The organism is Riemerella anatipestifer (genome assembly GCF_009663465.1).
GTDB classification, from domain to species: Bacteria; Bacteroidota; Bacteroidia; order Flavobacteriales; family Weeksellaceae; genus Riemerella; species Riemerella anatipestifer_C.
In genome coordinates, this window is the sequence record NZ_QXHU01000003.1 from 1 (window position 1) to 57,671 (window position 57,671).

Genomic DNA, 57,671 nt, shown 5'->3' on the forward strand with positions numbered 1-57,671 from the left:
ATTGTATAGCGTTTTTATCACTGTCACTTGTTTTATGTATTTGAGAAAACAAATTCAATGAAAAAATCGTTAAAAGCAGTTTTAGGAGCCGTGTTTTCATAAAATATCGCATAACGGTCGGGTATTGCCGAAGGCGGGGCTTATTAGCACCTAACTTCAACTAAAATACCATACTCCAAAAGTAAACAAAATTTTCTAAAAAAACAATTAACCCCGCTTGCGGCAATACCTTGTTAGCAGACGTATTCTTTCGATTATAAGTTAATTCCAAGATTCAATTTTCCGCCAAGTCCAATTTCCACAATTTTTTGAAGTGTGGAAAGCCTTACATCTTTAATATTGTTCTCAACTTTTGAAATATAACCTTTATTTGTTCCGCATTTTTTAGCAAGTTGCTCTTGTGTAAGACCTTTTTCAAGTCTTGCTTGCTGAATTAGAACTCCGAGCTTAAACTCCTCAAATCCTTTTTCAAATTCATCTCTTTTTTTAGTTCCTTTTTTTCCGTATTCTTTGTCAAGAATTTCAGTTAGGGAAGTTAAATTTTTATTTTTCATTTTCGTATTCCTTTTTGATTTTTAATGCTTTTTCAATTTCTTTTTTCGGTGTCTTTTGCGTTTTCTTTTGGAATCCATTGGTAAGAACAATCAGTTTCCCTTCATCAAAAAAACAAAATATCCTAAAAATATCGTTTCCAAACTGAACTCTTATTTCATAAAGTCCGTCAGTTCCCTCCATATGTTTAAAGTATTCGGTTGGGATTTTTTCAACAGTTTCTATTACCATAAAAGCCCATAATATTTTCTCTTTTACTTTTGGCTTCTGCTTTTGGAAGAAGTCAAAGAAGTAATTTTTATAAGCGAAAACATTTCTAAATTTCTTTTCTTCCATATCGCCTACAAATATATAAAAAGTTGTTCAAATGTACAACTTTTGTTTTATGCGAAATTTTCAGCTATATGCCTGCTAACGGTTTCGGGCTTTGCGTTCGGGCGGGTTTCGGAGCACAAAGCTTCAATTTAATACTAAAGTTTATTAGAAGCACTTAGCTTAAAGTTTACACGTCAGCCCGCCTGACGCAAAACCCGTGTTATAGCCAGTTTTTATTTTTCGATTTTTATTAATTCATTTTCGAAAATTATACAATGAGGCATCCAACAGTCAGAGTATTCAGTTCCAATTTCGTGTCCATTGTTGCAGGTCTTATTAAGTCCGTCCATTCCATCAAGTCCACAACAACCATTTAATCTTTTAAAATCTGAATGATTTTTAGAGTTTAACAAGTCACTTTTATTAATGAGTATTTTGCCTTTAGATTCTCTGAAAAATTCACCGTTACTTATACAATAACAACCCATCTGAATGAAGTCTTCATTGTCGTTTTCATTCAAGCTGTCAATACTATTGTTTTCCTTCAACTCTTTGGTTAAAGGCAAGCCACATTGTCCGCACCTAATAATCATTTGTCTTATTCATAAATGGTTGCACCTTTAAAAATGTCTGCAAATGTTGACCATTCTGGTTTGTCAGCGTTTACATTTAGTTTCATATTGTCGTAATAACCTTGAATGTCTTCTGTGTATGCGCTTAACGCTTCCAAAAAATCAGGCAAAGTTTTGTTTTCCCAATTTTCAGAATTGTCCAAAAGGTCCTTGCGTAATAAGTCAAGGAACTTAATGAAAGATTGTCTGTCCGTTACTTTAAAGTCGTTAACTGTGTCGTTCATAAAATTGGCTATAACGGTGGGGCTTTGCGAAGAAGCGGGCTAAAAAAAACACTAACCTTCCCCAACTACACAAAGGTAATAAAAATTACATTATGTCCAAATAAAACCGCTCCCGCTTTTTTGCAAAACCCGTGTTGCACGCTGGACTTTCATTCAGTTGCTATTTGATATTCACAATATGGTATATTCGCACAGGTTAAAATTCATTTTTTCAAGCTTTTTCAGTCAATTTCAGTTTCCTAAAATCAATTCCAGTTTTTCAAATTCAACTCTTCCCTATTTTCAATTCGGCTTTTCATAGGAATTATAGTCACTAAGTTGGTAAAGTCAATTCAGAGCCTGCTTCGTTGTACGCTATACTATTGAAAATTCACTCCGAGTAAAAGTCAATTCTATTCCGTAGTATAAAAAAACAGAAAATGAATTCAAACCTTTCAACATTCTCTTTGTTCGGTTTGGATTCAGTTTCTTTTATAACGCTAAAATTCAACTTTATTTCGGCAGAGTGATTTTCAGTAGTGTGGCGTGCAACGGCTCGGCGGCTTTGCGAAGTTTCCTCTGGAAGCTCTGCTTCCAAGAGGAAATTTTGCAAAACCGCTTGATGGGCGAAGTTCGCGAAGCGACGAGCCCATCAGGCGGTGTAAGCCGCCGAGCCGATGTGGCGAAAGGAGCGAAGCGGATTTCGCCACATCGGAAAAAGTATTTGCGAAGGGCGGGTTAAATTGAACGAATAGTTCAATTTCGACCAACCAAAGCAGATGCTTTTTCCGTATTGCTAATTTAAGAAAAAAAGTAATACGGAAAAGCAGGAGCGAATAAATACTCCAAATTTTTCAACTATTACTTAATCCCGCCTTTTGCAAATACTATGTTATCTGCAGGCGTTTTTTAGATATTTTTGAATTCGTAATCTTTATCAACAATTATTCCTCCGCAATTTTTGAAATTTCCATATTGTCCACACCATTTCTCTAAATCATTTAATTTCCCCGTGTCCCTAAGAATTATTCCATATAAATTATTAGTTTTCTCATTCGTAACAATTCCGTATTTATTTTTCAATTTACTTTCATTCCAGGATGGAAATCCCCAACTTCAATTTTGTTTTTGAGGAATTTCGGATTTGATATTCCAAAATTTTTATAGTTTTCTTTTGCTTTATTCAAGGATATTTCATTCGCACCACCTTCAAAATTTGGATTTTCAGATTGAACATTATCATCTTCCCAAAAACAAATCTCACATATTTCAAATGTTCCATTTGGAAATTCAGTTAGCGATAAATTTTCGCAACATTTACATTGAAAATTTTCTTGTATTCTATTTTCCACTCTTAGAAGAATTTTTGTAATACGCTTGCAGATAACGGGAAAAGTATTTGCGAAGGGCGGGCTTGAATTGGACGATAAGTTCAATTCAGCACAACCGAAGCGGATGCTTTTCCCATATTGCTAAATTAAGAAAAAAAGTAATATGGAAAAGCAGAAGCGGATAAATATTACCAAATTTTCAACCCTGCACTTACCCCCGCCTTTTGCAAATACTATGTTAGCGGCAGGTGTTTTTCCTTATTTTGTTGCAATATAAATCTCCACTTCCGAATCTTGACCTTTTTGGCTGTTTTCCCCATATACTTCAAAGTCATAAGTATATTTTCTATTGAGTTCTTCGTCTCTATTCCAAATGTCTATCCAAGTATTCATAACAGCGTTCGGCATTTCGCCTTTTGCTACGAATTTTTGAAAGTTCTCGGCTTCAAATTCCCGACCGACTAATCCGTTAGGGATTTCATTTAGTGTTGAAACAGGAACACCTATAATCGCAGTATATTCCTCGGTGTAGTTGCTTTTGTAATCAGTATAAATTGAAAATATTTCATCTGATACTTTATTCGGTATCTTCTCAAAAATGTTTTCCGCATAGAATTGCCCCCAAAGTTTTCCCAAATCTTCCTTTGATTTGTTGTCTTTGTTTGTTGTCCGAATGGAAATTCCAATTACTTTAAATCCGTTTTTCATTTTATTGTTTTATCAACTGTTGTTATTCTGTATGTGTTTAATGCACTGTAATTCGAATGTTTTTTTTAGAATTTGGGCTTTGTTAATGCTCATATTCAAAAAATTTCTTTTCAGCCGTGCGTTTTGATACACTTGCCGCTAACGGTCGGGTATTGCCGAAGGCGGGGCTTATTAGCACCTAACTTCAACTAAAATACCATACTTCAAAGATAAACAAAATTTTCTAAAAAAACAATTAACCCCGCTTGCGGCAATACCTTGTTAGCGGAAGTATTTTTATTCCAACATTTTCTTAAAATTTGGAGCACCTAACGCCAAATACAAATTGATACGTTCAATTCGTTCCTGTAATTCTAAATCAATTACTTTTATTTCAATTTTTAACAAATTTCTTTGTTTTTGTATTAAATCAGAATTATTGCTTGTTCCTATTTGGATTTGTTTTTTGGTTAATTCAATATTTTTGGTCATTTCTGTAATGGCATCTATATTGTATTCTAATTGTTTTTCTATAGATAAGGTATTTGACCAAGATGATTCCATCTCATTAAGGGCATTCAGTACCGTTTTTGAATATTCTTCTATGGCAATTTGTTGCTCCGAATTTTTTATTTCGACATTGGTTTTCAGTTGTCCGCCGTTAAAAATTGGTGTTGTTAAACTTCCACCCACTTTTACCAACGGGTTTGAAAAAAGTGAACTAATTGCGAGCACATTCGTATTGGCACCACCTAATGTAGAACCGATACTTATTGACGGCAATCGGGAAAATTTAGTGCTTTGCACTTCGTAAAACAATTTTTCAATCTGGTAATGTTTTGCCAAAATATCGGGTCTGTTTTCTAATAGCGATAGCGGAAACGAAGTAGGGACTTTTGAATTAATTTTATAGAAATTATCAGAAGTAGTCACTTTGCCTTCGGGATATTTTCCTATAAGCAGTTCTAATGTACGCTTGGATTGTGTGTTGGCATTTTTGATTTTTTCTAAATAACCATTCAGTAAAATTAATTCCGATTTTATGTTAGAGATATCCAAAGCATTGGCTGTTCCTACTTTGTTTTGAATAGTATATATCTTTTCGAGATTTTGGGTTAATTCAATATATTGGTTGACTTTAGCTTCTTGCATATTTCCTGCAATATTTAAGAAATAGGCTTTAACAATCATTCCAGCAATGGTTTGTTTTAACCGTTCGTTGATGTATTTGGCAGAAAAATAATTGCTGACACTTGCCATTTTGTTGGCTTTGTTTTTTCCTAAAATATCCAATTCCCAATTTGCCTGAACGCCTAATTTTTGAATGTTTGAACCATTGGTCAGATTATTAGATGTGTTGGCAATGGCATTTACGCTTGGATACAAATTGCTTCCGGCAATATTCATCGAAAGTTCAATTTGATTGAGCTTTTCTTCTGCAATTACAATGTCTGTATTATACTTTATTCCTTCTTGAATTAAGGAAGTAAGTTGCGGATTGTTTAGCTCGGTTATCCAGTTATACGAAAAATCTTCAGCGTCTGCTGTATTGTCTAAAATCCAATTTTCAGGAATTTCCACATTTTCTTTAATTATCGAAGTTTCTTTCAGTTTATCGATTTTTTCTTTTGACGCATCTTTGTATAAAAGGCAAGAATTTAGATTAAACATTAATGCAAAAAGACCAATATTGATAAATATTTTTTTCATTTTAATGCAATTTTAGAATGAAATAGTTTAGTTTACTATTTACGCGTATCATTACTTTTCTAATGAGATGCAAAGGTTTGATATGTTTTGAATAAATCACCGCATTTCCACGAGCTCCCACCGTTAAATTGTCTGTAGGATTTTCTAGTACAAATTTAGCGACTAGTTTTCCTTCAAGCTCTGGATGGTCTTTAGCCGTGTTGGGCAATCCAGAAGTTGTCCCACCACCAATCATTCCTGCGGAGTTGTTCATTATACCTTGGCTTGTAGCATCTATCACGTATTCTAATTTTGCTTTTATTATTTTTCCGGGTTCAGTTTTTACGGCTATTTCTACTTCGTCACCAGGTTTTACTGCTTGTAATTCGTTTTGCGAGAAAACTGCCATTACAGCTTGTTGTTTTTGGATAAGCACAAAAGCCGATTTAAAAGGTGCTAAAACAGCACCCTCATTTAGTTGAACATTCGGTATTAATCCGTCGGTTGGGGCAACAACTACCGTTTGGCTCAAATTCCATTGTGCTTGTGCCAATTTTGTTTTTAATTCGGCTATAGAAGAATGTTCTCCACCATATGAAGTAGATGTTTTGGTAAGCAATGATTGGTAATTGGCTTGTGCGGTATTCAGTCTTGATTGCAAATCTTGTGCATTGGTAATTGCCTGTTCTAAATCGAACTTGTTAGCGGCACCTGCATTTACCAATTCTTGGTATTGAGCTACTCTTTTATTGGCAAGATTGAGTTGCGATTGAATGCCTTCAATATTTTTTCGGGCAGCTGACAAATCGCTTGAATATGAAGCTACGGTAGATTGCATATTGCTTATCTGTGCTTCTAATGCTTTTACTTCCAATTCAAAAGGGGTTCTGTCTAACACAAAAAGCGTATCGCCCTTTTTTACTTCCTGATTGGTTTTTACATATACTTTTTTTACCCTGCCCAATATTTGCGAATTGATATCCACACTTCTATTTCCGATGGTTACATCAGAACTTGTGGGGCAATAATAATTTAAACTTAACAACAAAGCTATTGTTCCAAAAATGGGGACGGAATAAACTACAACTTGAGTTTTAAAATTCCAAGGTATGAGTTTTAATTTTTTAATTAATAACCAACAAATTCCGGCATAAACGCCAATTATCATTTCTAACATAGTTAAGAGTTTTTATTCGTTATTTTTGGTTTGAGTACTTTCGGATATAGTATTTTCTACTTTTTCAAAAGAATTTTCTTTAGTTTTTGTATGCTCTATTTTTCCTTCAGTTTCTTCATCGGGATACTCTACATCAGAATATTTGTAGTTTGCCCAAACTAAGGCAAAAGGCCAAAGTAACCCACCAAAAAATAAGGATAACAAGCAAAGCGTTTTTATTGCTTTTAGTTGTGGATGATGATTTTTTTCGGCTACTTTCTCAGGATAAATATGTACCTGCCAAAAAATGTAAATACCCACAATAGGTAAAACAATTAAAACTACCCACGAAGCTACATCGGCTATTTTATCTTCAATGCTGCCGCCCATAGCGTAAGTGCAATTGAATGCCATAAGTAAAGTTAATACTAGTAATTTTCTTTTCATATTAATATTTAATTTTTAGTTTGAGTTTTTAATATTTCCGCTAATGGTGGGGCTTTGCGAAGAAGCGGACTAAAAAACCACTAACATTACCCCAACTACACAAAGGTAATAAAAATTTCATTATGTCCAAATAAAACCGCTCTCGCTTTTTTGCAAAACCCGTGTTGCACGCTGGACTTTCGTTTCAGTTTCTATTTGGTATTCACAATATGATATATTCGCACAGGCTAAATTTCAGTTTTCTAAATTCAATTCCAGTTTTTCAAATTCAACTCTTCCCTATTTTCAATTCAGCTTTTCATAGGAATTATAGTCACTAAGTTTAAGTTGGTAAAGTCAATTCAGAGTCTGCTTCGTTGTACGCTATACTATTGAAAATTCACTCCAAGTAAAAGTCAATTCTATTCCGTAATATAAAAAATAGAAAATGAATTCAAACCTTTCTACATTCTCTTTGTTCGGTTTGGATTCAGTTTCTTTTATAACGCTAAAATTCAACTTTATTTCGGCAGTGTGATTTTCAGTAGTGTGGCGTGCAACGGTCAGGGTATTGCCGAAGGCGGGGGCTTCTCAGCACCTAACTTCAACTAAAATACCACTTTTCAAAGATAGACAAAAGTTTTGAAAATGCAACTTCTCTCCCGCTTTCGGCAATACCTTGTTATGTGCTGGCATTTTTCTGTTCGTGTTCTAAGAGCCACTTTTTACGTTCCAAACCTCCTCCGTAACCTATCAGTTTTCCGTCTTTACCAATTACTCGATGACAAGGAATAATGATTGATATTCGATTAAATCCGTTTGCAGAAGCGACTGCTCTTATCGCTTTTGGCTTGTTAATGTTTTCAGCTTGTTGCTGATAGGTTAATGTTTTACCGTATTCGATTTTTTGTAAATAATTCCAAACTAAATTCTGAAAATCCGTTCCAGGTGTTTCAAGTTCTACTTCAAATGTCTTTCTTGTTCCTTTAAAATATTCAGCGATTTCCTTTTTTGCTTGTTTAATGTGTTCGTTTTCGCCTGCAATGATGTTGGCGTTCAAGCGTTTCTGTAAATCTTTAAATTCGGTTTCGAGCATTCTTCGGTCAACAAATTCCAATAAGCAAACTCCATTTTCGGTAGCACAAACGAACATTGGACCTAAAGGTGTTGTGAATCGGCTGATTAAGATTACATTTTTAGTTGTGCTATTAGTAGGAGAATCGCCCATTATTTTTTTGAATGTGTAACCAAACCCGCTTAAAGATTCATAACCAGAATCGAAAGCGGTTTCAGTGGTATTTTTTCCGTGTTTTAGTTCTTGAAAAGCAACATTAATACGATACATTCTTTGATAAGATTGAAAAGTCATTCCGTAATTTTTATTAAACCACCTACGCACAATTTCAGGACTAATATTCATTTGGCGAAGTTGATAGTCCGTAATTTTCGATTTAGGATTTTCTTTAACTAATTGAATTGCTGTTTGAACTTGTTCGGGTGCTTCGTTAGCATTTTCAGTTGGCTTGCACACTTTGCAGGGTCTATAACCATTGTCTAAAGCGTCTTTAAATGTAGTGAAAAATTCAACATTTTCTTTTTTGGGTTTCCTTGCCCTACAAGTTGCTATACAAAAAACCGAAGTCGTTTTTACACCAACAAAGAAGATGCCTACAAAGCTGGGATTTCGCTCCAACAAGGCTCTGTAGTAAGTGTCTATTGCTTTATTTTCTGTAATTCGCATTAAAAAATTGGTTTAAATGATTGTCTATTTAAAATTTCTTCTGTCTTATGTCTAAATTGACAATACATATTGTCAAAAATAAAATTGCCCATACTTATTCTTTTAACTCCCAATTTTTTAAGTGTATCGAAATCGGGAAGATTGGGCATACACATTACATTGATTGGTAATTGGGTGCATTTTACAACTTCTTCAATATCTGATATTTGCTCAATGCAAGGAACAAAAATTCCTTTTGCTCCAGCGTTTTCATATAGTTTAATTCTTTTTTTAGTTTCTTTAATTGTATTTGGAACCTTCAATAAAAATGTGTCGGTTCTTACATTTATAAAAACATCTATATTCTCTTTTTGTAAATTTTCTACTATTTCAAAAATTGTATTAGCAAATTTTTTAGCATCTAATAGACTTCTGGTTTCATCTACAATACTGTCTTCAATATTAACTCCGACAACGCCTAAAATAGATAGTTCTTTAATATGGTTAGCAATTTCTTTTGGATCTCGACTATAACCTGATTCTAAATCAACTGATAGAGGTAAATTTGTATTTTCAGCTATTCGTTTTACCACATATCTCAATTCAGTAAAACTCATTTCTTCACCATCTTGATATCCAAAAAGAGAAGCAATTGCTGCACTAGATGTTCCGATTGCTTGAAAATTCAACTCTTCCGCGATTTTTGCACTTGGTACATCCCAAACATTGGCAATTAATAAAGGGGTGTTTTGATTGTGTAAGTTTTTAAATTTCATCTTTGTTAATTATTTGACACAAAGAACCGATAATGAAATTTATTTAGCAACCGAAAACTGGACGAGTATTTTTTTCAGCTTGCACATAACGGTCTGCAGCTTGGCGAAGGTGGCTTTTGAGCGTTGGCTCTGTGCGTTGGATAGCCACTTTTGCCAAACTGCTGTTAGGTGAAGATTATTTCTTTAGTTTATTTCTCAATTTTTCTATTTTTTCAATAGACAATCCTGTTAATTCAGAAATAGTTAAACTATCCAATCCTTTTTTTATCCCATTCGTAGCAATTTCAATATTTCTTTTTTCAATAACCTTGAATTCCGCTTCCGTTTGTAGAGAAAATACTTCACTTGCTTTTAAGTGTAGTGCGTCCAAATAGCGATTGTATCCGTATTGGTCATCTTGTGGTAATCGCATAATATCTAACACTTCATTCGCCTCTTTCAATCCTTTGGCTTTGAAGCTATCCTTTACTTCACTGTTTTTCAAAAAGTAAATCCACTCGTCCAAGGTGTTTTTTGCCACATCATTAAACTGATTCACTTTCAGCAAATAGTATTCAGGAAAAATGTCTGAAACTTCTTCTTTCAAGAAAGTCTTTTTTTGTTTGTCGGACAAAGTCAGTACATCATTGTTGTGCATTCCGATAAAGTTCGTTTTGCCTTTGTAAATATAGTCATCGCCCTGTCCTAAGTCAAAGTAAACGATATTGATGGAAATCACTTTTTTAATTTCCGAGTATTTCTGTCCTAAACGTAAATTTTCTGAAATCGCTTTGGAAGTTCCATAAGCCATTCTATGGAAAAAGTCAATCTCGTAAGTATTTTGTATCTCAATAATGATGAGTTCGTTTTTAGAGTTTTTGGTCAAAATATCCACACGATTGAATTTGTCGCCATCGTATTCTTGATTACTTTCGCTTTCAAGGATTTGTTCAATCTTAATGTCGTCAAACAAAAGTTCGCTCAAAAAACCCTCCAAAACCACAAAATTAGTTTTGTTTCTTAACAGTCTTTTAATCGCCCAATCAAAACGGATTAACTTTTTACTCATAATTCTTATTTTCGTTAGGTCACAAAGTTATGAAATTTATCCGATTTTGAAATGTGATGTTGTTAAAAATTTTCGCCTAACGGTCGGGTATTGCCGAAGGTGGGGCTTATTAGCACCTAACTTCAACTAAAATACCATACCTCAAAGGTAAACAAAATTTTCTAAAAAAACAATTAACCCCGCTTGCGGCAATACCTTGTTAGCCGTAGTTTTTGTTATTTCAGTTTTGTTAATGCTTGGGAATTTTTCAATAGAAAAACATACTGAAAATAATCTGTTGTAAAAGTCCCTTTTTTAGGAACAATATTTTCTCCAAAAACTCTTGATTTTACACTAATTAAATGTTGAGATTGTAAATAAGGTGAATCCTTTGAGTTCAATTTAAAGAGGGTAATTGAATTAGGTTTACTTAATTCTTTTAAATCATTGATTCCCTTAACAAGTTGAAATGGACCATCTGCATTAATCCAATCCACTTTTTCATTTTCTGGGGTAGGGAATTGGGGATTTTTAGGAAGGTACATTTCGCTGTCTAATGTATAACTAACAAAACTTGTGGTTTTTATACCCAAATTTTTCAGTTCAGAAGCAAACGTTTCTTTTCCATTTTCAGTAACATTTTGCAAGACGTGGAAAAAACCAAAAAGACCATAAAATTTTTCATCTTCAAGATTCATTTTTTTGATTGAGTTTTTTAAATTAGTTGCCATCGCCAAGTCTCTTGTACCTTTTGAATCATCGTCGAAATTCTTGTCGATTCCAATTACTGTAATTTTTAATGAATCTGTTAGTTTTTGGTTATAATCATAAATATCGTTCCATTTGTCAAATAGTTCCTGACTTGATTGTTGCGGAATTCTTTTTTTAATTGCTAAAACAACCTCTTTTAAAGTTTGTTGATTTTTCGATTCATCTGTCAAAAAAACATTAAGTTTTTTAGCAGTAATGCTATCCATTTCAGCGATGTAATATTTAACACCCAATTTTTTATTTAGGAAAAAAAGTAACTCTTTGTCCAATTTTTGATTGTCAGCATAGCCGTGAATTTCTCCTAAAAGGAAAACCTTTGATTTATAAAAATCATCATCAAATAATTTGTCATTAATTGAGTTTGTGATTTCAGTATTGTTTTTTGCCAAGTAGGTTATATTATTTTCATTTTTAGACTCTAAAAACAATTTATTGCTAATAAAAAAGTACAAGACAAATAGTAAACAAACACTTAAAATGGTAATAAATGCGTACTTAATGATTTTTAAAAATTTCTTCATTTTTTATTTTGTTAATTATTTTGGTTCAAAGGTATTGTCAATGGAATCAATACGCAAAAATTAATTACTCAACTTTTGTTTTTCTATGATGAATTGTCTTTTAATTGCGATGTTGTTTAAAATTACGGCTAATGGGAAAAGTATTTGCGAAGGGCGGACTAAATTGGACGAAAAGCTCAATTCAGCACAACCGTAGCGAATGCTTTTTCCGTATTGCTAATTTAAGAAAAAAAGTAATACGGAAAAGCAGAAGCGGATAAATATACCCAAATTTTCAATTCAACACCTTAATCCCGCCTTTTGCAAATACTATGTTAGCAGAAGTTGTTTTTAGTTTTTGTAGATTGTCGCTATTATTTCCTTGTTACTTTCTTTTATTTGGTCTATAATTATTCAGGCAACCTCAGTTGAAATTTTTATTGATATCCAGTTTAAAGGGATTCCATTTTCTATTTTTCTCACTTCTTCTATTTGCTCTATTTTTTGGCTTTTTTTTAAATCCGTGAAAATTTAGCATAATTATTTTTCGATTTCAATATTTCCTTCAATTAATTCTCCTATTATAAAGAAACCTTGATTTATATTTTTGTAGAATCGTAGATTAAGAATTTTCCAACTGCGGATTGACTTGTGGTTTCCATTATTTATACAGTTTCGAGAAAAATTTTTGCAAAATATTTTTTCTATCATTTTCAGCAGGTTCATACGGCTCATAGATTCCATAAATTAAATTTGAAAATTCTCCAGCAGAAAATCTTACAATTTTATTTCCAGAACTTATTTCGAAAACATCAAAATCATATTTTTTTTTGTGGAGTGGATCTTGAATTTGGATTTTTTCTCCAGTATTTTTCCAGTTAAAATCCCAAATATTTAAATTTTCTATAAAATATGGTTCACTCTCAACAATAGTTTTTTTGAACTGCCAAACTTCTTTCATTTTTTACAGGGAATTTGGTTACAATTTCTGCTAACGGAAAAAGTATTTGCGAAGGGCAGGTTTGAATTGGACAACAAGTTCAATTCAGCACAACCGAAGCGGATGCTTTTTCCGTATTGCTAATTTACTCAAAAAGTAATACGGAAAAGCAGAAGCGGATAAATATAACTAACCTTTCAGCCCTGCACTTAACCCCGCCTTTTGCAAATACTATGTTATGCGAGGTTACTTCTTTTCCATTCGCTTTTAGAAACTTGAAATAAATCCATCTCCTTGTTATTATATTGTATTTTTCTACTAAAACTCATTCCATTTTTTAAGGCAACATTTTTGGAGTTTTCATTTTCGGGTACAATTATCGAAACTAACCTATCATGAAAATTATGTTCAAACGCAAAATCTCTACATTTTTTAGCACTTTCAACAGCAAAACCTTGCATTCTATATTTTGGAAGAATTGAATATGCAATTTCTAATTCAAACTGATTTTCAACTTCTCTAGCTAAAAGTCCGCACTGACCTATTAACTTGTTACTCTCTTTTAATATTAGAACATTTTGTCCACCTAAATTATTTTCGTAACGATTAAAAGTCCATTCAAACCATTTTTCACATCGTTCATTTGAAGTTTTATACTCGTCCATTCCCAGCATTTTAGTGGTATATTCGTCCTTAAATAACTCAAGCCAAGTTTCAAAATCAGAGTTTTCTAATTTCCTAAATTTTAACCTCTCTGTTTCTTCGTTTATTAATAAATATTTCATTATTTTATCTAAATGCTGTTTTATTTGTAATCTCGCATAACGGTCAGGGTATTGCCGAAGGCGGGGCTTATTAGCACCTAACTTCAACTAAAATACCATACTTCAAAGATAAACAAAAGTTTCTAAAATGCAAATATCCCCCGCTTGCGGCAATACCTTGTTGGCAGAAGTTTTTTACTTTTTCTTCTGGTCGTACTTACTTATTTGTAGAAATTTAATAGGGTCTTCCATTTCTATTATATCTATTATCGCCTGCCTCTTATCTCTTGCATTTTTATAATACTCTTCTGCTATTTTGTAACCCATATAATACCCTAAATCTGCGGGTTTTTCCTTTACACTTTTGTGGTTATACAGCCAATTTGCAATACTTTCATTACATAATTCATTTTTAAGTTCTGTCCACAGTTGCTTTTCGTGTCTATCTCCATAAGTATGAGCCACTTTGTTGATTTGTGAACCCGAAATTAACTCACCAATAAAATCACAAATGCCTTCGTGAAGAATAGCGTATAATAAGGGGCAGTTTATAGCATCTTTGTTTAGAGAATATTTTTGTTGTGTGTGTACGTATTCGTGTGAAACCATATTTTTTATGTTTTGTCCGATATCTGTTCCGCTTGAGAGGACTTTACTATAAGCATTATTATTAAATTCTGACAAATCTACATCTTTTGTTGAAGTTGTTACTTCAGTTCCAATTAATAAAAAATTTTCAGATACGGTTCCTCCTGTATTTATTAAACCAATAGCAAAACATATTTTTTTTGGTTTGAAATTTGGGTATATTTCTCTAAACTTATTTACAACATCCTCAATTATTGCCACAGAGTTTTTTGCTTCTATTGTATTCTTTCTTATTGAGTTATAAAATTTAGGGAAATTTGATACTTGATTTACAAATTTTTCAGCTGTAAACTCTCTTGCTTCAATAAAATCTTTTAAACCATCAGTTCCTCTGTCAAGATAAATTGTTTGAAAAGAATTGATACTATCCTTACGTGTTTTACAATGCTTTAAATTATCAAATGCTTCCCAAAAATGGTCAATATCAAGTGTTTGGACTGTTTTTTTATTTTCAGGCTCTAATTCTTTTTTTATCTTTTCTCTTAATTCTATTTCTGATTTTGATAATTTCTTAACCAATATCGTTACCTGTCCTTTTTCAGAATTTCCATCTTCATCAAGCCTTACGATTTTTAATTGATATATTTTTGTTTGAGTAGGTGAATATTCAAATTTTTCATATCCGTTTTGTCCATTCGGTGAGTCTTTTTCAAGAATTTGTTTATTGTTTTCATCCGTAAATATCAATTTTACATCGATTCCTTGCTGTAAGACAGAAAAAACGTACAAATTCCCTTTTTTAAGTCGAAAAGAGTAGTTAAGATTGTTATCTCTATCAATATTTATGTTTGCATATTCTTTATCTATTTCAATTAGACGGGATTGTCCAAAAATATGTGTGATTGCTAAAAATAATAATATTACTAAAATTCCTCTTTTCATATTTAATCGTTTTTTATTAGAGTATTTGTAAAATTACTGCCAACGGTCGGGTATTGCCGAAGGCGGGGCTTTTCAGCACCCAACTTCAACCAAAATACCATACTTCAAAGGTAAACAAATTTTTCTAAAATGCAAATATCCCCCGCTTGCGGCAATACCTTGTTACCAGCTGTACTATTTTTTGTCTTTTCCGCATAGTTTTCAGTCCGCATGTTTTTCACATTTTCAGCGTTCAAGTCTACAATTTGACAGTTTAGTTTCTCAGCCTTTAGTCAGTTCCGAAATCCATTCGTTTTTCCGCATAGTTTTCAGTCCGCACGTTTTTCACATTTTCAGCGTTCAAGTCCACAATTTGACAGTTTAGTTTTTCAGCCTTTAAGTCAGTTCCGAAATCCATTCGTTTTTCCGCTTTTCGTCAGTTTGAGGTTCTTTCCTTTCAGATTTTTCCTCTCTTTTTAGATTTTAAAAGTCCAACATTCAGTCGAGTGTTACGAGTTATCAGCTGTACTCTCCAACATTTTTTAAGAGTCGGCTCATTCAAATATGCTTTCAAGTCGTCCGTTGTAGAAAATGAATTTAGACCCTCTAACACATTCTGCTCAACTGGGTCTGAATTCAGTTTCTTATTATTCACAATTTAGAGCGTTTTGAATCGTTTCAGTTCCTTAGCGAAATGTTTGGAGTGTATAGCTGGTAACGGCTCGGCGGCTTTGCGAAGTTTCCTCTGGAAGCTCTGCTTCCAAGAGGAAATTTTGCAAAACCGCTTGATGGGCGAAGTTCGCGAAGCGACGAGCCCATCAGGCGGTGTAAGCCGCCGAGCCGATGTGGCGAAAGGAGCGAAGCGGATTTCGCCACATCGGTTGGTGGCTTTGCGTTCGGGCGGGATTTTTAGCACTAAACTCGACACGAAGAACCACACTTCAATTATACGAAAAACTGTCAAACGAAGCACATAACCCCGCCTGACGCAAAACCACGGTTATGGGCTGCCTTTCTTTATCGCTTCAAGTTTGGTCAGCGTGATTATTCGTTGTCCAGCCGAGTTTACAGCGTTTGCTCTGTCCCAAGGTTCAGCACCGTCACCAAAATATTTTGTTTCAAAATCTAATGTCTGTTTGTTTAATTTTAATACTAATAGCTTTTGAGGTTTTTTTCTAAGGCCGACAGAATTCTTTTGAGTTACTTTAATTTGAATTTGATTTCCGTCTTTGTCTAATGCGTCATAACCTTCTTTTGAAGATTTTTCCAATGTCAATTTGAATTTATTTGCAGCATAAACTTCTCCGATACTGCCAAACAGGTGTCCGTCTAATGTAAATTTACGACCATACTTTTTATAACGATTTTCAAGGTCGGCTGAAATTTCTAAGAGAGTTTTTAAAGTATCTTTTAAATGTTTCATAAGCTATCAAAATAGCGGTGGGCTTCGCCCACCGCTATAGAATTATTTTTGCATATCAATTGCAGCGTTCAACATTTTAGTTTGAATTTTAACCATTCGTTTCATCTGACTTGCTGAAAGTGATTGTTGGTTTTCTGCATCCTTCAAACTTTTTTCTAAGTCTTGTGCTTTTTCCATAAGTGCTGGATATTCTTGCATAGCAGACATATCACCTTTATTTGCTTTCTTTAAAAACACCAAATATTTATCTACGTAGGCTTCATAGTCGTCCAATACTTTATCATAATTTTCGTCTCCTGAACTTGAAACTTCTGTGTCATCTTCTGAATTTGAGCTTTCATCAGAGTTGCTTGATTTTTTTTCTTTTTCACTTATTAATGAAGTAACTGAAAAGCCTTTGAGGTCATTCTCTTTTTTTGCTAAAATTTTTTTAAAGTCTTCCCCTATCAACTCATATGGGGTTTCCATATAAAACGTAGCAACAAATTCACCACTTCCTTTTTTTAAAAGTCCTTCAAGATTTTGAACTGGGTCATAACAACACCATCCATCAAATTTAAGTTTATTCAATCCTGAAACAGGCATTCCTCTATTATCTAAAAGGTCAATAGAAATGTGGTCTATTCCTTTCGTTTCACCCATACCTGGAAAAGACTTATTTACTTTAAATTTTATTTTGGCTTCCAATGCCTTACCATATTCAGAGGAAGGTATTATTTTAATCTCTTGACTCACAATTTCCAGGTAATTTTCTAAGTCTCCAGTAACTGCATTTGAACTGGATTTAAGTGATAATTCTTCAATACTCTTTCCACAAGAAGAAAGAAATAATGATATTGTCAGTGCTAATGTAAGCAATCTGAAACTTGTCTTTATTTTGTTCATTTATATTCTGTTTTATTTTGATTTAAATTTAGTTAGTCCGTTTTTAGTGACTGTCGGAAAAGTCAATTTACTTGTCAGTCCAATAACCGTCAAGAACTATCAAAATAGTCAATCGGTGGTTCTCTTGTCCGCAAAACGGCTGTTCTCATAAGGTTGCCCATAACGGTTTGCAGCTTGGCGAAGTGGCGGATTTAGAAGTACTTACTTTCATTCTAGCACTATTGTTTATTTGAAAACCAAATGTTCAATTTAGTACTGAACCCGCCATTTTGCCAAACTGCTGTTGGCGGTAGGTTTATTTTATTTCGTATCGTTTAAATTTCAAGTCAAACATATTTTCAGTGAATTTGTTTTGTAAATACTCATCAGCAAATTCCCAAACTTTATCCATCAAATCATCGTTTTCGTCAACAAAACCCTCTCCAATATCTTCCGCAATTTCTCCTTGTGTGATAATATATTTCCTGTCAAGTTCACCATTTGTATATTTTTCAAAATAGTAAGTGTCAGATACATCAGATGCCATAAATTGCACAACTTCACTTTGAATATTTGTTAAGTCATATATTTGTCCTAATTCCATAATTATAAGAGTGCCGTTTTCAGTCTGCAAAATATCAACTGTATTTTCGTCTCTGAAACTACTTGTTGCTTCTTCAAAGTCTACATCTTGCAAATATGTCAGTTTGTTTTCTAACAAATTTTCAATCTCTTGCTCTTTGTCAAGTTTTTGTTTGATAATTAGTCCTGCAATGTTAAATCCCATAATTTCTATTATTTTATTTTAAATATTTAGTGTCGGTTTACAGTCTCTAAAAACTTACCGCCAACGGTTTGCAGCTTGGCGAAGTGGCGGATTTTGAAGCACTTACTTTAATTTTAGCACTAAACTTCATTTGAAAAACAAATGTTCAATTTAGCACTGAACCCGCCATTTTGCCAAACTGCTGTTGTATGCTGTGCTTTTATTTTAGTATTGTTTCAAGTTCTACTTTTTCTAAATTTTTGTCATCTCGTATAAAATCTCGAAAACCAGCGGAATGTTGTCCGCCAACAATTACTAAAATCCTTTCGTCTGTTTTGTCAATTTGTTTTTGAATTAACGAATACATATACAAGTTTCGTTTAAACCTTTCCGAAACAAAATACGCTCCAGAAAAATCATCTTTACTTCCAGCTTTGTTGAACAAACTTATATATCCACTATTCAGCTTGTCTTCAAGTTCTTTGTTGTTAAAAAAAAGCAGTAAATTTTTTATTGATTTTTCTTGCTGAAATTTTGTAACAATTGCTTGTCCATATTCACCAAATTCCCTTTGTATTTCATTCATTAAGTCAGTTTGATTTGCTTTTTGAATAGCAATCATTACCGTGTCGTTTGGTTCGTTTATTAAGTAGTCAAAAGCATAAAGTTTTTTGTGTTTTAATTTGTCTGCAAGTTTAAATCCCAATTGTTGAACTTCACTTTCAAAATACATAGTTTCATTCTTTCCATATTTCTGTTTTATTAGTTCAAAAGTCTTGTCCTTTAAATACAAATTATACAATTCGTCTAGTTCGCCCTGTTTACTAAATTCCCATTCAACAAATATTTTAGTTGGTTTATAGGTTTCAATTTGTTTTATTATTTCAGTAAGTTCCTTTTGCTTGTCTTTATTGTTAATGTCAAAGTCAACACCAAATTGAGATTTAACTAAATGAAAATGGAAAGTTCCCAAAGTCAAAATTTTATTTTTTTCTTGTCCAAAAGTTAGTGTTGAAATAAATAAAAGTGCAATTAAAATTCTGTTTTTCATCTTTTTATGTTGTTAATTATCTGTCGTTTTATTGGTTGCGAAGTGTTGGTTTTAGCATAGCATACAACGTTTGGCAAATTGGCGATGGAGCCGACTTTTAGCACAAATGTTGAATAGAATTACTAATCTTCAACATTGCACAAAAGTTCAATAGAAGTACTTCACCGGCTCTATTGCCAATTTGTTTGTTATGTGCCGTTTTATTCCATTTTATACATTTAACAATTGCTGAAACGTAAAGTCGGGTTTAAACATTTCAATTTCGTTTTGAGTTGATTCTTCTTGTGCTTCTTTGCCATAGATAAACATTTGCTGTTCATAATTTTTAACAGCCTCTTCAATGCTATTAAATTTTCCATCGGCTAGATTATCAGACAATATCAAGGCATCCACCAACCCACTATTTACTCCCTGCCCTGCAAAAGGCGGCATCAAATGTGCGGCATCCCCAATCATTGTTATGGGTAATGGGCGCTTGCTTTTCCAAGGCTTTTCTAAAGGAAATATCCGTGTAGCCAATCCTACAAATGACAACGTCGTATGAATCAATTCTTTGTAGCGTTCGTCCCAATCGGAAAATTTTTTCAGAAGAAAATCAACGACACTATTTCTGTTTTGAAAATCTACCTGCGTTTGGTTTTTCCATTCATCAGGTGTTTTAAAACTTATTCCAAAATGCAATGCACCATTATTATTGGGGTTAGCAAATAATAAATTACCTTGGTGAGATGCCATTAGCCGGTTTCCATTGCATAGCTGAAAAAATCCAGGACAGTTTATCTCTGGTTGATGAATATCGGCTTGTATATTGAAAGTACCTGTTTCTTCAACTTCCGTGTCGGTAACAAATTTTCTTACCTTGGACATCCCGCCATTGGCAAGAATAACTAAATCTGCTGTTTCACTCGGTTTATTCTCAAAAGTTAGTGTCCACTTCTTCTTACCAGGTTCAAGCATAACAAGTTTTCTATCCCAAATAACCGTGTCGTTTTCTAAACTATTCAACAAGATAGCCCTTAAGTCATTTCTGTTTATTTCAGGATTGTCAAATCGATTTTCGGGCTTTACATTTTTTGTGGATAAAATATTGCCTTTTTCATCAGCAATATTTACACCCATTGGTAAGGCTAAGTCATAATAAGTTTGTAACAATCCCGCTTTTTTCATTGCTTCCTGACCTGAACCTTTGTGTAGGTCAAGGGTTCCACCAAAAATTCTTGCCTCTCGGTCGTTGTCTCTTTCGTAAACTGAAACGTCTATGCCGTTTTGCTGTAATAATTTTGCCATAGTCAGTCCAACGGGTCCACCACCAATTATTGCAACGTTCTTATCACTAAGTAAATTCATTTGTTTGTCTGTATCTATTCGCATTGTCATTCAAAAATGGCACATAACGGGAAACGCATTGGCGAAGTGGCGGATAAATTGGACGAAAAGTTCAATTTAGCAGTAACGTAGCCGATGTGTTTTCACAGAAGCTAAATTATTAAAAAAAAGCTGAATGTGGAACACATTCGGCGGAATAAAATGTAGAAAGTTTTAAGTTAGCACTTAACCCGCCATTTTGCCAATGCGATGTTATGTGAAGGAATTTTTAGTATCTTTGTATTCAAATAATTCACATTTTATGTATTTCAGCAAGCCTTGGTAATTAAAAATTAAAGTAAATGATTAAATCGTCTTTTTTGAGATGATTACTTTTTAGTACGTTAATTTTTAATTTAAAATAAGGTAATAATGAAAAATATAAAACCTTTAACTTTTCCGTTTAATTCGGAAAATAATACATCTATAAAGCAAAGTCTTTTTCAATTTCGAGAATATTTTGATTCTTCTACAATTGTTGGTTTAGGCGAAAACTCACATTTTATAAAAGAGTTTTTTAAATTCAGACATCAAGTTATTGAGTTTTTAGTAACTGAATGTGATTTTGACACCTTGGCATTTGAGTTTGGTTTTTCTGAAGGATTAGAAGTTGATAAGTGGATAAAATCACAAATTCCATTCGACGATTTGGATAAGTTACTGTCACACTTTTATTATCCAAATGAGTTTAAAGATACTTTGCTATGGCTTCGTCGGTATAATCAAGACAATAATAATCAAATTACCTTTTTGGGTGTTGATATTCCTAAAAATGGAGGTTCTTATTTTCCAAACTTTCACATTGTGTCTGATTATTTACAAAGACTTTCAATCGTTTCTTCTGATGTCTTACAGAAGATTTTAAATCTTGCTGAAAAATTTGATTTCTATTCGACTTCTCAGCTTGCGTTAAATTTATCGCTTTTTGACGAAGCAGAACATAATGAATTAAAAGCATTGCTATTAAAAGTTTACATTCGTTTGGTCACTCTTCAACCAAAACTGGAAAGTTTAGAGTTTCAATCGATACTTCATCAAGTTAAAGGCTTGATTTATATGAATTATAATGCTGATGCTATGGAAAGCTTCATTACTGAAAAGGGAATTGAGGGAGATATGGGAGCAAAAGACCAGTATATGGCAGAAAGTATTGATTGGTTTTTGAAAAATTCACTTGGTAAAAAGATTATTTTAGTTGCCCACAATGCTCACATTCAAAAAACTCCGGTCGATTTTGACGGATTTATTAGTTGTTATCCAATGGGGCAAAGACTTTCGATGACTTTTGGAGAAAAATACAAAGCATTTGCAATAACTAATCTACGTGGAGAAACTGCCGCATTGTATCCTGATAATGATTATCAATTTGGTTTTAGGGTTGATAAATTTCCACTTGATTCTCCAGAGTCGGATTCTGTTGAATTTTTTATGCAGGAATTATCAGGAAAAGAATGCTGTTTAATAATCAATAAAAGTAAGGAATTAAAAAATTGTAGTAAGATTCGTTTTGATTCTATACATCTAAAAACTGAAATAGTAGATTCTTTTGATGGGATTTTCCTAATAGAAAAATCAACTGTTTCAGAAATAGTGGATTGAGAATAATGTAAATTTGATTTCGAAACGGTACTTTCTTTTTTGGAGGTGCCGTTTTATTCTTTCACATAACGTTTGGCAAATTGGCGATGGAGCCGACTTTTAGCACAAATGTTGAATAGAATTACTAATCTTCAACATTGCACAAAAGTTCAATAGAAGTACTTCACCGGCTCTATTGCCAATTTGTTTGTTATGTGCCGTTTTATTCCATTTTATACATTTAACAATTGCTGAAACGTAAAGTCGGGTTTAAACATTTCAATTTCGTTTTGAGTTGATTCTGCCTGTGCTTCTCTTCCATAAGCAAACATTTGCTGTTCATAATTTTCAATAGCCTCTTCAATGCTGTTAAATTTCCCATTGGTCAGATTATCCGACAATATCAAGGCATCCATCAACCCACTGTTTACGCCTTGTCCTGCAAAAGGAGGCATCAAATGAGCAGCATCTCCAATCATCGTTATGGGTAATGGACGCTTACTTTTCCAAGACTTATCTAAGGGAAATATTCGTGTCGCTAACCCTACAAAAGATGATGTCAAACGAATCAGTTCTTTGTAGCGTTCGTCCCAATCGGAAAATTTTTTCAGGAGAAAATCAACGACACTATTTCTGTCTTGAAAATCTACCCGCGTTTTGCTTTTCCATTCATCAGGTGTTTTAAAACTTATTCCAAAATGCAATGCACCATTATTATTAGGATTCGCAAATAATAAATTACCTTGATGAGCAGCCATTAGCCGGTTTCCATTGCAAAGCTGAAAAAATCCAGGACAGTTCACCTCCGGTTGATGAATATCGGCTTGTATATTGAAAGTACCTGTTTCTTCAACTTCCGTGTCGGTAACAAATTTTCTTACCTTGGACATCCCGCCATTGGCAAGAATAACCAAATCTGCTGTTTCACTCGGTTTATTCTCAAAAGTTAGTGTCCACTTCTTCTTACCAGGTTCAAGCATAACAAGTTTTCTATCCCAAATAACCGTGTCGTTTTCTAAACTATTCAACAAGATAGCCCTTAAGTCATTTCTGTTTATTTCAGGATTGTCAAATCGATTTTCGGGCTTTACATTTTTTGTGGATAAAATATTGCCTTTTTCATCAGCAATATTTACACCCATTGGTAAGGCTAAGTCATAATAAGTTTGTAACAATCCCGCTTTTTTCATTGCTTCCTGACCTGAACCTTTGTGTAGGTCAAGGGTTCCACCAAAAATTCTTGCCTCTCGGTCGTTGTCTCTTTCGTAAACTGAAACGTCTATGCCGTTTTGCTGTAATAATTTTGCCATAGTCAGTCCAACGGGTCCACCACCAATTATTGCAACGTTCTTATCACTAAGTAAATTCATTTGTTTGTCTGTATCTATTCGCATTGTCATTCAAAAATGGCACATAACGGTCAGGGTATTGCCGAAGGCGGGGCTTATTAGCACCTAACTTCAACTGGAATACCACTCTTCAAAAGTAAACAAATTTTTCTAAAAAGCAAATATCCCCCGCTTGCGGCAATACCTTGTTAGCTGTAGTGCTTATTTTTTACTAATTTTCATTATAATATGATCAAAATTTGCTTTAATTTTTTTCTTTAATTCATTCAAAAAGTCCACTTTAATATTTTTTGAATCATTTAATGTCAAATCATTTTCATCATAGACAGTTTCTGAAGATTTTTTAGGTATAAGCGGAAAAGATAGACGCAAATCTCTCTTCATAACAGGATATGTTAATCTATTATCTTCTAAAACATAGTATAGAAAATCGATATTATTATAATATACATATTGTTTTTTCTTTCCTTTCATAGTTAAAATTCCATAGTCAAAATTATATTTGTATGTTGTTTTGAGAGGATTTAAGGAATTAAATAAATTATTAGAGCGAATTATAAATAAGGCATTAAAATCTTTACTTAGACAATAATTTTTTAAATATTCCTTAATTTTCTTATTAGGCTGTTCAGGAACATAATCATATAAAATTGAAAAATCAAAGTCATTAATTTCATTATTAATTAAATTATTATCAATTATAAGAGAATCGATAAATGGTTTAATATCATAATGTAGATTTTCAATATTTAATACATCATAGTTGTATCCACCTTTTAGATGTATATGTTTTAATTCTGAATCATATTTTGCAACTATTCCTAATTTCTGACCATTTGATATTGTTATTAGAAAAGTTAAGATTAATAAAAATATTTTTTTCATCTTTTACGAGTTATTTATAAACATTACAGCTAACACACAAATATACGAAATATTTCTAGTTCAGAAAAATATTTTATTAACCCTTAAAAGAAAACAATTAAAAAATTGAAAATCAAAAAATATAATATAAATTCATTTATTGCGTATTTTATATTTTTTATAAAAAATATCCCTTTTTACAGAACGAAAACAAATATCTAATACGCATAAATTATTTAGAGATCAAAATATTTTTTACTACTACAAAACACTTCTAATATCTTGCGCCAATTCTCTAAATTCCTCACCCGAAAAATCGCCGTTAAAATTAGCAATACTTTTGGCATAGATTATTTCCCCTCCAAAACGAGGTAGCATATTTTTTGCTACTTCTAAAGCGGATTTTCCTCCCATTTTCCCAGGAGAAGCACTTAGAAGCACCACTTTTTTATTTTCCAAAAAACTTCTTTTATAGCGAGAGAGCCAGTCTATAATATTTTTGAAAAACGCTGTTAGATTACCATTGTGTTCCGCTACAGAAATCATAACTACCTCGGATTCAAATATTAAATTATACAACATCTCCACATCTTTCGGGAAGCCCTTTTGTTCTTCGTCTATACCATACATAGGGATTTCATATTGTGTAAGAAAAAGTTCGTTAAAATCTAATTCTTGAGAAAGATATCCAATCAATTTCTGGTTAATGGACATACTACTATTACTTCCTGCTATACTTATATATTTCATTTTTTAAATAATTATGCAACAAAGATAATTTTCTTTAGTGATAAACGCTATTGATATAAGTTAAGAAATTTAAAACAGTAAATATGTGTCCCAAAAAAAGAATGGCAAGCAAAAGTAACTAAAGAAATCAAAAGATTGTATGGCTAAACACTTCTAATTTTTATCTAATCCAAGTATATCCTTTTTCTATTGGATTATTATGATTTCCTCTCCATTTTTCAAAATCATCAACAATTTTTTGCTCTGTTTCTTTTTGAGTAATTTCTTTCCCATCATACTTTATAGACACTCCCATATTATTACTCTTTAATTGCATCATTTGATTTCTATACAGAGAGGCTGGATCTTTAATTATACCTGATTTAAAATCTTGTTCCTTCTCAATACTTTTAAAATGGATAGACTTAGGTTTTAGTATCTGAATGTTTTCCTTTTTTTGAATTGCTATCCCTTTAAATCTATATTCCCCATCTAAGGAATAGATGTCTATAATTATTCCCGGCAAATGTGAAAACTTATATGGGCCATCATAAAACGAAATATCGGTAGTATACCATGCTTCCCATTTTCTATTCCCAAAGCTAATCTCCGCTTTATTACACTGGTAGCCTAAAATATTTTTTTTAACGTTTATTAAATCCCAACTATTAGCATCAAATTGATAGTTTATACTATAAAGATTATTAAGAATGGTTTCATATTTAACAAAATCATCTTTTTTAAAGTTTTTATACACACTCACATTTATAGCATCATCCTCACCTAGAGAAGCAAATAGAGATTCTTTTGTTTCTAGATTAAATTTTAAGGCATAGTAGTCCTTTAACTTTAATGTATCTCCAAGTCGTGGCTGAAAAATAACTTCATAGGTTATTTCATATTGTTGTGACAAAATATTTTGTGACAAACAACAAATAAAAATAACTAAATATCTTAATTTTCCCATTCAAATGATTTTTCTAGCCCATCTCTATTTTGTTCTACCTTCCTATAAGAACTTGTACTCTTTGTCCCATTACCAAAAAAAACTGAAGACGTATACTTTAGTTTAGGATACTCCGTATATGGCAGAGACTCTTTTTTAAATTCAGTAGAATTAAACGGATTTTTAATATCTACATTTAACTTTTTAATACTGTTTAGAGACCATCTAAATAAATTATCCTCATCATAAATTTCATAAGCAATCCCTGGCAGATTAGTAAACTTCCAAGGTCCCCCTTGTATTGATGACGACATATCAAGCCAAATAATGTATTTTCTCCCTCTAAATTCAGCTTCAGCTCTAGTCAACTCAACTTTATTGATTACTTTTTTTTCGCCCGTTATTTTATACTTAATAGGTAAAAAAACATCACTAAATAAATATTTTTTACCATTTATCTCGTCTCCAATAATATGCAAAGCATCTTCGTTTGAATACAACACGTATAAATAACTACTCTTATCAATTAGTGAAAATGTTGTATTACTACTATTTTCCCTCACTTGTTCACCAATCCCAAATTGAACACTGTAAAGTTTTTGTCCTTTTTTATCCAACTTAAGAGTCGCTGGAAATTCAAAAAACTTGTTTAATATGCTGTTTTTAACCTCATACTTATAACCAACCTCCCAACTCTGACCATAAAACAGCACACAAAACAGTAATTGAAACATTACAATTTTTTTCTTCATATTCTATTTATTACTTTCAATACTATAACAAAAACATCATATAACTTCACAAATGTACATAATTTTCGAACTAGAAAAGTATTTATTTATCGCTCAAAATCAAAAATATAAATCTCAAACACTCTAATATGTGTAATGGCGTTTATCAAATAATTAACATCTAACTAATTACACTAATTTCCACCACACTTAATACATCTTATTCCATTAAATATTCTATTACAAAAAGACACTTATCTTGCATAAATACCAATTAGTATAGGTTAAGAATTTTAAAACAAGTGTTAATTATTTTGCTAATTTTGCAGTTCATTGTTTGATTGATGAATGTTATTGCAAGACAAGGTATAAAATATTCTATAATAGGTTATTTAGGCTTCATAATAGGCACTCTATCCTCTATATTTTTATTTCCAAACGATTATGAGTTTTATGGAAAACTAAGGTATATTCTTCCTATGGCAGAGACATTTTTACCTATTATTGTCTTTGGAATCTCTTTTTCTAATGTAAAATTCTTTTTCTCTGCGGAAAAACAAGGGCTCAACCAAAGTATGCTATCTCTCTCTCTACTGGCTGTAGTCTTTAATTTCATAGTATTTTCTGGAGCGTTCTTTCTAGCTTGTCTTCTGTTTCCCAGCCTTAAAGAAACTCAGTTTTGGAATATGAAATACCTCATATTACCACTACTTTTTTTGCTTTCTATTTCGGCTGTACTCAACAAATATATTTCTAATTATAAGAGAATAGCAATCCCTAACATTTTTGAAAATCTATTTCCTAAAATAGCTAATATAGGAGCATTCTCGCTATTTTTCTTCTTAGGAGTTCCAGAATATGGTGCTTTGGCTTTTTTCCTAGGAATATTTGTATTGTCTTTGATAGGCTATTTTTGGTACAATAAAAAACTAACTGGGTTTAACTGGGATTTTTCTACACAATTTTTTAAAGCTAATAACACTTGGAAAAAATTTTTAGAGTACAGTTTTTATGGCTTTTTAGGAAACATAGGCAACTATATCGCTATCAAAATAGATAATGTAATGATAAGCGAGTTTCTTAATTTCAAACTCAACGGGGTTTACTCTAACCTCTACTCTATTTTGCAACTTATTGCCGTACCTGCTATGGGGCTTTACACCATCTACGCTCCACTGATAAACCAATGTTTTGAAGAAAACGATATGGCTAAACTCCAAGCCTCTCATCAAAAAACTTCTCTTAATCTTTTCTGTATTGGGATTATCCTCTATACCTGTCTTTTAGCTGGATTTCCATTTTTAGGACAGATGATTAAAAACGGAAACGAACTATTAGACCACCAATACCTACTATGGATACTAGGTCCTGCTATTCTTTTTGATTTAGCCACAGGTTTCAATGGGCATATTATTTCAATGTCCAAATACTTCAAATTCAACATAGTAGTTATGCTGTTTTTAGCATTTGCTACAGTAGGGCTTAATCTCGTATTTCTACGCTATACCGATTTAGGAATTATGGGAATAGCCTTGGCAACCGCTATTTCTCTCACCACATTTAACATTATTAAAATTATATTCAACCGAATATATTTTGGGGTATTTCCACTTTCCTCTAAGATGTTGTATATGTCTTTATTATGTAGCGGAACAATCCTACTGATATGCTATCTACCCGCTTTACCTTGGGCAATAATAGACTTTATTTATCGCCCTATACTTGCACTTACTATCATTCTCTTAGGCAATTATATATGCAAAATTTACCCAACTCAACAACTCATTGCACCTCTATTAAAAAAATTGAAACGGTAATTTTTATTTAACTTTTTTTAACACCAACCTGATGTTTGATGTTAAGTATTTTTTTCTACCTTTAGCAAAAAAATAATTAATTATGAAACAGTTTATTCTATCAACCCTTTGTTTATTTATAATGAACTGGGGCTGGAGTCAAAACCAAAGATTCACTTATGAGTACAAATTTGCTGTAGATTCTACTAAAAAAGACTCTCTAATTTCAGAAATTATGAATTTAGATGTTTATAAGGAAAAATCGGTATTCTACAGTAAAATAAAACAAGAAAACGATTCTATAATCAATCAAGAATTTAAAAAACAAAGTCAAATTTCTTCTGATAAAATCATTAATCTTAGTCATCTAAAAAATATGAAAAGAGCCAAGGTTAATGACTGGGTACTAAAAACTTATCCTAATTATGAAGTAGAACTTTATACCAAAATAGGTTTTGATGATTATGCCGTACGTGACGAAAGAAAAATGCAATGGAAAATCGCTCCAGAACACGAAACCTTTAAAAATTGGAAAGTTCAAAAAGCCACCACTGAATTCGCAGGTAGAAAATGGACAGCGTGGTTCACTACAGATATTCCTATTCCAGACGGACCATACAAGTTTCACGGTCTACCAGGGTTAATTGTAAAAATGGAAGACCACCAAAAAATGTTTTCATTTGAACTCATTGGTAGCCAAAAAATAAACAATACTCAAGAAGTGAACCTTACCGACAAACTAATAAATTTAGTTAAAATAGACAGGAAACAATTCAAGAAAGCATTTCAGGAAAACCGTTCAGACCCTGCTAAATCTTTTAGAATGATGGGAAGTAATGTAGTGTTAAAAGCCTCTATCAACGGAAAAGAAGTTTCTCAAAGCGAACTCATCAAAAAGATGGAAAAAAGTGCTAAAGAAAAGATGAAACGAGAAAATAGTTTCATAGAGCAAGATTGGATAGAGTAATCCTATTTAGTCCCTTATTTATAATCAATCTAAACTCATTAAAACAGCTATTCCGTGTAAAATTCGTATTTTTGTGATACTAAATTTTGAATACGAAAAATAAATCATTTAATAATATGACTTTTGACTTTGATATGATTAAGAAAGTTTACTCTGATTTTGAGAACAGAGTAAACGCTGCGAGAGAGTTTATGGGAAGACCTCTTACCTATTCTGAAAAAATCCTTTGTGCTCACCTTTTTTCTGAACAGAAACCAGAAGCTTTCAAGAGAGGAGAATCTTATGTAGATTTTGCTCCAGATAGAGTAGCAATGCAAGATGCTACAGCACAGATGGCTCTTTTACAGTTTATGCAAGCAGGTAAGGCTAAAGTAGCAGTACCTTCTACAGTACACGCAGACCACCTTATACAGGCTCGTGTAGGAGCAGATAAAGATTTACAAGAAGCTGAAAATAAAAACAACGAAGTTTATCAATTCCTTCAATCGGTATCTAACAAATACGGTATTGGATTCTGGAAGCCGGGAGCTGGGATTATCCACCAAGTAGTGTTAGAAAACTATGCATTCCCTGGTGGTATGATGATTGGTACCGACTCTCACACGCCTAATGCTGGTGGTTTAGGTATGGTAGCCATAGGTGTAGGTGGTGCTGATGCTGTAGATGTAATGGCAGGAATGCCGTGGGAACTTAAATTCCCAAAAATGATTGGTATCAAACTTACAGGTAAACTTAACGGTTGGACTTCTGCTAAAGATGTTATCCTAAAAGTAGCGGGTATCCTTACCGTAAAAGGAGGTACTGGTGCTATTGTAGAATACTTTGGCGAAGGTGCAGAAGCTTTATCTTGTACAGGTAAAGGTACTATCTGTAATATGGGAGCAGAGATAGGTGCTACCACTTCTATTTTTGCTTACGATAATAATATGGGAGAGTATCTTCGTTCTACAGGTAGAGCAGATTTAGCCGAGGCTGCCGACGCTATCAAAAATGTACTTCGTGCAGATGAAGAGGTTTACGCTAATCCTGAAAAATATTACGACCAAGTTATTGAAATCAACCTTTCTGAATTAGAACCACACTTAAACGGACCTTTCTCTCCAGATATTGCAACACCTATTTCAAAAATGAAAGAGGAAGCAGAGAAAAACGGTTGGCCTACTAAGGTTGAAGTAGGGTTAATTGGTTCTTGTACTAACTCTTCTTACGAAGATATTTCTCGTGCTGCTTCCGTAGCGAAACAAGCTCAAGAGAAAAACTTAAAAGTAGCTGCAGAATACACTATCACTCCAGGTTCTGAACAAGTAAGATTTACTGTAGAAAGAGATGGCTATTTAGATACTTTTGATAAAATCGGAGGTAAAGTATTTGCTAACGCTTGTGGACCTTGTATCGGACAATGGGCAAGAGAAGGTGCTGAAAAACAAGAAAAAAATACGATTGTACACTCATTCAACAGAAACTTCTCTAAAAGAGCAGATGGCAACCCTAACACTTATGCTTTCGTAGCTTCTCCAGAATTAGTAACAGCTTTAGCTATTGCAGGGGATTTAACTTTTGACCCTAGAAAAGATAAATTAACTAACCAAAACGGAGAAGAAGTTTTACTAGACGAACCTCAAGGGTTTGAACTTCCTCCAAGAGGATTTGATGTTGAAGATGCAGGCTATATTGCTCCAGCAGAAGATGGCTCTCAAGTTCAAGTAAAAGTAGCTCCAGAATCTGACAGACTACAATTACTAGACGCTTTCCCTGCTTGGAACGGAGAGAATGTAATGGGAGCCAAATTGTTAATTAAAGCCTTTGGTAAGTGTACTACAGACCACATTTCTATGGCTGGACCTTGGTTAAAATACAGAGGACACCTAGATAATATCGCTAATAATACCCTTATTGGAGCTGTAAACGCGTTCAATATGGAAACCAACAAAGTTAAAAATGAACTTACTGGCGAATATATGGAAGTTCCTGCATCTGCGAGAGCTTACAAAGCAGCTGGTATTAAAACAGTTATCGTTGGGGACAACAACTACGGCGAAGGTTCTTCTCGTGAACACGCTGCAATGCAACCTAGACATCTAGGAGCTATGGCAGTTCTAGTAAAATCTTTCGCTCGTATCCACGAAACTAACCTTAAAAAGCAAGGTATGTTAGCTCTTACTTTTGCAAACGAGGCTGATTATGACAAAATCAAAGAAGGAGACACTTTCAACTTTGTAGATTTAGCTGAATTTGCTCCAGGTAAGCCTGTTACTATTGAGTTAGTACACACAGATGGTTCTAAAGATACTATCTTAGCTAACCACACTTACAACGATGGACAAATAGGTTGGTTTAGAGCTGGTTCTGCATTGAACTTGATTAAACAACAGCAACAAAAATAATTTGTAATCTGTATAATAAAAAAAGCAGAGCCAATGGCTCTGCTTTTTTTATTATCTATTTTTATTATGCTGTGATAATTTTTAAATACATGGCTGCAATCCTATTTTTTCAGCTTCTTTTATTACGAAATCTTTAGCTTCTTCGGGAGTGTTAGAAATTTCACCTTCCAAAATTGCTTCTTTTACTTTCTCCTTTAAAATCCCAATTTCTCTACCTGGTTTTAGTTGAAACAAAGCCATAATTTCCTCCCCAGAAATAGGCGGCTGGAAGTTTCTTATTTGGTCTTTCTCCTCCACCTCTTTTATTTTTTGAGCAACATACTCAAAGTTCTTTCTAAAGCGTTCTTGCTTTTTGGCGTTTTTGGTGGTAATATCAGCTTTACATAATGTGAATAAATCCTCCAAATCTTCCCCTGCATCAAACAACAAACGTCTAAGAGCCGCATCAGAAGTATCATCTGTTACCAGAGCAATAGGCCTAGATGAAAGTTTTACCATTTTCTGCACATACTTTAGGTCTGCTCCTAGAGGCAACTTCAATCGCTGAAAAAGAGGTTTAGCCATTTTAGAACCTAAAAACTCGTGTCCGTGGAAAGTCCACCCAGTACCATCTACAAATTTCTTGGTAGGTGCTTTCCCAATATCGTGCAATAGTGCCGACCATCGCAACCAAAGTTTATCCGTATGTTTAGAGATGTTATCTACTACTTCTAGTGTATGGTAAAAATTATCTTTATGCGTTTGTCCTTCTATTTCTTCTATACCTTTAAGAGCGGTAAGTTCGGGGATAATCTTCTCCAAAAGTCCCGTATCGTCCAAGAGTTTCAAACCTATAGATGGTTTTTCGGAAAGCATTATTTTGTTAAACTCTACCATAATACGCTCCATTGAGACTATCTTTATCCTGTCCGCTTCCTGTTTTATCGCATCTAGAGAATTTTGTTCCACCTTAAAATTAAGCGTAGAAGCAAATCTAATTGCTCTCATCATTCTAAGAGGGTCATCAGAATAAGTTTGCAGAGGCTCTAGCGGAGTTTTCAGAATTTTTGACTCCAAATCATTTACTCCACCAAAAGGGTCCACCAAACGCCCAAAATCTTCCTTCCCTAAAGAGATTGCCATCGCATTGATGGTAAAATCGCGGCGTTTTTGGTCATCTTCTAGGCTTCCTTGCTCCACAGCAGGCTTTCGGCTATCTTCCGAATAGCTTTCTTTTCTCGCACCTACGAATTCCAATTCTAGCCCTTTCCACTTTATCATAGCAGTCCCATAGGTCTTGAATACCGATACTTTCAGATTAGAATCCAGCTCCTTTGCCACCGCTTGTGCCAACTCTATCCCACTTTGCTCCGTTACAAAATCTATATCCGTAGGCACTTGTCGTTTCATAAGCAAATCCCTCACATAGCCTCCCACAATGTACGCCGTCTGCCCTCTCTCCTCCGCTACTTTAGAGATAGTTTTAAACAGTTTAAGATTTCTATTCTGATTAAGATTGATATATTTTTCCATAAATTCTAAACCCCAACTAGCTATTTAACCCTGCAAAGATAAAAAAGAGAAAACAAACCCCCACCCTTTTGCTCCCAATAATTAGGGCGTACCCCTCGCCGAAGCATTCCCTACCGCTCGGGTCAGGCTTTCGGCTTTATCTTTTTCTCGTCGTTCCTCCTCAAAAAAGGATACCGCCTCTATCCTTTACGCTTTAATATCCGTTTCTGTATGGAGTTATGGTTTCATTTTAGTACTTTTGCAGAGGATAAGTCAATGCCTTTATTATGAGTATTGATTTACTTCCGTTCATTTTAGAATTAATAACAATAAAACACTTATGCAACTCATACACCGCAACCTACTTATTGGCATACACGACGCACTTAGAGAAACCTTTTTTGAGAAAAACAAATACGCCGACAAAGTCATAGAACGACTGCTAAAAGCCAACAAAAAATGGGGAAGCCAAGACAGAACGGTGGTTTCAGAGATATTTTATAACATTATCCGTTGGAAAAAACGCCTAGAATACTATATGGGCGAAGGCGTAAAGCCCAACAATATCTACAGGCTTATCCTCGCTTATCTACTTTGGAGCGAAACACATTATAAAAAGTTTGAAGAATTTGACGGAATTAAAATAGCCGACATCATCACCAAACTGAAAAAAAATACCGTTCCTACCAAAGCCATAGAACATTCTATCCCTGAATGGCTCGCGGAAACACTAGAAAAAGAACTCGGCGAAGCGTGGGAAAAAGAGATGATAGCCCTTAACCAACAAGCGGCTACCGTGCTAAGAGCTAACACGCTCAAAACAACGCCAAAGGAGTTAGTAGCAGACTTAAACGACGAGGGTGTGGAATGCTACAACCTCAAAAACTACCCAGAAGCCATAGAACTAAAGGAAAAGAAAAATGTTTTTCTTACCTCTGCCTTTAAAGACGGATTGTTTGAGGTACAAGATGCAGGGTCACAAAAAATTGCTCATTTCTTAGACGTTAAAGAAGGTATGAGAGTAGTAGATGCTTGTGCAGGTGCGGGTGGCAAGACGCTTCACATCGCTGCACTGATGAAAAACAAGGGACAAATTATCGCTTTAGATATTTTTGAGTGGAAACTCGCCGAACTAAAACGCCGAGCTAAAAGAGCGGGAGCTCACAACATAGAAACTAGATTTATAGAAGACAACAAAGTCATTAAAAGGCTACACGAAAAAGCCGACCGCCTCTTGCTAGATGTACCTTGTTCTGGGTTGGGCGTTCTAAAAAGAAACCCCGATTCTAAATGGAAAATAGATACCGATTTTATAGAAAGAATAAAGAAAGAACAGCAGCAAATTCTCCAAGATTATTCTAAAATCCTAAAAAAAGGAGGCAAGATGGTGTATGCTACCTGCTCTATCCTACCCTCAGAAAACCAAAATCAGGTAAACACATTCTTGGCTACAAACCCTAACTTTAGACTTATCAAAGACCAAAGCCTCCTCCCTAGCGAGGGCTACGATGGCTTTTATATGGCGCTTATAGAAAGATTGGAAGATTAACAACAAAACATTATAAGGTCGTTTAAACTTGTTTTAAACGACCTTTTTTAAAACTAAAAAACACCTAGAATTTCTAATTTATCAAAAAAAAACTTGCATACTTCCGCAAAAGGTAATATGTTTGTCCCAGTTTATGACACGCAGTACCAACCACATACAAAAAAGTGTAAAAAAGTTGCAAAATTATTTGGTAGTTCCAAATAATTGTGTAAACACACACACACACACACACACACACACACAGAAGAGCTACACGCGTACGCGTAGTATACTACTTTTTATCTAAATTTTTATCATCAATCATAAATAATTTTCCTCTAGCTTCCGTTAGGGGCATTTGGCATTTAGCACACGCTAAGTTTTGTTTTCATAAATATCCGCTAGAAGTCCGTCTTTTTCATAAGTTAAATTGGTTGTTTGGGTTTGGGGCTTCTAGCGTACAGAGAGGATACTCTGTTCTCTCTATCTTAGCCTTTCCTCTCGTTTTGTGTGTGTTTAGAGGGGAAAGGCGTTTTTTCATTGATTCAAGGGGCAAGAATTCAAGGTTTAAAGTTCAATGTTTAAGGTTGAATAAGCGTACATATCCCTTAAACCTTAAACATTGAACCTTGAACAGCTTCAGCTTCTTAAACCGAACCTCCAACCTCCAACCTCTAATATTTAGCATCTATAAACTTTAAATATCAACAATTTTAAAATTAAATATTATGATAACAAGTATCACCAAATTAAGTATTCTATCCTTTTTAGGTCTAAGTCTAGTAGCCTACGGACAAACCGATGGTAAAGTGGGGATTAACACCTCATCTCCCAATGCTACTTTAGAGATAAAACCCAATACAACTAACTTATTAGGAGCAACTAACGAGGGTATTATTGTACCTAAACTGTCTAAAACAAGAGTCGCTAAAATGCCTTCCCCTCAGGAGGGAACATTAGTCTATGTAGTAGATGATGCTAAAGCAGAAGATGGAGGTGGCACAATAGCATCTTATACTGGTACCGATGTTAGAGTAACAGATATTACAGAAAAGGGCTATTACTATTACAATGGCACCAAGTGGGTTAAGAGTGCAGCCAGCACAGGCGTAAGTAACAATATCTACACTACCGATGGTACATTAACTGGTACCAGACAAGTAAATATGGCAAATAATAATTTGTCGTTTTTAGGAGGTAAATTAGGGATAGGGACTTCGTCTATAGGTAATGCTTTATTAACATTAGATGCTGGAGTAGAGGGAATATCTATTAAAGGCAGTCAACAAAGTGGAAACACACAATTTTCAATTTCAGATGGAGCTTTGGAGCTTTATCGTAATCCGGACGCTAATATAATAGACCCAAAGGTTTTTGGGTATACAGACTATAAGTATAATACTTCACATGACTATAATGTGAGAATAGAAACAAGACTTTCGTCGCTAGGACAGAGATTTATCTCTTTTGCAGATAATCCCACTGGTGTAATTGGTGCAGGAGTTAGAACTATTAACTTTAATGTGACAACAGGACAAATACATGCATCAGAGTATAATGTCAGTACAGGAGCATTTATTATACCTGATTATGTTTTCCAAAAGTATTATACGGGGACATCTGGCTTAAAGTCTGATTATAGCTTTAAAACATTGAACCAAGTTGAAGATTTTATTAAAGAAAAGGGACATTTACCTGGTTATAAATCGGCTGAGGAAATTAATAGACAAGGCTATATCAATTTAGCAGAAATGCAATTGAATCATCTAGAAAAGATAGAGGAACTCTATTTACATTCGATTGAACAAGATAAAGCAATTAAATCTCAAAAAGAAGAGTTAAAAGCTAAAGATACCATTATTAAAGAACTGAAATCAGAAGTTTCTAACTTAGAAACTCGTTTACAGAAGCTAGAAGCCTTATTAGTAAAATAATTTAATCTTTTCCTACTGTGATAGTATTGCAGTGAGGCTTTTTTATACTTCACAAAGTATTATAAACATCTAACACTAACATCAAAAATTTATACATTATGAATACCTTAAAAGCGTGGTTGCGTCCCAACCTACTCACGAAAGATGACCCAAACGATTTTGTAGCTGTGCCACTTTTAGGTGGTAGCCTTGGCATTACAGAAATCATAGAAGCCCTTAAAAAAGAGGGTATGGAGATACAAACTGAAACCGCGGTGGATATTATCACCCGTTTTAATCGCAAAGCCTCGGAGTTGGTACTCAACGGCTATAGCGTAAATACGGGGCTGGTGTATATGCGTCCTGCCATTAAGGGGGTGTTTTACGACAAGACTTGGGATAAGGAGAAGCACTCGGTGTATGTAAATGTAAACCAAGGCACCGACCTAAGAAAAGCCGCCAACGATACCAAAATAGAAATCCTCGGCGAACAGTCCAGCCCAATGAGCGTGTTCAGCATTACCGATAAAGCCACAGGCAAAGCAGACGGCACACTTACTAAAGGTAAGAATGCCGAAATCAAAGGCACTTATATTAAAATAGACGGCGATAATCCTAAAAACGGCATCGTCTTCAAAAACCTAGACACCCAAAATGAGGTTAAGTTGGATAAAGATAGTATTGTGCTTAACGAGCCGTCAAGGTTACTCATTCTCGTGCCTTCGGATTTAGAAGCGGGTAACTATGAACTCAGCATTACCACACAAAGCAGCACTGGTTCTATCTTACTAAAAGAACCAAGAACGGAGCGACTGCCTAATCCTGTGGTTATTGCCTAGTAAAAAGTATTTTAATAAAATTAAGGCTACTCATCTAATGAGTAGCCTATTTTGTTGATGTAATATTTATTTAGTTCCAAAAATCTAATAGATTTTGTATAGCTTTTTGAAATAATTTAGGAGATGTTACACTTAAAACTAACTGTCCGTTTTTGTTAAGTAGAAACCCTACTTCTATTTCTACAATAGAAGTTTCTTCGCTACCAAAAAGAACAACGGTTCTAATAATTTTATATTTAGGATAGTGTGGCTTGATATAGGCTTTTTCTATAAAGTCAAAAGTTTTTATTTGTTGTATTCCATTACCCCTATTTACATACTTCTCACCTTCAATATTTATTATTTCATTTTCATTTGAATCTAGTAAAATAAGGTCTGGTATTTCTATGATTTGTTTTTTGTCACCCAATTTATATTTCTCTCTATCTTTATACTTCTCTAGTGGAATAGGAGTGCCATCTAGAGGGAAGAAATACCCCTTTTCGGAGCCAGCGTGATTTTCAAATATTGAATATCCTTGTGTAAACTCTTCAACGACTAGATGTATAAAAATTGTCCCCAACTTTTCTCCATCCTTGTCGTATTTCCAATAATCTTTATGCATTTCGACCTTAGGGATTTTCAACCCCTCCAACTCTATTCCTATTTTATTTGCGATTTGTATAAATTTATTTCTTTTTCCAATATGTTTTTGTTCTAAACCGTGTTGGGTGATAACGATATTTTTCACCCAACCTAATTTTCGCAAAACAGCACTAATGATACTTAAAGCTCCTATATTAGGGTCGTGAGAGAGTCTGTTATTTTTAAAAAGTCTCCCAGAAATTTCAATTTTATCCTTTGATTTTGTTAATAATATCGGAATATTTCCCTTAGGTGCTTTTCTCATTTTTGCTTTTGCTTCTACAATTTCATCAATAGAGTTGAAAGGAATAAATAATTTGCTATCAAGTTCTTTTCCCAAAATTTCAACACCTAAGGTTAAAAGTAATCTTGTACCAAAAATATAGGTTTCTGTTGGCTTTTCTTTTTGACTAATTTGAAGATTGTAAAGCATTATCTTTTTGGTATTAGGATAATAGCTTTCAATAAATACAAACTTGCTACATCGTTGATAAACTCCAGTATTTCTACTTTCCTTATCATCTGTTTTAGTTTCTTCTATTGCGTAAATTGGCTCATCTCCCAATGTTGGTTCGTCCTTTTGATAAAAAATCAAAAAGTCAGTAAAGCTTGAGTTTCCCGAAACAGTTTTTATATAAACTTTATCAACTTTGTTACAACGAAACCCCGTTACTTCGTAAGTAAAAGTAAACTTATTGTCTTTTAGGATTGGAAGAATACGAATTGTATCAACAAAAACGGCAAAATTATGGTCTTTTGCAAACTTTTGAAAAATAGTTTGCAAAACCGTTTTTTTAGGTCGTTCTTCTGTTAAAAGCCAAAGATTTTTAGACATTTTTTCGCAGTATATATAATTGTTCTTTAATAAATTTTTTTGTTTTACTTTCCCCGTTATTGTTACTTTTATATCTCAGATATTCAAACTCTATAAGTTCTACTTTCCCAAATTTTTCTAATGTAGCAATTATGTTTTCTTGTTTCATAATTCCTTCCGTATTATAACTTAATATCAAAGTTTTATACTTTCCCTTTTGAGCAATTATTTCAAGTTCTTTAACAGCAGTAGTAGCATTGCAAAATTTTGATTTTTGATTTTGATAATCCCTTAATCCAGCTACGCCTCTAATGGTGGGATTATCATATTTTGCAATGGTTTCTAATAAATGGTAATTAGGGGCATATTGTCTTTGATTGTAAGGCGGATCTAGATAAAAAATATCTGCTTCTACTTGGTCTAATAATTCAATAGAGTTTTGATTATAGGCAAAGTTTTCCTTATCGTTTACAATAAATTCAATAGGTCTTAAAATCATTTTTTTTATTGCCCTTGGATCCCATTTTTTTCTAAAAGCAGCGTAAACTCCCGTAATGTTTGCGTAATAGGGCACTGTCTCTATTAAGCACGCTAGTAAGACAAAATATTCGTTCTTGTCTATCAAACCCTCTGTTTTCCAAGTCTCAATTTTTTGTCTAACAGAATCTATTATTTTTCCGTTTTCATTTGAATAATACATTCGCGGAGTTTGTAGGTGGGAAGTACCTAATGGAGTATAATTTTTTGAAATAAAACCTTCTATAGGTTCAATATGATTCAAATACTCCAAAATAGTATTTAAAGGAGAGGTAAAAAGTGAGGCACTCTGAAAATTTAAGTGAGTTAATAATTTTTCAAACTTTAGTTCCTGATTATTTGAAATATATGCTTGCTGTAAAACATAGGAAAAATACATTAAATCACAGGAGTACACTTGATACCCCATTTTCTTAAAAAATTTACCTACACTTGTTGTGCCAGCAAAAAAATCAAAAAAGGAATTTCCTTGAATATGTTTTGAACGAATTACTTGATAGATCTTATCTAGTAAGTTTTCTTTATTTCCAATATATCTCATAGATGCTATATGTTAGAAGTCATCAAAAAGCGTTTTTTCTTTTTGTTGCATCTGTGGTTGGTAATTTGTTATCAGAACTTCAATACTTGCCTGCTTATTTCTTGTTTGATAGTTTGAATTAGAATAGTGAGTGTTAATATAATTGATATAATAGCTAGGGTTGTTTTCTATCCATTTTTTTAGAATATTATTTGATTTTCCTTTATGCTCCAGTACATTAGATAAGCCAAATTTCACATTCCTTTTATCTAAATTATCTAACAATCCTAAAAGTTGTTTTTCCTCTTTTTCTGTCCAACCCTTAAAACCTCTCTTCCCATCATTATAGGTTCCAGTTGTAATGAGATAAGGAGGGTCACAGTAAACAAAATCCCTGCTTGTGAGAGAACTAAAATCAAAGTTATTGAAGCAGAAATGAGTAAAATAAGCTTCTGTTTCTTTTAAACTAATAATAAACCTTTCCAAATTATGTTTCATAGAAGGGTTAAAGCTACTTCTATCTCTCCCAAAAGGATTATTAAACTCGTGGTGATTATTAAAGCGAATTTGGTGATTAAAAGAAAAAGCGATGAGGACAAATAAATCTAATGGATGCTTTTGCTTATTGTATGTTTCTCGCATACACTTGTACCCTTCTTCGTTTGTTAAAGAAAGCTGAAATTCGTTTATTCTTCCTTCAATATGAGAAATCGTTTTGTCTAACTCATTTTTTTGAAATGCTTTATACATTTCTATTAGATAAGTTAGATTATCGTTGAAATAAACCTTATTGGCTGTTACATTTATACCAACATTACAACCACCAGCAAACAAATCAATAAAGGTATCAATATCTCTCGGAAATAACGGTAAAATTTGGTCTAAAATCTTAGTTTTACCACCGATATAATTAAGAGGAGATTTGATTTTTTTTAAATGTTGTTTACTTACTACAGCCATCTATAATTTAGTTTCAGCAAATTTACAAATTTTATATTTGGTATGCTTCGCTACAGCGTATCCGTCCTTACCGTAACAGGGTGTCTGTCCTTAGGCTAACGGAGTGTCTGTTACGGTAAGAACAGACACCTGTTGAAATTTATGATTTAACATTATCTCAAAACCTATTAGTTTCTAGATTTTCACCCATCCTAAACAAAAAACTTCTTAGTTTTGAATCTTAGCGAAGATATTGGAATGTTGTGATTAATTCAAAGCAAAATTATACAAAGAACCATTTATTAATTTAAACTATAAATAATAGCCACAACAGTCATTTAAGACATCAATAAATTTATTTTTAATAGATTACAAGCTATTTCAACATTTTTTGTTTATACTCTTTAAGAATAATTTTAAACCATTCTGTAAATTGCTCTGGATTAGTCTCTAGCTCTTTGTCCAGAGCTTCCATAGAGATGTATCTTACCTCCGAAACTTCTTCTGGATTAAGGTTAAAATCACCTTCGTAAATTCCTGTAAATACATAGTCTAGCTCGTGTTCCCAAAGATTATCACCAACCTCGGCTTTATAAATGAAACTGAATTTTTCGGAAATATCAGCATCAATACCCAACTCTTCAATGAGTCTTCTCTGAGCTCCAGCCTTGTAACTTTCTCCTAATCTTGGGTGAGAACAAACCGCATTAGTCCAAAGTTTAGGTGAATGATACTTAGCATCTGCCCTCCTCTGGAGCAACATCTCTCCTTTGGTATTGAATAAGAAAACCGAAAAAGCACGATGCAGAAAGCCACCTCTATGCGCTTGGAGTTTTTCCATCACACCTAAAACCTCATCTTTAGGATTTACTAAAACGACTTTTTCACACATAATGGTGGCAAATTTAAGGTATTATTCCTTTACAAGAAACTGTTTAAACTGAATTTAATACCCAAACAATTACTTATACGAAATTACTTTATCTAGTTCTATAGGATTATTATTTTTTCTTAAATAGGCTTGTAAATCTCTGGTTACTTTATTAAGACCTTCGTGAGTAGTTACCTTCTGCCCTCCCACATTAATTGCCCAAGTTCCCTCTCTCATTGAGCGAAATTGATAATATGGGTCATTATAGTTGTCTATCTGCATCTCTCTAAATTTTTTGTATGGAATTGAAACTGGATTCTTTTTGAAAACGGTCTCTACAATATTAGTATTCGTAGTCTTAGGTTTCTCTATTTTTAATAATTTATAAACAAAATTATCTTTAGTATCATAAAGTTCTACAACAAGCCCAGGAAGACCATTAAATTTGTGAGGACCTTCGGAAATTGGAAGAGAAGCCACAAACCAAGCAATCCATTTTCTACCTCCAAAGTTTGTAGTTGCTCGCTGTGCAGTCCAATCACCAATTTTTTTAGTTTCATTTTCTATCTTCCATTCAATTTTGTCATTAGATTCATAAACCCAATAATCTCCTCTAAGAAAATAGTAATTCTTATTGGTAGAAGTGGATAGTTTTCTTTTAATCTTCGCAAATTCAAAAGTATAGCTTGATGAACCATTGTTATTCAGAGCATTTAGTGAATCTATCCTTATCGCTTTTTGTTCATAAAACTGAATCTCGTCATTATTCAACTCCAATACCATTGATTCACTTTGGTAAGAAGTTGCTGTGGAATCGGTTTTATATTTAAAATCATAGATAAACCTCGTTGTTTGAGAAAATGCTACAAACGAAACAAAAAGTAGAACAAACTGAATGCTTTTTTTCATAATATTTAGTGTTTTAAATTGGTTATATCGATTTTCATACTATACTAGCCAGACAACAATTATAACAAAAAAATATAAAGTCTCAAAAATTTTTCAGTGGTTACTTATGATACTTCAGTTCCATTTCAGGAGTTATTTTAAGAAGTGTTTCATAAATGAGTTTAATTACATTTTGCACATCAGTTTTATCCACCATCTCTACCGTAGTATGCATATATCTTAACGGAAGCGAAATAAGTGCAGACGGTACACCACCATTAGAATGAGCAAAAGCATCAGTATCTGTCCCTGTAACACGGCTAGAAGCTGCTCTTTGGAAAGGAATTTTTTTAGCTTTAGCGGTATCTGTAATTAGAGTTCTAATGTTATGATGTACACTAGGAGCGAAGAAAACCACTGGTCCATCGCCACATTTTTGCTCTCCTTCTTTTTTCTTATCAATAAAAGGCGTCGTAGTATCGTGGGTAACATCGGTTACGATAGCGATATTAGGTTTAATGGTATTGGCTATCATTTCGGCACCGTAAAGCCCAACTTCCTCCTGTACAGAATTGGTAATATACAATCCAAATGGCAGTTTATTTTTATTTTCTTTTAGTAGTCTAGCTACTTCGGCTATCATAAAACCGCCTATTCTATTATCCAAAGCACGACAGACAAAATAACGGTCGTTAAGTTCAAAAAAGGTATCAGGATAAGTAATCATACAACCAACATAGATGCCCATTTTTTCCACCTCTTCTTTGGACTTAGCTCCACAATCTATAAAGATATTTTCTATTTTAGGTACAGGCTCTTCCTGTTTAGCTCTAGTATGTATTGCGGGCCACCCAAAAACACCTTTTACAATGCCTTTTTCTCCGTGTATATTCACTACTTTAGATGGAGCAATACTTTGGTCTGAACCCCCATTTCTAATCACATAGATAAGTCCATCTTCAGTAATATAATTAACATACCAAGAAATTTCATCAGCGTGAGCTTCTATAACTACTTTAAACGATGCATCAGGATTGATGATTCCGTAAGCTGTCCCATAATGGTCTGTTCTTACTTCATCTACATAGGGCTTGATGTAATCCATCCATAGTTTCTGTCCAGCGTGTTCATATCCAGTAGGAGAAGCTGTATTAAGGTATTGTTCTAAAAATTTTAAAGATTTCTTTTCAAATTTCATAAAAAGGAATAATTTTTGATATTAAACAGTTTTTATTTTGAGAAGGTAAAAGTAATGAATTTTAAAATAAATTTACTGATTATTTTTTTGTGTATCGGTTTTATGTCTAAAGCACAAAAGGATACCCTTGTTGTAAAGGCGCTATCACAATATCCAAAGGAATTACTCAAGAAAGATGACTACGGAAATTACTATTATTACGATGCGAAACAACAAGCTAAAATCTACGAAATTGAGGGCGAAACAGTAATCGTTTTAGATGAAGTAGTTATTCCAAACAAGCCTAGATTTAATAATCAGTTAGATAAAAATTATTATTTCTTTTTAAGTAAAAAATTGAACCGAGTTTACCCTTTATTTATCACTGCTTTAGAACAATATAACGAAATAAATAACTACACCTCTCGTCTTGATGATAAATCTGAAAAAAGAAAATACATAAAAGCTAAACAAGAAGAACTTGCACAAGCCTACGAAAAAAAACTAAGAGATTTAACCACCTCCGAAGGTCGTATTTTTGCCAAACTAATGTACAGAGCCACAGGCAAGAGCGTGTACGATATTATAAAAGAATTAAGAGGAGGCTGGAGTGCTTTCTGGTGGAATGTAAAGGGGAATATTGCTGATGTAGATATAAAAGAACCTTACGACCCATACAGAAATAGACACGATGAATTTGTAGAATCTCTACTACAATCTTATTGGAATCTAGGTTATTTTGCACCTTATGAAGGGCATAAAAATTTTAAAGTAAGAAAGGAGTAATATTCCTTTCTTACTTTAAACGTGATTTATAGCATTATTACGCCTTCTATCTTATGAACTTCTTTATAAAGGTTAATCACCTGATTTGCATCTAGAACAAACGATTGGATACTGGCAGAGATATATTTACCGTTCTTGCTTTCCTTGGTAGATATGGAGTTTTGAGTATTATCAAAAATCTGATAAATTTCTGTAAGTTTAGCCTTATCATTAGGGAAAATAAATTTAAAAAGATAATCCGAAGGAAAGTCATGAGCTTCATTCAGTTTTTCTCTAAACGAATGATAAGGGTCTTTAGTTGCGTCGTCTTCAAATGTTTCTACCATACTTTTATTATTTTGCCGAGCAAAGATACAAAATAAGTTTTAGGATTATTACCGTACTACATCGTCATACCAATATCAATCCCTTTAATTTTTCGGTAAAGGTCGGTGGCGTAGTTATCCGTCATACCGCTTACAAAATCTAGTACGCCCAATACTTTTTGATACACACTTCCCTCCTCTACCCTAAACTGATTAGGAATTAGCTGAAGAGCCTTTTTATCATAACCTTTTCGCTCCGAAGGGGCTAGAACCGCCGAAGGAATAAAGTGATTTAGCAACTCATACATTACATTATAACCCGCGTTTTCAATCTCTACTACCGCCTTATGATTATATATTTTTTCAACGGAAAATTTCTCTATCTTTTGGAGGGCATCATTTTCTTTTTGGTAAATGCCAAGCAACGAACTAGCAAAATTCCCTTCTAATAAATCTGCCGCATTATCTTTAAATATTTCAATAGACTTGTTAATTAAAGAGTTGATGACTTTAGCTCTTAAATAAGAAATTTGCTCGTTACTATCCGTAATTACACTTAGTTTTTGGTCTATCTTTTTAGTGTCAATCTCTATGGATTTTATTAAATCATAAAACAAATTTTTACAATCCGAAGTATTTACAATCCCCAATCTATGGGCATCTTCCATATCTATGATATTGTAGCAAATATCATCTGCCGCTTCTACCAACCACACAAAAGGGTGTCTTTTGTAGCCTAACGGATTTTGAGTTTCCTGTATCATCGCTGTATTTTCGGCAATGTGCTTAAAAGTTTCTTTTTCGCTTTGGAAGAATCCAAACTTCTTTCGGTGCAGAACACTTTTATCTTTAGCTATCGCCTCACAAGGATACTTTGCGATACTCGCTAAAGTAGTATGGGTAAGTTGAATGCCTCCTTTTTCCTTTCCTACTTGCTTATTGGTAAGCACTCTTATCGCATTGGCATTTCCTTCAAAATTGATAAAATCTGCCCATTCGTTAGGTGCGAATTTAGGTTTAAGTTCACTTTCATTCCTAGCGAAATAACTTGCGATGGCATCTTCTCCCGAATGTCCAAAAGCAGGGTTGCCTATATCGTGGCAAAGACAAGCAGCCGCAATAACCTCTCCTAGCTGATAGGTATAGAAATGCTGTGCTGTTTCGGATAAATCGTTCTTATAAGTTTCCACCAAGAAAGCTCCCGCTAGACTTCCTAAACTCCGCCCAACAGATGAAACCTCCAACGAATGCGTAAGCCTATTATGCACGAAAACACTCCCTGGCAATGGGAACACTTGCGTTTTATTTTGCAACCTTCTAAAAGCCGAAGAGAATATAATTCTATCATAATCCCTTTGGAAATCGTTTCGAGAAACTTTGGTATTAGGGTCGTTACCTGTTCTTTGATTGGTGAAAAGTTGGTTTAAATCCATATTAAAACACACAAATAATTTAGGAAGCAAAAATAAGTAAATAAAATAACAAACATAATGAGCTAGGATTAAAAAGTGTGTTACAAAAATACTGACACACAGTAAAGTATCGCTAAAATACGAACTGATTTTTAAGATGAAAAATTTGTTTATATTTGGAAGGTAGTAATTTAGTTGAAACCAGTAGCCAACTTCAGTAATGCCCTAACAATTAGCAAACATATTTATGAAACAACCGTTAACGATACAAATATTTAAAATATTAAAGATTGTAACCATTACAATAATTTCTTCTATTATTATTTTTTTATTAGTTTTTGGGATTAATATTGAATATGAAGATGGGAGACATTCCACTTGGTCAGGCTTGAGAGTTTTATTTGAAGATAGAGACTTTGAACTTTGTTACAAAAAGAAACATATTGTAAAACTAAATGGTTTTGACGGTCCTTATATTATTGATTCAACAATGTATTATGTAGATTCTTTAAATATTTTAAGAACAACGAGATATAAAAAAAATGATTCAATTTTAGTTAGGGTAAATAATAAAGATTTAGATAAATTTTACTTCTCAAAAAAAACAATAATTCAAAAAAATGCTGATTTTTATGTAATGCCACAAAAGTTAATTGCAATTTCAGATATTGAAGGAAATTTTGATGCTTTTTCAAGTTTTCTTATAAACAACAAAGTAGTAGATACTAATTATAACTGGATTTTTGGTAATGGACATCTAGTCCTTACAGGAGACTTTGTAGATAGAGGTACGAATGTAACTGCAGTACTTTGGCTAATTTATAAATTGGAAGAACAGTCTGAAAAACAAGGTGGAAAAGTACATTATATACTAGGTAACCACGAGATAATAAATTTTCAAGGACGATTTAAATATAATAACGAAAAATATATTAAAGTTGCTAGTTTAATTAGTAAAACAGAGGATTGGAAAAAAGCAACTCAATATATGTTTTCTGAAAAAACAGAATTAGGAAAATGGTTGCGTTCAAAAAATGGAATAGAAAAAATAGGAAATTACATTTTTGTTCATGCGGGATTGAGTCCAAATATTTTAAAATATAATTTATCAATTTCAGACATTAACGGTCTTTCTCAACAAAACTGGTTTAAAGATTTATACAACAAACCAGAAAATGATGAAAAAGCTAATTTTCTAATTGGTAGAGAAGGTATATTTTGGTATAGAGGCTTAGCAATTGATTATAAACACTACAACAAAATATCTGAAACCGAATTAAACAAAGTCTTGAATTTTTATCAAGCAAAAAAAATAGTATTTGGTCATACAATTAGCGACAATATCAAAAAAGAATATAATGGAAAATTAATAAATATTGATGTTGCTCACGGACAAGAAAAGAACTCTGACAAAACCAAAGGTTTGCTAATTGAAAGCGGTAATGAATATATAATTGACGGAAAAGGAAAAAAATCAAAATTGTAAAAGTTCTAACTAACAAATAAGCAAAATTTAGGTAAATTTTAGAATAAGTTTATTTCAAAGACGATATATTAAAAAACAAAAGAGGTAATTTCCTTACTGACACGAGTTTATTGCTCGTGTTTTTTCATATCTCTATCCATAGACCAATGCTTTGTAGGAATACAAAACCACTTTATAAAAATAGAAGAATGATAATTAGGAAGCTATTTTATTAAATATAAATCAAAAAACGACCGGTAGGAATAGAAGAATGACCGGTAGGAATACAAAAACGGCTGGTAGGAATAAAAGAATGTTCAGTAGGAATAGGAAAATAACCAGTAGGAATACAAAAATAGCTGGTAGGAACCTAAAAATAATCCATAGAAATAGAAGAATGATTGATTTTTTGTATATTTATAAAGTTATTAACCCGTAAAATAAATATACTATGAGCAAATTTAAAACTTCCGAACTCCAGTACCTCGAAAACTACCGCGTATTATTCGCCAATTTAGATGAGGTACAAGATTTAAAAACCGAACTGGCAGACTATGGCTACGATGATACCAAAATCGCCGAAGGCAAAGCCCTATTCGACCAAACCCAGCAACTCTACAACCAAAACCAACAAGAAACCGCCGAAGAAAAAGAAGCCTATGCCCGGTTTTCAGACGCCTTTGATGTTCTAAAGAAAACCTATGGCAAGCACCGCAAAATAGCCAAAGTCGCCCTAATGAAAAAAAACGAACTTTGGAAAACCCTCGCCCTCGATGGCAGTTTGTCCGCCGCTTATCTCAAAGCAATGCAAGAAATCAAAACCTTTTACGAACAAGCCCAAAGCCACAGCGAAGCCCAACCACTGTTAGAAAAATTCAAAATCAATAAAGCGGCGGTTGATGCTCAAATCGCACAAATCCAACAAGTAGAAACCCTCCGTGCGGCTTACGAAAAAGAAAAAGGCGAAAGCCAAGATGCCACCCAACAGAAAAACAAAGCCTTTGCCACCCTTTCCGATTGGGTTCGGGAGTTTTATGCCGTAGCCCAAATCGCCTTAGACGACCGTCCACAACTGCTGGAAAGCATCGGCAAGTTCGTCAGAAGTTAAAATTGAAGAAGTCTAAAAAAAATCCTGAACCAAACAGTTCAGGATTTTTTATCTTTTTTAAGCAAAATACTTTTAATCTCTTCTAGACATTAAAATTCTTAATACATACCAGAACAGGAGCATTACAGAAGCAAACAATTGTAGAGAAGCTCCTACATACTGACTTTTGGTATAAGTAAATTGTAGTTTTTGTGTTTCGTATAAGATACTCGCTGATGCCAAAAGTACCATACCCACAGAAAACCAAAGCCCAAGGTTAAATCCAAAAAGAGCTCCAGCTACAATAAGTCCTAAAGCTACAAAACCACCCACTACAATGATATTTCTTAGGAACGAAAAATCTCTTTTGCTGGTAAACGCTACTCCTGTAAGTCCACCAAACAAAGCTAAAGTAATAATAGCCGCTTGCGGTATTAGAGTTGGGTCGCTATAAAACATTGCAATGTAAATCATCGGTAAGAAAATAACTGCCTCTAGCAACACATAGACCCCTAAGCCCATATACTGCGTACCCTTATCTTGCGAAAGCGTCCATTTGTTCGCCAAAATAGAAGCTAACCAAAAGCCTCCTAATATCAAAAGCCAAATATACTTCTGAGAAATCATAGAAATGATGGTTTCTTCAGGGACTACACTAATAAGAAGACTCTCTACCACCACAAAAGCCAATACCGCTAATGCTAAGTGAGTATAAGTTTTCTTGTAGAATGTTGCTTTTTCAACATCTGTAGCCTGTGCCACTAGTAAATCATTAGAATATTCCATAAGATTGTTTTTTAATTTTGACAAATATAACAAATTTAATTCATTCCCATTAGTCTATGGCACTTAGAAAAGCCATAGTATCTATATCATCGGCATAAGTATTCAAACTAGGAGTTTGAGCCTCACCAAAGCCTACTTCTCCTCTATTCAAACAGAGATGACTTACAATGCACTGTATATTTTCGTGGTTTTCATTTAGGAAAGCCTCAACCTCTGCAAGATTATCATAACGGCTAAAGTTAATTACCGAAAGTGGACTAAAAAGTTGAGTATCCTCTTTAAGCATCACAAAATTATTATCCCAAAAATTTTCTTGATTTAGGAGATATACCGCTCGGTTATAGTCATAATTGTTGGCATATTTGTGATGATTGATAATATCCTGAAACCCTACAAAGTTTTCAAACAAACGCTCTAATTTAAAATCTTGAGGAATGAAAAGCCTCGTAACATTACGGCAGCCTAGACCAAAATATCTAAAAATATCTTCGGCTAAAAGTTGTAATTCTTCATTTGTTTCTTTTCCCGAAAGAACCGCCACCGAAGTTCGGTTTTTGCGAATAATATTTGGCTTATTTTTAAAGTAATACTCTAGATACCTCGCTGTGTTATTACTTCCTGTGGCAATTACAGCGTCGTAATTCTCTAGTTTTTCTACCAACTGATATTCTATACCTTCAGAAAATGATGCCCATTTTTCTAAAAGAAAAGGTAAAGTTTGCTTATCCTTAGAGGACATTTTAATAACAGGCGTATGCCCACTAAGTACAACTGTGATAACATCGTGAAATCCAACTAAAGGAATATTTCCTGCTAAAATCAACCCTACTTTTTTACCGCCTTTGGTTCCGGGATAGCTATTTACCCAATTATTAAGGTTTTCTTCGGTTAATAAATCTGCCCATTGCTTTAATGCAAACCGTAAACTGTCTTGAGTAAACCAAGGATTTTCTATTTCTGCACGGCTTAGTTTCGCTGAAAACAGAGCTTCTTCTTGTGAATAACACTCTTCTGTTTTTTCTAAAAATTGATTTATGAAAAGTCCCAGTTGAGCTAAACCTGAAATTTTAATACTGATATTCATTTGGTATTTTGTATAAAAATATGATAACTTTGTGCAAATTTAAAAATTTATTAAGAATGGCAATCATAATCACTGACGAATGCATTAACTGTGGGGCTTGTGAGCCAGAATGTCCTAATAATGCAATATATGAAGGAGCTGTAGATTGGCGTGCTTCTGACGGAACAGAACTAAAAGGAATGGTAACATTGCCTTCTGGGCTTACGATAGATGCAGATGCTCCACAAGAGCCAGTAAATGATGATGTCTATTTTATAGTTTCGGACAAATGTACAGAATGTAAAGGCTTCCACGAAGAACCACAATGTGCTGCTGTATGTCCTGTAGATTGTTGTATCCCAGATGAAGATAATGTAGAAACAGAAGAACAATTATTATCTAAGAAAGCATTTCTACACGGTGAATAGACACCCCAATATCGCTCGCTGTTAAACTGAAAATGGCGGGCGTTTTAGTTTTTAATAGAAATAATCTAATAGAAAATAAAAATGAATAAAAAACATAATTTTAGTGCTGGTCCGTGCATACTTCCACAAGAGGTTTTTCAAAAATCAGCGGAAGCCGTGCTTGATTTTAACGGATTAGGCTTATCTTTATTAGAAATCTCTCACCGTTCTAAAGACTTCGTAGCGGTGATGGACGAAGCTAGAGCTATTGTAAAACGACTAATGAATCTTAATGATGATTATGAAGTCTTGTTTTTACAAGGAGGTGCTAGTTTGCAGTTTGTTATGGTTCCTTTTAATTTGCTTACCACTACTGGTAAAGCCGCTTACCTAGATACGGGGACCTGGGCTGCAGGGGCAATAAAAGAAGCACAAAAATTAGGAAATGTAGAAATTGTAGCCTCATCAAAAGCCGACCAATACAGCTATATCCCTAAAAACTATACTGTAGGAAAAGATTTTGATTATTTCCATTGTACTTCTAATAATACCATTTATGGTACTCAAATGAAAGAGTTTCCTCAAGTGGAAGTTCCAATGGTGTGTGATATGAGTTCGGATATTTTCTCTAGACAACTAGACTTTTCTAAGTTTGATTTAATCTATGCTGGAGCACAAAAAAATATGGGCCCTGCAGGAACGGTATTAGTGGTTGTAAAGAAAGAGGTTTTAGGAAAAGTACAAAGAGAGATTCCTTCTTATTTGGATTATTCTCTACACATTAAAAAGGAGTCTATGTTTAATACACCTCCTGTTTTTGCCGTTTATGCCTCATTGCTTACACTACAACATTTGGAGCAAAATGGTGGAATTGCAGCTGCTGAAGCTAAAAATAAAGCTAAAGCCGAACTTATCTACAACGAAATAGATAGAAATCCTCTGTTTGAAGGTTTTGCTGCTGTAGAAGACCGTTCTATAATGAATGTAAGCTTTAAACTAATTGATGAATCCAAAAAAGAAAAGTTTGACACTTTATGGAAAGAAGCAGGCATCAATGGACTTAATGGACATAGAAGTATTGGTGGTTATAGAGCCAGCCTTTACAATGCACTCCCATTAGAAAGTGTACAGGTGTTGGTAGATGTTATGAAATCTTTAGACTAATAGTAAATGAGTAATATGAAAGTATTAGCTAACGATGGTATGTCCAATGCAGGGATTGCCATGTTAAAAAATGCAGGAATAGAGTTTGTTGAGCACCGTGTGGCTCAAGAGCAATTAGCCAACTTTATAAATGAAAATAATATAGATGTACTTCTTGTAAGAAGTGCTACCAAAGTAAGAAAAGACTTGATAGATGCCTGCCCTAACCTCAAAATAATAGGTAGAGGTGGTGTAGGAATGGATAATATAGATGTAGATTATGCTTTATCCAAAGGTATTAAAGTCATCAATACACCATTAGCTTCGTCTAAATCTGTGGCAGAGATGGTATTTGCTCATTTCTTCTCTTTGGCGAGATTTTTACACGAATCTAACCGAATGATGCCTCTAGAAGGAGATACCAAGTTTAAAGATTTGAAAAAAGCCTACACTAAAGCGGTAGAACTTTCAGGAAAAACGTTAGGGATTATCGGTTTAGGAAGTATTGGTAAAGAAGTGGCTAAAATAGGCATTGCCCTAGGAATGAATATCGTAGCCTACACTAGAAAAATTAAAAAAGAAACTCTTTCTCTCAATTTTTTTGATGGGAGAAGTCTTGATTTTGAAATAGAAACTACAAACGACTTGTCTAAGTTACTGTCTTCGTCTGATTTCATTACAATAAACACACCTAAAACAGAAGGATATATACTAGATTCTGCTGAATACGAACTTATGAAGGATGGTGTATTTATTGTAAATACGGCTAGAGGTGGTGTACTTAATGAGGAAGCATTACTAGAATTTATTGAAAATGGTAAAATAGCAGGTGCTGCTCTAGATGTTTTTGAGAACGAACCAGAGCCTTCTTTATCTTTACTTATGAATCCTAGCCTTTCATTAAGTCCTCATTTAGGAGGCAACACTCTTGAAGCTCAAGAAAGAATAGGAACAGAACTTGCCCAACAAATTATAAACTTTAATTCGTAAAATGCCTACATTCAAACCATTTAAAGGAGTAAGACCAAGAAGTGAGTACATCAACATATTCCCCACTCGCCCGTTGGATAACTATACTGACGATGTAATAGCCGAAAAATCTAATGTAGAGGGAAGTTACATCAATATGGTAAAGCCCTATATATGCAGTAAATCCAAAGATGTGAACAGGAATTTGAGAAAGGTAAGAAATAACTACGAAGAAATAGCAAAGAATAATCTTATGCAAGATGCTGCTTCTTACTACTTATATGAGCAAATAATGCCTAATAAAACTGTTTTCAGAGGTTTGTTGGGATTGGTTTCTGTGGAGGATTTTTGGAATGGTAAAATAAAAAAGCACGAGGCTACTATTACACATAAAAAAGAAAGGTTAGCCGAATATCTTGGTAAAGTAGAACTACAAGCAGAACCTGTGCTCCTTACTTATCCAGCGAATTCAAAGGTAGAAATGTTGATGAACCTTGAGGAGAAAAACATTCCTATTATAAACTTCAAAGATGACCAAAATATTTGTCATAAAGTTTGGAAAATAGATAATCGACTAAAACTCCAACAGTTTAAAGAAGTTATAGATCAAATAGATTCTTTCTACATAGCCGACGGACACCATAGAATTGGCTCTGCTGCATTGAATGCAAAATTACAAAGAGAGAAAAACAAAAAGAGCTTGGGTACAGAAGGGTATAATTTCGTTTATAGTTTCATTGTATCTAATCAATCTATAAAAATACACGATTACAATAGATTGGTAAAAGACCTTAATGGATTTTCTAAGGAGGATTTTTTAGAACGATTGGAGCAAGATTTCCTTATCTATGAAAAGGGAGAAGTACCGTATTTTCCTTCTAAAAAATTCCATATCAGTATGTATTTAGATGGAAAGTTTTATAGTTTACATATCAAGCACGAACTTCGTCCTACCGAAGAAGGCTTAGATAGTATGGATCATTATCTTTTAGAAAAGTTTATTCTAAAGCCAATTTTAGGTATAGAAAACTCTAAAACTTCTGATAGAGTTAAGTTTCTAAAGGGAACTTCTGATATTAACGGGATATTAAAGTTAAAAGATAAAGTTGATTCAAACGAGTATCAAATTGCTTTTGGAGTTTATCCTGTGAGTTTTAATGATTTAGTTAAAATATCCGACTTAAATCAAAAAATGCCACCAAAATCTACTCTAATATCTCCTAAGCTGATGACTGCAATGGTGATGTATGATATGAAATAAAAAAAGAAGCCTTGCAATTTAATAGCAAGGCTTTTTTCTTTATTGTTCAAATTTGAAAGTTCTAATAGGAAAAGGTATATTGATACCTTCCTCATCAAATCTTTTCTTTAGGGCAGTAATAAGATTACTTTTTTGTTGTGCTACCAACAAACCAGAGCTAACATTGAGCATACACCTCAATTCAAAATCGATGGCACTATCTCCAAACGATGTATAGAGAAAAACAACTTCCTCTTCCTCTACTAAGTGTTCAACCGTTTTTTTTACTGTTTCTAGAGTAATTTCTTTAACTTTATCTAAATCAGATTCATACCCCACACCGCAGGTTAGGATAAGTCTTCTTTGAGACGTCAAAGAAGCATTTTTTAGTGGAGAGTCTAACACCAATTTATTAGGTATCAACACAATATTATTATCTATATCTTTTATGGTCGTCATTCTAAAATCTATATCTACAATTTGACCAGAGAAATTATTTGAGGACACCCAATCTCCAATCCTGATATTTTTAACTAAAGAAAGTACAATCCCAGAAAAAGTATTAGATAATGTACCTTGTAATGCTAAACCAACGGCTAATCCCATTACTCCAGCACCAGCTAAGATGGTATTTAATACTCCATTAAGGTTGAGAACAACTAAAACGAGTATAAGACCTAGCATAATAACACCTACGGAAACTATTCTAGCGATTACATTCTTAGCAGAATCCTGCAGAGATGTTTTGTAAAGCAAACTTATAACGAGTTTATAAATAAGCCTAGATAAAAACAAAGATACCGTAAAAACAAGAATAGCTACAATAAAATTTGGGATATTAGAAAATATAGCCAACTGCCAATCTTCTAATTTCTCATAAGTTTTATCCCACGCAGAACCTACACTCTTAGTGAATGAATGTTCTAAAATATTTAAAACCATATAATCTATTTTTTTTACTTAAATTTTACTCCCACTCTATGGTTGCAGGTGGTTTACTAGAGATATCATAAGCTACTCTATTGATGCCTTTAACTTCATTGATAATCCTATTAGACACCTTTTCTAAGAACTCCCAAGGGAATTTACTAAAAGTTGCCGTCATAAAATCTATGGTATTAGCAGAACGTACTACAGCCGTATATTCGTAAGTTCTTTCGTCTCCCATTACCCCTACCGATTTCACCGGAAGTAATACTACAAACGCTTGAGAAACTTTATCATATAAATCGTTTTTATAAAGTTCTTCTATAAAAATATCATCGGCTTCTTGCAATATCTTAGCTTTTTCAGCATCTACTTCACCCAAAATTCTAATACCTAATCCAGGTCCTGGAAACGGATGCCTGTAAACCAAATGATGTGGAATGCCTAGCTCCTCTCCTACTTTTCTTACTTCATCTTTGAAAAGCTCTCTCAAAGGTTCTAAAAGTTCAAATTCCATATCTTCTGGTAAACCACCTACATTATGATGAGATTTTATAACTGCAGATGGACCTTTAACTGATTGAGATTCTATTACATCGGGATAGATTGTTCCTTGAGCTAAAAACTTAGCACCTTCTATTTTATGAGATTCTTCATCAAAAACAGCTACAAACTCATTTCCGATGATTTTTCGTTTTTGTTCAGGGTCCGAAACGCCTTTTAATTTTGACAGGAATCTTTCCGAAGCATCTATCAGCTTAATGTTAAGATTGAAATGAGAGCCATAATTCTCCATTACCTTCTGAGCTTCGTTTTTTCTTAAAAGACCTGTATCTACAAAAATACAAGTTAGTTGAGAGCCAATAGCTTTATGGATTAAAACCGCTGCTACAGAAGAATCTACACCTCCAGATAGTCCTAATATCACTTTTTGGTTACCGACTTTTTGTCTAATTTCTTCTATGGTACGGTCTATGTAGCTGGTAAGTTTCCAGTTTTTCTCTGCCTTACAAATATTAAAGACAAAATTTTCTAGCATTTTAACCCCTTCTTCCGTATGGGAAACTTCTGGGTGAAACTGAACGCAATAAATGTCTCTATCTTCATTTGAAATAGCTGAAATTACTTCTGTTTTAGCGTTAATAGTAAAACCTTCTGGTACTACTTCTACTTCATCAAAATGGCTCATCCAAACAATAGATTCTTCCGAAACACCTTGAAATAATTTAGACGATTGTTGTATTTTCAGTTCAGCTTTGCCATATTCTCCTTTAATGCCTTTTTTTACAGTACCTCCCAATATATGAGTCGTCAGTTGCATACCATAGCAAATTCCTAATACAGGAATTGATTGTTCAAACAAAGCTTTATCTACCAAGTGGGCATTTTCCGCATTTACAGAGCTAGGTCCACCAGATAAGATAATTCCTTTTGGCTTCTTTTCTAATATTGTTTCAATAGGTGTATTGTAAGGTAATACTTCAGAATAAACCTCCATTTCTCTAATACGTCTTCCTATCAGTTGGTTGTACTGAGAACCGAAGTCTAATATGATAATTCCGTTTTGCATAGATTGTTTATTTAAACAAAAAGTAACTATGGAAACTTTTGACAAACTTCACATAATTACTTTTTGATATTTAGTTATATGATTATAATCTGATTAAAATTTAGCAATATCATCACGATAAAAAGCATAGTCAAAGTTTACAGAAAGTGCATCGGCATAAACTTTATTTCGAGCTTCCTCATAGGTTGGAGCTGTGGCTACAAAATTGACTACTCGCCCTCCATTACTCACAATTCTTTCACCTTGCTTTGTTGCTCCTGCAAATAACACTTGGCTGTGTGCCACCTTATCTAAACCAGTGATTTCATATCCCGTTTCTATATTTCTAGGATAACCTCCAGAACACATTACTAAACAAACGGCTTTCTCATCTCTAAATTTAAGTTCAATTTCCTTACCTTCTAAACAATCTTCGATAACATCTACAAGATTACTTTCTAACAGAGGCATAATCACTTGTGTTTCAGGGTCACCTAATCTCATATTGTATTCCAAACAGTAGCAACCATCGGCTGTTACCATTAGACCAAAGAAGATAAACCCTTTAAACTCAAGTTCA

The 57,671-nt window shown here is 33.6% G+C and carries 55 protein-coding genes (1 of these 55 running past the window's edge); 14 read left to right on the top strand and 41 right to left on the bottom strand.

Annotated features, from left to right (window positions below):
- Positions 1-254: 254 nt before the first annotated feature.
- From D1003_RS04450 to tet(X) (D1003_RS04560), 22 genes are all read right to left on the bottom strand, one after another.
- Positions 255-554 (bottom strand): helix-turn-helix domain-containing protein, encoded by a 300-nt coding sequence (locus D1003_RS04450; RefSeq protein WP_014938954.1) that lies wholly within the window; start codon positions 552-554, stop codon positions 255-257.
- The gene (locus D1003_RS04455) at positions 544-888 is read right to left on the bottom strand and encodes a type II toxin-antitoxin system RelE/ParE family toxin (RefSeq protein ID WP_153935894.1); all 345 of its coding nucleotides are present in this window, start codon (positions 886-888) and stop codon (positions 544-546) included. The genes D1003_RS04450 and D1003_RS04455 overlap by 11 nt, the downstream gene beginning before the upstream one ends.
- 212 nt (positions 889-1,100) lie before the next feature.
- A complete protein-coding gene (locus tag D1003_RS11030) occupies positions 1,101-1,460 on the bottom strand; it encodes a hypothetical protein (RefSeq protein ID WP_185148329.1) in 360 nt (119 codons plus the stop codon).
- A gap of 5 nt (positions 1,461-1,465) precedes the next feature.
- Positions 1,466-1,723, bottom strand: a complete 258-nt coding sequence (locus tag D1003_RS04465; protein ID WP_153935895.1) for a hypothetical protein — start codon at positions 1,721-1,723, stop codon at positions 1,466-1,468.
- 1,058 nt (positions 1,724-2,781) lie between these two features.
- Positions 2,782-3,054 (bottom strand): CPCC family cysteine-rich protein, encoded by a 273-nt coding sequence (locus D1003_RS04475; protein WP_221410917.1) that lies wholly within the window; start codon positions 3,052-3,054, stop codon positions 2,782-2,784.
- A gap of 237 nt (positions 3,055-3,291) precedes the next feature.
- Positions 3,292-3,741, bottom strand: coding sequence for a GyrI-like domain-containing protein (locus D1003_RS04480; protein ID WP_079206201.1), 450 nt, complete (start codon positions 3,739-3,741; stop codon positions 3,292-3,294).
- A gap of 276 nt (positions 3,742-4,017) precedes the next feature.
- Complete coding sequence (locus tag D1003_RS04485; RefSeq protein ID WP_153935898.1) at positions 4,018-5,430, bottom strand: TolC family protein; 1,413 nt, start codon at positions 5,428-5,430, stop codon at positions 4,018-4,020.
- A gap of 1 nt (position 5,431) precedes the next feature.
- Positions 5,432-6,586 (bottom strand): HlyD family secretion protein, encoded by a 1,155-nt coding sequence (locus tag D1003_RS04490; protein WP_153935899.1) that lies wholly within the window; start codon positions 6,584-6,586, stop codon positions 5,432-5,434.
- A gap of 12 nt (positions 6,587-6,598) precedes the next feature.
- Positions 6,599-7,012, bottom strand: a complete 414-nt coding sequence (locus D1003_RS04495; protein WP_153935900.1) for a DUF3302 domain-containing protein — start codon at positions 7,010-7,012, stop codon at positions 6,599-6,601.
- Between the two features lie 661 nt (positions 7,013-7,673).
- Complete coding sequence (locus D1003_RS04500) at positions 7,674-8,732, bottom strand: bifunctional transcriptional activator/DNA repair enzyme AdaA (RefSeq protein ID WP_153935901.1); 1,059 nt, start codon at positions 8,730-8,732, stop codon at positions 7,674-7,676.
- On the bottom strand, positions 8,732-9,487 hold the full coding sequence (locus D1003_RS04505) for an isocitrate lyase/phosphoenolpyruvate mutase family protein (RefSeq protein WP_153935902.1): 756 nt from the start codon (positions 9,485-9,487) through the stop codon (positions 8,732-8,734). The genes D1003_RS04500 and D1003_RS04505 overlap by 1 nt, the downstream gene beginning before the upstream one ends.
- Positions 9,488-9,662: 175 nt before the next feature.
- Positions 9,663-10,535: an Rpn family recombination-promoting nuclease/putative transposase gene (locus D1003_RS04510; protein ID WP_153935903.1), complete on the bottom strand. Its 873-nt coding sequence runs from the start codon at positions 10,533-10,535 to the stop codon at positions 9,663-9,665.
- Positions 10,536-10,750: 215 nt separating this feature from the next.
- Positions 10,751-11,806 carry a hypothetical protein gene (locus tag D1003_RS04515; protein ID WP_153935904.1) on the bottom strand — a complete coding sequence of 352 codons (1,056 nt, stop codon included), beginning with the start codon at positions 11,804-11,806 and terminating at the stop codon, positions 10,751-10,753.
- Positions 11,807-12,446: 640 nt separating this feature from the next.
- Positions 12,447-12,746 (bottom strand): hypothetical protein, encoded by a 300-nt coding sequence (locus D1003_RS04520; RefSeq protein ID WP_185148330.1) that lies wholly within the window; start codon positions 12,744-12,746, stop codon positions 12,447-12,449.
- Between the two features lie 215 nt (positions 12,747-12,961).
- Positions 12,962-13,510 carry a GNAT family N-acetyltransferase gene (locus D1003_RS04525; RefSeq protein WP_153935905.1) on the bottom strand — a complete coding sequence of 183 codons (549 nt, stop codon included), beginning with the start codon at positions 13,508-13,510 and terminating at the stop codon, positions 12,962-12,964.
- A 174-nt stretch (positions 13,511-13,684) separates the two neighbouring features.
- Entirely contained in the window at positions 13,685-15,019 is a 1,335-nt protein-coding gene (locus D1003_RS04530) for a DUF2268 domain-containing putative Zn-dependent protease (protein WP_153935906.1), read from the bottom strand.
- Between the two features lie 268 nt (positions 15,020-15,287).
- Positions 15,288-15,416, bottom strand: a complete 129-nt coding sequence (locus D1003_RS11210; RefSeq protein WP_260393325.1) for a hypothetical protein — start codon at positions 15,414-15,416, stop codon at positions 15,288-15,290.
- Between the two features lie 582 nt (positions 15,417-15,998).
- Complete coding sequence (locus D1003_RS04540; RefSeq protein WP_153935908.1) at positions 15,999-16,421, bottom strand: DUF6998 domain-containing protein; 423 nt, start codon at positions 16,419-16,421, stop codon at positions 15,999-16,001.
- 42 nt (positions 16,422-16,463) lie between these two features.
- Complete coding sequence (locus D1003_RS04545) at positions 16,464-17,306, bottom strand: DUF6591 domain-containing protein (RefSeq protein WP_153935909.1); 843 nt, start codon at positions 17,304-17,306, stop codon at positions 16,464-16,466.
- Between the two features lie 295 nt (positions 17,307-17,601).
- The gene (locus D1003_RS04550) at positions 17,602-18,072 is read right to left on the bottom strand and encodes a hypothetical protein (protein ID WP_153935910.1); all 471 of its coding nucleotides are present in this window, start codon (positions 18,070-18,072) and stop codon (positions 17,602-17,604) included.
- Positions 18,073-18,271: 199 nt separating this feature from the next.
- A complete protein-coding gene (locus tag D1003_RS04555; RefSeq protein WP_153935911.1) occupies positions 18,272-19,102 on the bottom strand; it encodes a DUF5694 domain-containing protein in 831 nt (276 codons plus the stop codon).
- Between the two features lie 210 nt (positions 19,103-19,312).
- Complete coding sequence (gene tet(X), locus D1003_RS04560; RefSeq protein ID WP_153935912.1) at positions 19,313-20,479, bottom strand: tetracycline-inactivating monooxygenase Tet(X); 1,167 nt, start codon at positions 20,477-20,479, stop codon at positions 19,313-19,315.
- Between the two features lie 360 nt (positions 20,480-20,839).
- Here tet(X) (D1003_RS04560) and ere(D) point away from each other — a divergent pair, with 360 nt between their 5' ends.
- Complete coding sequence (gene ere(D) / locus D1003_RS04565) at positions 20,840-22,066, top strand: EreD family erythromycin esterase (RefSeq protein ID WP_017686219.1); 1,227 nt, start codon at positions 20,840-20,842, stop codon at positions 22,064-22,066.
- A 212-nt stretch (positions 22,067-22,278) separates the two neighbouring features.
- Here ere(D) and tet(X) (D1003_RS04570) read toward each other — a convergent pair whose 3' ends face one another.
- From tet(X) (D1003_RS04570) to D1003_RS04590, 5 genes are all read right to left on the bottom strand, one after another.
- Positions 22,279-23,445, bottom strand: a complete 1,167-nt coding sequence (gene tet(X), locus D1003_RS04570; RefSeq protein ID WP_107046667.1) for a tetracycline-inactivating monooxygenase Tet(X) — start codon at positions 23,443-23,445, stop codon at positions 22,279-22,281.
- Between the two features lie 150 nt (positions 23,446-23,595).
- The gene (locus D1003_RS11215) at positions 23,596-24,279 is read right to left on the bottom strand and encodes a hypothetical protein (protein WP_260393327.1); all 684 of its coding nucleotides are present in this window, start codon (positions 24,277-24,279) and stop codon (positions 23,596-23,598) included.
- A gap of 240 nt (positions 24,280-24,519) precedes the next feature.
- Positions 24,520-25,008, bottom strand: a complete 489-nt coding sequence (locus tag D1003_RS04580) for an NADPH-dependent FMN reductase (RefSeq protein ID WP_153935913.1) — start codon at positions 25,006-25,008, stop codon at positions 24,520-24,522.
- 160 nt (positions 25,009-25,168) lie between these two features.
- Positions 25,169-25,954 carry a GLPGLI family protein gene (locus tag D1003_RS04585; protein WP_153935914.1) on the bottom strand — a complete coding sequence of 262 codons (786 nt, stop codon included), beginning with the start codon at positions 25,952-25,954 and terminating at the stop codon, positions 25,169-25,171.
- Complete coding sequence (locus D1003_RS04590) at positions 25,942-26,685, bottom strand: GLPGLI family protein (RefSeq protein WP_153935915.1); 744 nt, start codon at positions 26,683-26,685, stop codon at positions 25,942-25,944. The genes D1003_RS04585 and D1003_RS04590 overlap by 13 nt, the downstream gene beginning before the upstream one ends.
- 323 nt (positions 26,686-27,008) lie before the next feature.
- Here D1003_RS04590 and D1003_RS04595 point away from each other — a divergent pair, with 323 nt between their 5' ends.
- The 3 genes from D1003_RS04595 to D1003_RS04605 all read left to right on the top strand — a co-directional run bounded on the left by D1003_RS04595 (position 27,009) and on the right by D1003_RS04605 (position 31,811).
- Complete coding sequence (locus tag D1003_RS04595; protein WP_153935916.1) at positions 27,009-28,481, top strand: lipopolysaccharide biosynthesis protein; 1,473 nt, start codon at positions 27,009-27,011, stop codon at positions 28,479-28,481.
- An 82-nt stretch (positions 28,482-28,563) separates the two neighbouring features.
- A complete protein-coding gene (locus D1003_RS04600) occupies positions 28,564-29,427 on the top strand; it encodes a GLPGLI family protein (RefSeq protein ID WP_153935917.1) in 864 nt (287 codons plus the stop codon).
- A 116-nt stretch (positions 29,428-29,543) separates the two neighbouring features.
- The gene (locus tag D1003_RS04605) at positions 29,544-31,811 is read left to right on the top strand and encodes an aconitate hydratase (protein ID WP_015345567.1); all 2,268 of its coding nucleotides are present in this window, start codon (positions 29,544-29,546) and stop codon (positions 31,809-31,811) included.
- An 81-nt stretch (positions 31,812-31,892) separates the two neighbouring features.
- Here the strand turns inward: D1003_RS04605 and D1003_RS04610 are convergent, their stop codons facing one another.
- The gene (locus D1003_RS04610) at positions 31,893-33,323 is read right to left on the bottom strand and encodes a CCA tRNA nucleotidyltransferase (RefSeq protein WP_153935918.1); all 1,431 of its coding nucleotides are present in this window, start codon (positions 33,321-33,323) and stop codon (positions 31,893-31,895) included.
- A gap of 319 nt (positions 33,324-33,642) precedes the next feature.
- On the opposite strand from D1003_RS04610, the gene D1003_RS04615 reads away from it, so the two are divergent.
- The 3 genes from D1003_RS04615 (at position 33,643) to D1003_RS04625 (ending at position 37,582) form a co-directional block, all read left to right on the top strand.
- The gene (locus tag D1003_RS04615) at positions 33,643-34,851 is read left to right on the top strand and encodes an RsmB/NOP family class I SAM-dependent RNA methyltransferase (RefSeq protein WP_153935919.1); all 1,209 of its coding nucleotides are present in this window, start codon (positions 33,643-33,645) and stop codon (positions 34,849-34,851) included.
- A 707-nt stretch (positions 34,852-35,558) separates the two neighbouring features.
- On the top strand, positions 35,559-36,764 hold the full coding sequence (locus D1003_RS04620) for a DUF4200 domain-containing protein (RefSeq protein WP_153935920.1): 1,206 nt from the start codon (positions 35,559-35,561) through the stop codon (positions 36,762-36,764).
- A gap of 98 nt (positions 36,765-36,862) precedes the next feature.
- The gene (locus tag D1003_RS04625; RefSeq protein ID WP_153935921.1) at positions 36,863-37,582 is read left to right on the top strand and encodes a DNA-binding domain-containing protein; all 720 of its coding nucleotides are present in this window, start codon (positions 36,863-36,865) and stop codon (positions 37,580-37,582) included.
- 70 nt (positions 37,583-37,652) lie between these two features.
- On the opposite strand, the gene D1003_RS04630 is transcribed toward D1003_RS04625, so the two are convergent.
- The 6 genes from D1003_RS04630 to D1003_RS04655 all read right to left on the bottom strand — a co-directional run bounded on the left by D1003_RS04630 (position 37,653) and on the right by D1003_RS04655 (position 43,973).
- A complete protein-coding gene (locus D1003_RS04630) occupies positions 37,653-39,041 on the bottom strand; it encodes a hypothetical protein (RefSeq protein WP_153935922.1) in 1,389 nt (462 codons plus the stop codon).
- Positions 39,034-40,098, bottom strand: coding sequence for a DNA adenine methylase (locus D1003_RS04635; RefSeq protein ID WP_153935923.1), 1,065 nt, complete (start codon positions 40,096-40,098; stop codon positions 39,034-39,036). Before D1003_RS04635 ends, D1003_RS04630 begins: the two co-directional genes overlap by 8 nt.
- A 12-nt stretch (positions 40,099-40,110) precedes the next feature.
- Positions 40,111-41,037, bottom strand: a complete 927-nt coding sequence (locus D1003_RS04640) for a DNA adenine methylase (RefSeq protein WP_153935924.1) — start codon at positions 41,035-41,037, stop codon at positions 40,111-40,113.
- A 355-nt stretch (positions 41,038-41,392) separates the two neighbouring features.
- Positions 41,393-41,908 carry an isopentenyl-diphosphate Delta-isomerase gene (gene idi, locus D1003_RS04645; RefSeq protein WP_153935925.1) on the bottom strand — a complete coding sequence of 172 codons (516 nt, stop codon included), beginning with the start codon at positions 41,906-41,908 and terminating at the stop codon, positions 41,393-41,395.
- Positions 41,909-41,977: 69 nt separating this feature from the next.
- The gene (locus D1003_RS04650) at positions 41,978-42,796 is read right to left on the bottom strand and encodes a GLPGLI family protein (protein WP_153935926.1); all 819 of its coding nucleotides are present in this window, start codon (positions 42,794-42,796) and stop codon (positions 41,978-41,980) included.
- A gap of 100 nt (positions 42,797-42,896) precedes the next feature.
- Positions 42,897-43,973: a M42 family metallopeptidase gene (locus tag D1003_RS04655; RefSeq protein WP_013446708.1), complete on the bottom strand. Its 1,077-nt coding sequence runs from the start codon at positions 43,971-43,973 to the stop codon at positions 42,897-42,899.
- A gap of 54 nt (positions 43,974-44,027) precedes the next feature.
- Here D1003_RS04655 and D1003_RS04660 point away from each other — a divergent pair, with 54 nt between their 5' ends.
- Positions 44,028-44,738 carry a DUF4294 domain-containing protein gene (locus D1003_RS04660; RefSeq protein ID WP_004919352.1) on the top strand — a complete coding sequence of 237 codons (711 nt, stop codon included), beginning with the start codon at positions 44,028-44,030 and terminating at the stop codon, positions 44,736-44,738.
- A gap of 26 nt (positions 44,739-44,764) precedes the next feature.
- Here D1003_RS04660 and D1003_RS04665 read toward each other — a convergent pair whose 3' ends face one another.
- Together D1003_RS04665 and D1003_RS04670 are read right to left on the bottom strand one after the other, a co-directional pair.
- Positions 44,765-45,064, bottom strand: a complete 300-nt coding sequence (locus D1003_RS04665) for a DUF493 domain-containing protein (protein ID WP_153935927.1) — start codon at positions 45,062-45,064, stop codon at positions 44,765-44,767.
- A gap of 56 nt (positions 45,065-45,120) precedes the next feature.
- Complete coding sequence (locus D1003_RS04670) at positions 45,121-46,476, bottom strand: deoxyguanosinetriphosphate triphosphohydrolase (protein ID WP_153935928.1); 1,356 nt, start codon at positions 46,474-46,476, stop codon at positions 45,121-45,123.
- Between the two features lie 226 nt (positions 46,477-46,702).
- Between D1003_RS04670 and D1003_RS04675 the strand changes: the two genes are divergently transcribed.
- Positions 46,703-47,941, top strand: coding sequence for a metallophosphoesterase (locus tag D1003_RS04675; RefSeq protein ID WP_153935929.1), 1,239 nt, complete (start codon positions 46,703-46,705; stop codon positions 47,939-47,941).
- A 430-nt stretch (positions 47,942-48,371) separates the two neighbouring features.
- Complete coding sequence (locus D1003_RS04680) at positions 48,372-49,028, top strand: hypothetical protein (protein WP_153935930.1); 657 nt, start codon at positions 48,372-48,374, stop codon at positions 49,026-49,028.
- 72 nt (positions 49,029-49,100) lie between these two features.
- On the opposite strand, the gene D1003_RS04685 is transcribed toward D1003_RS04680, so the two are convergent.
- A complete protein-coding gene (locus D1003_RS04685) occupies positions 49,101-49,793 on the bottom strand; it encodes a Bax inhibitor-1 family protein (protein ID WP_107046657.1) in 693 nt (230 codons plus the stop codon).
- Positions 49,794-49,842: 49 nt separating this feature from the next.
- The gene (locus tag D1003_RS04690; protein WP_153935931.1) at positions 49,843-50,877 is read right to left on the bottom strand and encodes an acyl-CoA reductase; all 1,035 of its coding nucleotides are present in this window, start codon (positions 50,875-50,877) and stop codon (positions 49,843-49,845) included.
- A 56-nt stretch (positions 50,878-50,933) separates the two neighbouring features.
- On the opposite strand from D1003_RS04690, the gene D1003_RS04695 reads away from it, so the two are divergent.
- The 4 genes from D1003_RS04695 to D1003_RS04710 all read left to right on the top strand — a co-directional run bounded on the left by D1003_RS04695 (position 50,934) and on the right by D1003_RS04710 (position 54,636).
- Positions 50,934-51,284: a 4Fe-4S binding protein gene (locus D1003_RS04695; RefSeq protein WP_052911114.1), complete on the top strand. Its 351-nt coding sequence runs from the start codon at positions 50,934-50,936 to the stop codon at positions 51,282-51,284.
- Between the two features lie 81 nt (positions 51,285-51,365).
- A complete protein-coding gene (gene serC, locus D1003_RS04700; RefSeq protein WP_153935932.1) occupies positions 51,366-52,427 on the top strand; it encodes a 3-phosphoserine/phosphohydroxythreonine transaminase in 1,062 nt (353 codons plus the stop codon).
- Positions 52,428-52,442: 15 nt separating this feature from the next.
- Positions 52,443-53,396 (top strand): D-2-hydroxyacid dehydrogenase, encoded by a 954-nt coding sequence (locus D1003_RS04705; RefSeq protein WP_153935933.1) that lies wholly within the window; start codon positions 52,443-52,445, stop codon positions 53,394-53,396.
- A 1-nt stretch (position 53,397) separates the two neighbouring features.
- On the top strand, positions 53,398-54,636 hold the full coding sequence (locus tag D1003_RS04710; protein ID WP_014938774.1) for a DUF1015 domain-containing protein: 1,239 nt from the start codon (positions 53,398-53,400) through the stop codon (positions 54,634-54,636).
- A 39-nt stretch (positions 54,637-54,675) separates the two neighbouring features.
- Here the strand turns inward: D1003_RS04710 and D1003_RS04715 are convergent, their stop codons facing one another.
- The 3 genes from D1003_RS04715 to purD form a co-directional block, all read right to left on the bottom strand.
- Entirely contained in the window at positions 54,676-55,557 is an 882-nt protein-coding gene (locus D1003_RS04715) for a mechanosensitive ion channel family protein (protein ID WP_153935934.1), read from the bottom strand.
- A 25-nt stretch (positions 55,558-55,582) separates the two neighbouring features.
- Entirely contained in the window at positions 55,583-57,112 is a 1,530-nt protein-coding gene (gene guaA / locus D1003_RS04720) for a glutamine-hydrolyzing GMP synthase (protein ID WP_153935935.1), read from the bottom strand.
- Between the two features lie 93 nt (positions 57,113-57,205).
- On the bottom strand, positions 57,206-57,671 hold the end of the coding sequence (gene purD / locus D1003_RS04725; protein ID WP_153935936.1) for a phosphoribosylamine--glycine ligase. Its footprint extends 773 nt past the window's final position; 466 of the gene's 1,239 nt are visible here — the last part of the coding sequence; its start codon lies off the right edge, out of view — the gene reads right to left on this strand; its stop codon occupies positions 57,206-57,208.

Excerpts from the sequence above, each read along its gene's own strand:
- D1003_RS04450 (WP_014938954.1), bottom strand. The coding sequence starts at position 554 with ATGAAAAATAAAAATTTAACTTCCCTAACTGAAATTCTTGACAAAGAA.
- D1003_RS04455 (WP_153935894.1), bottom strand. The coding sequence starts at position 888 with ATGGAAGAAAAGAAATTTAGAAATGTTTTCGCTTATAAAAATTACTTC.
- D1003_RS11030 (WP_185148329.1), bottom strand. The coding sequence starts at position 1,460 with ATGATTATTAGGTGCGGACAATGTGGCTTGCCTTTAACCAAAGAGTTG.
- D1003_RS04465 (WP_153935895.1), bottom strand. The coding sequence starts at position 1,723 with ATGAACGACACAGTTAACGACTTTAAAGTAACGGACAGACAATCTTTC.
- D1003_RS04480 (WP_079206201.1), bottom strand. The coding sequence starts at position 3,741 with ATGAAAAACGGATTTAAAGTAATTGGAATTTCCATTCGGACAACAAAC.
- D1003_RS04485 (WP_153935898.1), bottom strand. The coding sequence starts at position 5,430 with ATGAAAAAAATATTTATCAATATTGGTCTTTTTGCATTAATGTTTAAT.
- D1003_RS04490 (WP_153935899.1), bottom strand. The coding sequence starts at position 6,586 with ATGTTAGAAATGATAATTGGCGTTTATGCCGGAATTTGTTGGTTATTA.
- D1003_RS04495 (WP_153935900.1), bottom strand. The coding sequence starts at position 7,012 with ATGAAAAGAAAATTACTAGTATTAACTTTACTTATGGCATTCAATTGC.
- D1003_RS04500 (WP_153935901.1), bottom strand. The coding sequence starts at position 8,732 with ATGCGAATTACAGAAAATAAAGCAATAGACACTTACTACAGAGCCTTG.
- D1003_RS04505 (WP_153935902.1), bottom strand. The coding sequence starts at position 9,487 with ATGAAATTTAAAAACTTACACAATCAAAACACCCCTTTATTAATTGCC.
- D1003_RS04510 (WP_153935903.1), bottom strand. The coding sequence starts at position 10,535 with ATGAGTAAAAAGTTAATCCGTTTTGATTGGGCGATTAAAAGACTGTTA.
- D1003_RS04515 (WP_153935904.1), bottom strand. The coding sequence starts at position 11,806 with ATGAAGAAATTTTTAAAAATCATTAAGTACGCATTTATTACCATTTTA.
- D1003_RS04520 (WP_185148330.1), bottom strand. The coding sequence starts at position 12,746 with ATGAAAGAAGTTTGGCAGTTCAAAAAAACTATTGTTGAGAGTGAACCA.
- D1003_RS04525 (WP_153935905.1), bottom strand. The coding sequence starts at position 13,510 with ATGAAATATTTATTAATAAACGAAGAAACAGAGAGGTTAAAATTTAGG.
- D1003_RS04530 (WP_153935906.1), bottom strand. The coding sequence starts at position 15,019 with ATGAAAAGAGGAATTTTAGTAATATTATTATTTTTAGCAATCACACAT.
- D1003_RS11210 (WP_260393325.1), bottom strand. The coding sequence starts at position 15,416 with ATGGATTTCGGAACTGACTTAAAGGCTGAAAAACTAAACTGTCAAATT.
- D1003_RS04540 (WP_153935908.1), bottom strand. The coding sequence starts at position 16,421 with ATGAAACATTTAAAAGATACTTTAAAAACTCTCTTAGAAATTTCAGCC.
- D1003_RS04545 (WP_153935909.1), bottom strand. The coding sequence starts at position 17,306 with ATGAACAAAATAAAGACAAGTTTCAGATTGCTTACATTAGCACTGACA.
- D1003_RS04550 (WP_153935910.1), bottom strand. The coding sequence starts at position 18,072 with ATGGGATTTAACATTGCAGGACTAATTATCAAACAAAAACTTGACAAA.
- D1003_RS04555 (WP_153935911.1), bottom strand. The coding sequence starts at position 19,102 with ATGAAAAACAGAATTTTAATTGCACTTTTATTTATTTCAACACTAACT.
- D1003_RS11215 (WP_260393327.1), bottom strand. The coding sequence starts at position 24,279 with ATGAAAAAAATATTTTTATTAATCTTAACTTTTCTAATAACAATATCA.
- D1003_RS04580 (WP_153935913.1), bottom strand. The coding sequence starts at position 25,008 with ATGAAATATATAAGTATAGCAGGAAGTAATAGTAGTATGTCCATTAAC.
- D1003_RS04585 (WP_153935914.1), bottom strand. The coding sequence starts at position 25,954 with ATGGGAAAATTAAGATATTTAGTTATTTTTATTTGTTGTTTGTCACAA.
- D1003_RS04590 (WP_153935915.1), bottom strand. The coding sequence starts at position 26,685 with ATGAAGAAAAAAATTGTAATGTTTCAATTACTGTTTTGTGTGCTGTTT.
- D1003_RS04595 (WP_153935916.1), top strand. The coding sequence starts at position 27,009 with ATGAATGTTATTGCAAGACAAGGTATAAAATATTCTATAATAGGTTAT.
- D1003_RS04600 (WP_153935917.1), top strand. The coding sequence starts at position 28,564 with ATGAAACAGTTTATTCTATCAACCCTTTGTTTATTTATAATGAACTGG.
- D1003_RS04605 (WP_015345567.1), top strand. The coding sequence starts at position 29,544 with ATGACTTTTGACTTTGATATGATTAAGAAAGTTTACTCTGATTTTGAG.
- D1003_RS04610 (WP_153935918.1), bottom strand. The coding sequence starts at position 33,323 with ATGGAAAAATATATCAATCTTAATCAGAATAGAAATCTTAAACTGTTT.
- D1003_RS04615 (WP_153935919.1), top strand. The coding sequence starts at position 33,643 with ATGCAACTCATACACCGCAACCTACTTATTGGCATACACGACGCACTT.
- D1003_RS04620 (WP_153935920.1), top strand. The coding sequence starts at position 35,559 with ATGATAACAAGTATCACCAAATTAAGTATTCTATCCTTTTTAGGTCTA.
- D1003_RS04625 (WP_153935921.1), top strand. The coding sequence starts at position 36,863 with ATGAATACCTTAAAAGCGTGGTTGCGTCCCAACCTACTCACGAAAGAT.
- D1003_RS04630 (WP_153935922.1), bottom strand. The coding sequence starts at position 39,041 with ATGTCTAAAAATCTTTGGCTTTTAACAGAAGAACGACCTAAAAAAACG.
- D1003_RS04635 (WP_153935923.1), bottom strand. The coding sequence starts at position 40,098 with ATGAGATATATTGGAAATAAAGAAAACTTACTAGATAAGATCTATCAA.
- D1003_RS04640 (WP_153935924.1), bottom strand. The coding sequence starts at position 41,037 with ATGGCTGTAGTAAGTAAACAACATTTAAAAAAAATCAAATCTCCTCTT.
- idi (WP_153935925.1), bottom strand. The coding sequence starts at position 41,908 with ATGTGTGAAAAAGTCGTTTTAGTAAATCCTAAAGATGAGGTTTTAGGT.
- D1003_RS04650 (WP_153935926.1), bottom strand. The coding sequence starts at position 42,796 with ATGAAAAAAAGCATTCAGTTTGTTCTACTTTTTGTTTCGTTTGTAGCA.
- D1003_RS04655 (WP_013446708.1), bottom strand. The coding sequence starts at position 43,973 with ATGAAATTTGAAAAGAAATCTTTAAAATTTTTAGAACAATACCTTAAT.
- D1003_RS04660 (WP_004919352.1), top strand. The coding sequence starts at position 44,028 with ATGAATTTTAAAATAAATTTACTGATTATTTTTTTGTGTATCGGTTTT.
- D1003_RS04665 (WP_153935927.1), bottom strand. The coding sequence starts at position 45,064 with ATGGTAGAAACATTTGAAGACGACGCAACTAAAGACCCTTATCATTCG.
- D1003_RS04670 (WP_153935928.1), bottom strand. The coding sequence starts at position 46,476 with ATGGATTTAAACCAACTTTTCACCAATCAAAGAACAGGTAACGACCCT.
- D1003_RS04675 (WP_153935929.1), top strand. The coding sequence starts at position 46,703 with ATGAAACAACCGTTAACGATACAAATATTTAAAATATTAAAGATTGTA.
- D1003_RS04680 (WP_153935930.1), top strand. The coding sequence starts at position 48,372 with ATGAGCAAATTTAAAACTTCCGAACTCCAGTACCTCGAAAACTACCGC.
- D1003_RS04685 (WP_107046657.1), bottom strand. The coding sequence starts at position 49,793 with ATGGAATATTCTAATGATTTACTAGTGGCACAGGCTACAGATGTTGAA.
- D1003_RS04690 (WP_153935931.1), bottom strand. The coding sequence starts at position 50,877 with ATGAATATCAGTATTAAAATTTCAGGTTTAGCTCAACTGGGACTTTTC.
- D1003_RS04695 (WP_052911114.1), top strand. The coding sequence starts at position 50,934 with ATGGCAATCATAATCACTGACGAATGCATTAACTGTGGGGCTTGTGAG.
- serC (WP_153935932.1), top strand. The coding sequence starts at position 51,366 with ATGAATAAAAAACATAATTTTAGTGCTGGTCCGTGCATACTTCCACAA.
- D1003_RS04705 (WP_153935933.1), top strand. The coding sequence starts at position 52,443 with ATGAAAGTATTAGCTAACGATGGTATGTCCAATGCAGGGATTGCCATG.
- D1003_RS04710 (WP_014938774.1), top strand. The coding sequence starts at position 53,398 with ATGCCTACATTCAAACCATTTAAAGGAGTAAGACCAAGAAGTGAGTAC.
- D1003_RS04715 (WP_153935934.1), bottom strand. The coding sequence starts at position 55,557 with ATGGTTTTAAATATTTTAGAACATTCATTCACTAAGAGTGTAGGTTCT.
- guaA (WP_153935935.1), bottom strand. The coding sequence starts at position 57,112 with ATGCAAAACGGAATTATCATATTAGACTTCGGTTCTCAGTACAACCAA.